Origin of the sequence: Cronobacter dublinensis subsp. dublinensis LMG 23823, from assembly GCF_001277235.1 — a bacterium.
Classification (GTDB): Bacteria; Pseudomonadota; Gammaproteobacteria; order Enterobacterales; family Enterobacteriaceae; genus Cronobacter; species Cronobacter dublinensis.
This window is the reverse complement of sequence record NZ_CP012266.1, coordinates 1,377,829-1,434,055: the sequence shown is the minus strand read 5'-3', so window position 1 is coordinate 1,434,055 and position 56,227 is coordinate 1,377,829. Positions and strand designations below refer to the sequence as shown.

53 protein-coding genes, 5 tRNA genes, 1 other RNA gene, 1 pseudogene and 1 riboswitch (2 of these 61 running past the window's edge) are annotated in these 56,227 nt (G+C 58.8%); of the genes and pseudogenes, 18 read left to right on the top strand and 42 right to left on the bottom strand.

The genetic code is table 11. From position 1 onward, the window contains the following. On the bottom strand, window positions 1-935 hold the 5' portion of the coding sequence (gene moaA, locus AFK67_RS06575) for a GTP 3',8-cyclase MoaA (protein ID WP_007733028.1). 55 nt of this gene lie to the left of the window's left edge; 935 of the gene's 990 nt are visible here — the first part of the coding sequence; the start codon lies at window positions 933-935; the stop codon falls past the left edge of the window. Continuing rightward, a riboswitch (molybdenum cofactor riboswitch) is annotated at window positions 923-1,059 on the bottom strand. (Overlaps the previous gene by 13 nt.) A 220-nt stretch (window positions 1,060-1,279) precedes the next feature. Between moaA and yvcK the strand changes: the two genes are divergently transcribed. After that, complete coding sequence (yvcK, locus tag AFK67_RS06565; protein WP_007733024.1) at window positions 1,280-2,188, top strand: uridine diphosphate-N-acetylglucosamine-binding protein YvcK; 909 nt, start codon at window positions 1,280-1,282, stop codon at window positions 2,186-2,188. A gap of 175 nt (window positions 2,189-2,363) precedes the next feature. Here yvcK and uvrB read toward each other — a convergent pair whose 3' ends face one another. Beyond that, window positions 2,364-4,385: an excinuclease ABC subunit UvrB gene (uvrB, locus tag AFK67_RS06560; protein WP_007733022.1), complete on the bottom strand. Its 2,022-nt coding sequence runs from the start codon at window positions 4,383-4,385 to the stop codon at window positions 2,364-2,366. Window positions 4,386-5,272: 887 nt separating this feature from the next. Here uvrB and AFK67_RS06555 point away from each other — a divergent pair. Continuing rightward, entirely contained in the window at window positions 5,273-5,983 is a 711-nt protein-coding gene (locus AFK67_RS06555; protein ID WP_007733020.1) for an ABC transporter ATP-binding protein, read from the top strand. Here the strand turns inward: AFK67_RS06555 and bioD are convergent. Genes bioD through bioB form a run of 4 tightly spaced genes read right to left on the bottom strand, consistent with a single transcriptional unit; the run spans window position 5,980 to window position 9,586 of the window. Further along, window positions 5,980-6,663: a dethiobiotin synthase gene (gene bioD / locus AFK67_RS06550; RefSeq protein WP_007733018.1), complete on the bottom strand. Its 684-nt coding sequence runs from the start codon at window positions 6,661-6,663 to the stop codon at window positions 5,980-5,982. The genes AFK67_RS06555 and bioD overlap by 4 nt on opposite strands. Next, window positions 6,656-7,414: a malonyl-ACP O-methyltransferase BioC gene (gene bioC, locus AFK67_RS06545; protein ID WP_007733015.1), complete on the bottom strand. Its 759-nt coding sequence runs from the start codon at window positions 7,412-7,414 to the stop codon at window positions 6,656-6,658. The genes bioD and bioC overlap by 8 nt, the downstream gene beginning before the upstream one ends. Further along, window positions 7,398-8,549, bottom strand: coding sequence for an 8-amino-7-oxononanoate synthase (gene bioF / locus AFK67_RS06540; protein WP_038883980.1), 1,152 nt, complete (start codon window positions 8,547-8,549; stop codon window positions 7,398-7,400). The genes bioC and bioF overlap by 17 nt, the downstream gene beginning before the upstream one ends. Further along, window positions 8,546-9,586, bottom strand: coding sequence for a biotin synthase BioB (gene bioB, locus AFK67_RS06535; protein WP_007733012.1), 1,041 nt, complete (start codon window positions 9,584-9,586; stop codon window positions 8,546-8,548). The genes bioF and bioB overlap by 4 nt, the downstream gene beginning before the upstream one ends. 84 nt (window positions 9,587-9,670) lie before the next feature. On the opposite strand from bioB, the gene bioA reads away from it, so the two are divergent. The 4 genes from bioA (at window position 9,671) to AFK67_RS06515 (ending at window position 13,617) form a co-directional block, all read left to right on the top strand. Beyond that, window positions 9,671-10,960, top strand: coding sequence for an adenosylmethionine--8-amino-7-oxononanoate transaminase (gene bioA / locus AFK67_RS06530; RefSeq protein ID WP_032967663.1), 1,290 nt, complete (start codon window positions 9,671-9,673; stop codon window positions 10,958-10,960). Between the two features lie 65 nt (window positions 10,961-11,025). Beyond that, window positions 11,026-11,706, top strand: a complete 681-nt coding sequence (locus tag AFK67_RS06525) for a type 1 glutamine amidotransferase domain-containing protein (protein WP_007733010.1) — start codon at window positions 11,026-11,028, stop codon at window positions 11,704-11,706. A gap of 13 nt (window positions 11,707-11,719) precedes the next feature. After that, complete coding sequence (locus AFK67_RS06520; RefSeq protein WP_007733009.1) at window positions 11,720-12,196, top strand: kinase inhibitor; 477 nt, start codon at window positions 11,720-11,722, stop codon at window positions 12,194-12,196. A gap of 110 nt (window positions 12,197-12,306) precedes the next feature. Continuing rightward, on the top strand, window positions 12,307-13,617 hold the full coding sequence (locus AFK67_RS06515; RefSeq protein WP_007733007.1) for a putative acyl-CoA thioester hydrolase: 1,311 nt from the start codon (window positions 12,307-12,309) through the stop codon (window positions 13,615-13,617). A gap of 194 nt (window positions 13,618-13,811) precedes the next feature. Here AFK67_RS06515 and pgl read toward each other — a convergent pair whose 3' ends face one another. Continuing rightward, complete coding sequence (gene pgl, locus AFK67_RS06510) at window positions 13,812-14,813, bottom strand: 6-phosphogluconolactonase (RefSeq protein WP_007722467.1); 1,002 nt, start codon at window positions 14,811-14,813, stop codon at window positions 13,812-13,814. 152 nt (window positions 14,814-14,965) lie between these two features. Here pgl and AFK67_RS06505 point away from each other — a divergent pair, with 152 nt between their 5' ends. Continuing rightward, window positions 14,966-15,784 carry a pyridoxal phosphatase gene (locus tag AFK67_RS06505; RefSeq protein ID WP_007722465.1) on the top strand — a complete coding sequence of 273 codons (819 nt, stop codon included), beginning with the start codon at window positions 14,966-14,968 and terminating at the stop codon, window positions 15,782-15,784. On the opposite strand, the gene modC is transcribed toward AFK67_RS06505, so the two are convergent. From modC to AFK67_RS21620, 4 genes are all read right to left on the bottom strand, one after another. After that, window positions 15,781-16,839 (bottom strand): molybdenum ABC transporter ATP-binding protein ModC, encoded by a 1,059-nt coding sequence (modC, locus tag AFK67_RS06500; protein WP_007722463.1) that lies wholly within the window; start codon window positions 16,837-16,839, stop codon window positions 15,781-15,783. The two genes, AFK67_RS06505 and modC, sit on opposite strands and share 4 nt — an antisense overlap. After that, window positions 16,839-17,531, bottom strand: coding sequence for a molybdate ABC transporter permease subunit (gene modB / locus AFK67_RS06495; protein ID WP_032967252.1), 693 nt, complete (start codon window positions 17,529-17,531; stop codon window positions 16,839-16,841). The genes modC and modB overlap by 1 nt, the downstream gene beginning before the upstream one ends. After that, window positions 17,528-18,304, bottom strand: a complete 777-nt coding sequence (gene modA, locus AFK67_RS06490; RefSeq protein WP_007722457.1) for a molybdate ABC transporter substrate-binding protein — start codon at window positions 18,302-18,304, stop codon at window positions 17,528-17,530. Before modA ends, modB begins: the two co-directional genes overlap by 4 nt. Before the next feature lie 146 nt (window positions 18,305-18,450). Further along, window positions 18,451-18,600, bottom strand: a complete 150-nt coding sequence (locus tag AFK67_RS21620) for an AcrZ family multidrug efflux pump-associated protein (RefSeq protein WP_032967249.1) — start codon at window positions 18,598-18,600, stop codon at window positions 18,451-18,453. Window positions 18,601-18,729: 129 nt separating this feature from the next. Between AFK67_RS21620 and modE the strand changes: the two genes are divergently transcribed. From modE to gpmA, 7 genes are all read left to right on the top strand, one after another. Next, on the top strand, window positions 18,730-19,521 hold the full coding sequence (modE, locus tag AFK67_RS06485; RefSeq protein WP_038883983.1) for a molybdenum-dependent transcriptional regulator: 792 nt from the start codon (window positions 18,730-18,732) through the stop codon (window positions 19,519-19,521). A 74-nt stretch (window positions 19,522-19,595) separates the two neighbouring features. After that, window positions 19,596-21,068: a molybdate ABC transporter ATP-binding protein ModF gene (gene modF, locus AFK67_RS06480; RefSeq protein ID WP_032967246.1), complete on the top strand. Its 1,473-nt coding sequence runs from the start codon at window positions 19,596-19,598 to the stop codon at window positions 21,066-21,068. Window positions 21,069-21,297: 229 nt separating this feature from the next. Beyond that, window positions 21,298-22,314: a UDP-glucose 4-epimerase GalE gene (galE, locus tag AFK67_RS06475; protein ID WP_032967244.1), complete on the top strand. Its 1,017-nt coding sequence runs from the start codon at window positions 21,298-21,300 to the stop codon at window positions 22,312-22,314. A 10-nt stretch (window positions 22,315-22,324) separates the two neighbouring features. Beyond that, window positions 22,325-23,371, top strand: coding sequence for a galactose-1-phosphate uridylyltransferase (gene galT, locus AFK67_RS06470; RefSeq protein WP_007722445.1), 1,047 nt, complete (start codon window positions 22,325-22,327; stop codon window positions 23,369-23,371). Window positions 23,372-23,373: 2 nt separating this feature from the next. After that, window positions 23,374-24,522, top strand: a complete 1,149-nt coding sequence (gene galK / locus AFK67_RS06465) for a galactokinase (RefSeq protein ID WP_007722443.1) — start codon at window positions 23,374-23,376, stop codon at window positions 24,520-24,522. After that, window positions 24,516-25,556 (top strand): galactose-1-epimerase, encoded by a 1,041-nt coding sequence (galM, locus tag AFK67_RS06460; protein WP_038883986.1) that lies wholly within the window; start codon window positions 24,516-24,518, stop codon window positions 25,554-25,556. The genes galK and galM overlap by 7 nt, the downstream gene beginning before the upstream one ends. Before the next feature lie 210 nt (window positions 25,557-25,766). After that, window positions 25,767-26,519, top strand: a complete 753-nt coding sequence (gpmA, locus tag AFK67_RS06455) for a 2,3-diphosphoglycerate-dependent phosphoglycerate mutase (RefSeq protein ID WP_007670913.1) — start codon at window positions 25,767-25,769, stop codon at window positions 26,517-26,519. A gap of 186 nt (window positions 26,520-26,705) precedes the next feature. Here gpmA and aroG read toward each other — a convergent pair whose 3' ends face one another. Continuing rightward, window positions 26,706-27,758 carry a 3-deoxy-7-phosphoheptulonate synthase AroG gene (gene aroG / locus AFK67_RS06450; protein WP_007722437.1) on the bottom strand — a complete coding sequence of 351 codons (1,053 nt, stop codon included), beginning with the start codon at window positions 27,756-27,758 and terminating at the stop codon, window positions 26,706-26,708. 324 nt (window positions 27,759-28,082) lie between these two features. Here aroG and AFK67_RS06445 point away from each other — a divergent pair, with 324 nt between their 5' ends. Together AFK67_RS06445 and zitB are read left to right on the top strand one after the other, a co-directional pair. Continuing rightward, entirely contained in the window at window positions 28,083-28,475 is a 393-nt protein-coding gene (locus AFK67_RS06445) for a protein YbgS (RefSeq protein ID WP_007722433.1), read from the top strand. Window positions 28,476-28,604: 129 nt separating this feature from the next. After that, window positions 28,605-29,558 carry a CDF family zinc transporter ZitB gene (zitB, locus tag AFK67_RS06440; protein ID WP_032967242.1) on the top strand — a complete coding sequence of 318 codons (954 nt, stop codon included), beginning with the start codon at window positions 28,605-28,607 and terminating at the stop codon, window positions 29,556-29,558. 1 nt (window position 29,559) lies between these two features. Here the strand turns inward: zitB and pnuC are convergent, their stop codons facing one another. The 27 genes and pseudogenes from pnuC to sdhC form a co-directional block, all read right to left on the bottom strand. Further along, a complete protein-coding gene (gene pnuC, locus AFK67_RS06435; protein WP_038883989.1) occupies window positions 29,560-30,279 on the bottom strand; it encodes a nicotinamide riboside transporter PnuC in 720 nt (239 codons plus the stop codon). 23 nt (window positions 30,280-30,302) lie between these two features. Further along, window positions 30,303-31,364 (bottom strand): quinolinate synthase NadA, encoded by a 1,062-nt coding sequence (nadA, locus tag AFK67_RS06430; RefSeq protein WP_032967237.1) that lies wholly within the window; start codon window positions 31,362-31,364, stop codon window positions 30,303-30,305. Window positions 31,365-31,676: 312 nt separating this feature from the next. After that, a non-coding RNA gene (locus tag AFK67_RS21615) (RtT sRNA) lies at window positions 31,677-31,806 on the bottom strand. A gap of 31 nt (window positions 31,807-31,837) precedes the next feature. Next, a tRNA-Lys gene (locus AFK67_RS06425) sits at window positions 31,838-31,913 on the bottom strand. A 40-nt stretch (window positions 31,914-31,953) separates the two neighbouring features. Beyond that, window positions 31,954-32,026 (bottom strand) — tRNA-Lys (locus tag AFK67_RS06420). A 63-nt stretch (window positions 32,027-32,089) separates the two neighbouring features. Continuing rightward, a tRNA-Lys gene (locus AFK67_RS06415) sits at window positions 32,090-32,165 on the bottom strand. Window positions 32,166-32,168: 3 nt separating this feature from the next. After that, window positions 32,169-32,244: transfer RNA gene (locus AFK67_RS06410), tRNA-Val, on the bottom strand. Between the two features lie 108 nt (window positions 32,245-32,352). After that, a tRNA-Lys gene (locus tag AFK67_RS06405) sits at window positions 32,353-32,428 on the bottom strand. A 164-nt stretch (window positions 32,429-32,592) separates the two neighbouring features. Further along, a complete protein-coding gene (gene cpoB / locus AFK67_RS06400; protein WP_007720014.1) occupies window positions 32,593-33,390 on the bottom strand; it encodes a cell division protein CpoB in 798 nt (265 codons plus the stop codon). A 9-nt stretch (window positions 33,391-33,399) separates the two neighbouring features. Beyond that, a complete protein-coding gene (gene pal, locus AFK67_RS06395) occupies window positions 33,400-33,918 on the bottom strand; it encodes a peptidoglycan-associated lipoprotein Pal (RefSeq protein ID WP_004386751.1) in 519 nt (172 codons plus the stop codon). 34 nt (window positions 33,919-33,952) lie between these two features. After that, window positions 33,953-35,245 carry a Tol-Pal system beta propeller repeat protein TolB gene (tolB, locus tag AFK67_RS06390; protein WP_007720013.1) on the bottom strand — a complete coding sequence of 431 codons (1,293 nt, stop codon included), beginning with the start codon at window positions 35,243-35,245 and terminating at the stop codon, window positions 33,953-33,955. 123 nt (window positions 35,246-35,368) lie between these two features. Continuing rightward, window positions 35,369-36,601, bottom strand: coding sequence for a cell envelope integrity protein TolA (tolA, locus tag AFK67_RS06385; protein ID WP_038883992.1), 1,233 nt, complete (start codon window positions 36,599-36,601; stop codon window positions 35,369-35,371). Between the two features lie 40 nt (window positions 36,602-36,641). Continuing rightward, window positions 36,642-37,070: a colicin uptake protein TolR gene (tolR, locus tag AFK67_RS06380; protein ID WP_007720011.1), complete on the bottom strand. Its 429-nt coding sequence runs from the start codon at window positions 37,068-37,070 to the stop codon at window positions 36,642-36,644. Between the two features lie 3 nt (window positions 37,071-37,073). Beyond that, window positions 37,074-37,772, bottom strand: a complete 699-nt coding sequence (gene tolQ / locus AFK67_RS06375) for a Tol-Pal system protein TolQ (RefSeq protein WP_007756414.1) — start codon at window positions 37,770-37,772, stop codon at window positions 37,074-37,076. Continuing rightward, window positions 37,769-38,173 (bottom strand): tol-pal system-associated acyl-CoA thioesterase, encoded by a 405-nt coding sequence (gene ybgC, locus AFK67_RS06370; RefSeq protein WP_007720009.1) that lies wholly within the window; start codon window positions 38,171-38,173, stop codon window positions 37,769-37,771. The genes tolQ and ybgC overlap by 4 nt, the downstream gene beginning before the upstream one ends. A gap of 133 nt (window positions 38,174-38,306) precedes the next feature. Beyond that, window positions 38,307-38,600, bottom strand: coding sequence for a cyd operon protein YbgE (gene ybgE / locus AFK67_RS06365; RefSeq protein WP_032967053.1), 294 nt, complete (start codon window positions 38,598-38,600; stop codon window positions 38,307-38,309). After that, entirely contained in the window at window positions 38,600-38,713 is a 114-nt protein-coding gene (gene cydX / locus AFK67_RS21610; protein WP_007706864.1) for a cytochrome bd-I oxidase subunit CydX, read from the bottom strand. Before cydX ends, ybgE begins: the two co-directional genes overlap by 1 nt. A 13-nt stretch (window positions 38,714-38,726) precedes the next feature. Next, window positions 38,727-39,866 carry a cytochrome d ubiquinol oxidase subunit II gene (gene cydB, locus AFK67_RS06360; RefSeq protein WP_007720006.1) on the bottom strand — a complete coding sequence of 380 codons (1,140 nt, stop codon included), beginning with the start codon at window positions 39,864-39,866 and terminating at the stop codon, window positions 38,727-38,729. Window positions 39,867-39,881: 15 nt separating this feature from the next. Continuing rightward, complete coding sequence (gene cydA / locus AFK67_RS06355; RefSeq protein ID WP_007720005.1) at window positions 39,882-41,450, bottom strand: cytochrome ubiquinol oxidase subunit I; 1,569 nt, start codon at window positions 41,448-41,450, stop codon at window positions 39,882-39,884. A gap of 967 nt (window positions 41,451-42,417) precedes the next feature. Then, window positions 42,418-43,287: a succinate--CoA ligase subunit alpha gene (gene sucD, locus AFK67_RS06350; RefSeq protein ID WP_007720003.1), complete on the bottom strand. Its 870-nt coding sequence runs from the start codon at window positions 43,285-43,287 to the stop codon at window positions 42,418-42,420. Further along, window positions 43,287-44,453 (bottom strand): ADP-forming succinate--CoA ligase subunit beta, encoded by a 1,167-nt coding sequence (gene sucC, locus AFK67_RS06345; protein ID WP_007720002.1) that lies wholly within the window; start codon window positions 44,451-44,453, stop codon window positions 43,287-43,289. Before sucC ends, sucD begins: the two co-directional genes overlap by 1 nt. A gap of 110 nt (window positions 44,454-44,563) precedes the next feature. Next, window positions 44,564-45,784 (bottom strand): 2-oxoglutarate dehydrogenase complex dihydrolipoyllysine-residue succinyltransferase, encoded by a 1,221-nt coding sequence (gene odhB / locus AFK67_RS06340; RefSeq protein WP_007720001.1) that lies wholly within the window; start codon window positions 45,782-45,784, stop codon window positions 44,564-44,566. A gap of 14 nt (window positions 45,785-45,798) precedes the next feature. Next, window positions 45,799-48,606, bottom strand: coding sequence for a 2-oxoglutarate dehydrogenase E1 component (gene sucA, locus AFK67_RS06335; protein ID WP_007720000.1), 2,808 nt, complete (start codon window positions 48,604-48,606; stop codon window positions 45,799-45,801). 372 nt (window positions 48,607-48,978) lie between these two features. Continuing rightward, window positions 48,979-49,695 carry a succinate dehydrogenase iron-sulfur subunit gene (locus AFK67_RS06330; RefSeq protein ID WP_007756395.1) on the bottom strand — a complete coding sequence of 239 codons (717 nt, stop codon included), beginning with the start codon at window positions 49,693-49,695 and terminating at the stop codon, window positions 48,979-48,981. Window positions 49,696-49,710: 15 nt separating this feature from the next. Next, window positions 49,711-51,477, bottom strand: a complete 1,767-nt coding sequence (sdhA, locus tag AFK67_RS06325; protein WP_032967051.1) for a succinate dehydrogenase flavoprotein subunit — start codon at window positions 51,475-51,477, stop codon at window positions 49,711-49,713. Continuing rightward, window positions 51,478-51,825, bottom strand: a complete 348-nt coding sequence (sdhD, locus tag AFK67_RS06320) for a succinate dehydrogenase membrane anchor subunit (protein ID WP_007719996.1) — start codon at window positions 51,823-51,825, stop codon at window positions 51,478-51,480. After that, window positions 51,819-52,222, bottom strand: a pseudogene (gene sdhC, locus AFK67_RS06315) (succinate dehydrogenase cytochrome b556 subunit). Before sdhC ends, sdhD begins: the two are co-directional and overlap by 7 nt. Window positions 52,223-52,539: 317 nt before the next feature. Between sdhC and AFK67_RS23695 the strand changes: the two are divergent. After that, window positions 52,540-52,629, top strand: a complete 90-nt coding sequence (locus AFK67_RS23695; RefSeq protein ID WP_418884782.1) for a hypothetical protein — start codon at window positions 52,540-52,542, stop codon at window positions 52,627-52,629. Between the two features lie 232 nt (window positions 52,630-52,861). Next, a complete protein-coding gene (locus AFK67_RS06310) occupies window positions 52,862-54,148 on the top strand; it encodes a citrate synthase (RefSeq protein WP_007719994.1) in 1,287 nt (428 codons plus the stop codon). A gap of 116 nt (window positions 54,149-54,264) precedes the next feature. Here the strand turns inward: AFK67_RS06310 and nei are convergent, their stop codons facing one another. The 3 genes from nei to AFK67_RS06295 all read right to left on the bottom strand — a co-directional run. Beyond that, window positions 54,265-55,056, bottom strand: coding sequence for an endonuclease VIII (gene nei, locus AFK67_RS06305; protein WP_007719993.1), 792 nt, complete (start codon window positions 55,054-55,056; stop codon window positions 54,265-54,267). Between the two features lie 104 nt (window positions 55,057-55,160). Next, window positions 55,161-56,156: a DUF2891 domain-containing protein gene (locus AFK67_RS06300; RefSeq protein WP_007719992.1), complete on the bottom strand. Its 996-nt coding sequence runs from the start codon at window positions 56,154-56,156 to the stop codon at window positions 55,161-55,163. Window positions 56,157-56,187: 31 nt separating this feature from the next. Beyond that, on the bottom strand, window positions 56,188-56,227 hold the 3' portion of the coding sequence (locus AFK67_RS06295) for a DUF979 domain-containing protein (protein ID WP_007719991.1). Its footprint extends 947 nt past the window's final position; 40 of the gene's 987 nt are visible here — the last part of the coding sequence; its start codon lies beyond the right edge, outside the window; the stop codon is at window positions 56,188-56,190.

The window sequence follows — 56,227 nt, the reverse complement described above, 5'->3', positions numbered from 1 at the left end:
AAATGGGTTTGCTTTTTACCGCGCAGCGCCTCTTCGATACGCGCCATCAGCGCCGCCTGCTGCCCTTCTTCGGCCAGCAGATCGCGCAGATCCACGCCGCCGTCGCCGAACAGGCACAGATGCAGTTTGCCGACCGACGAGACGCGCAGGCGGTTGCAGCTGGCGCAGAAATCTTTCTCATAGGGCATGATAAGCCCGATTTCACCGTCGTAATCCGGGTGGCAGAAGACCTGCGCCGGGCCGTCGGCGCGGCTGCGCAGCTGGTGGATCCAGCCGCGTTTCAGCAGCTCCTCGCGCAGAGTCGCGCCCGAGATATGGTGCTTGCGAAAGAGTTCGCTGCCCTCGCCCGTTTCCATCAGCTCAATAAAGCGTAGCTGGATGGGGCGGGTTTTGATCCAGTTGAGGAAGGTGTCGAGCTGGTGATGGTTCACATCGCGCATCAGCACGGTGTTGACTTTCACCTTCGCAAAGCCTGCGTCAAACGCGGCGTCGATGCCCGCCATCACCTGGCGGAATTTGTCCTGGCCGGTAATCGCGTGAAACTGGCGGGCGTCGAGGCTGTCGACGCTGACGTTAACCGCCGTGAGCCCGGCCTCGCGCCACTGCGCGACGTCGCGCGCGAGCCGGTAGCCGTTGGTCGTCACGGCAATCTGACGAACAGAGGGGTTTTCACGCACGGCGGCGATGATGTCGCAAAAATCGCGGCGCAGCGACGGCTCACCGCCGGTGAGACGCACTTTTTCCGTGCCGAGCGCCGCGAACGCGCGTGTCACGCGACGGATTTCGTCAAGCGAGAGAAAGCCTTTGTTGGTGACGCCAGCGGGCCTGTAACCCTCCGGCAGACAGTAGGTGCAACGAAAGTTGCAGACGTCAGTCACTGACAGGCGTAAGTAATAGAACTTACGCGCAAACGCATCGGTAAGTTGAGAAGCCATGTACACCTTTCCAATTCGGGAGATGCAGTCATTTCTTCCTGCACCCTGGTGGCGTTTCGCCACGGCCAGAGCGCCATATTTTATTGAAAACGTAGGCGCAAAGGCTTGAGTGTCATATTCAGGTTATTAAACCTGCCAGCCGCGATAGTAGCGCGTTACGGCCTGTTTCGCCACGCGCGATTTCGCTATATAAATTGATATATAACGGCGTTATTTCCGTTACGCGCACCAGAATACGTAAAAACCCCGCTTTCACTTTGATGTGTGTCATTTTCAGCGCCAGCAGATCGTTTTTCTGGCGTTTTTCAGCTACCGTAGGCGGATTGATATAATAAGGATTAGGTATGCGCAATCGCACGTTTGCGGATCTCGACCGGGTGGTAGCGCTCGGCGGCGGTCACGGTTTAGGACGCGTTATGTCCTCGCTCTCTTCTCTGGGTTCACGCCTGACAGGCATTGTCACCACGACCGATAACGGCGGCTCGACGGGCCGTATCCGACGCTCGGAAGGCGGCATCGCCTGGGGCGATATGCGCAACTGTCTGAATCAGTTAATTACCGAACCGAGCGTCGCGTCGGCGATGTTTGAGTACCGTTTTGGAGGTAACGGAGAACTTTCGGGGCATAACCTCGGAAATCTCATGTTAAAGGCGCTCGATCACCTGAGCGTGCGGCCGCTTGAGGCGATCAATCTCATCCGCAATCTGCTTAAAGTGGACGCGTTCTTAATTCCGATGTCTGAACAGCCGGTGGATCTGATGGCCATCGATCGCGATGACAACGAAGTGTATGGCGAGGTGAATATCGATTTGCTGAGCCACCCGCCAAAAGAGCTGATGCTCTACCCGAAGGTGCAGGCGACGCGCGAGGCGGTCGAGGCGATCGCCGAGGCTGATTTAATCATCATCGGCCCCGGCAGTTTTTACACCAGCCTGATGCCGCTGCTGTTGCTGGATGACCTCGCGCAGGCGCTGCGCCGCACGCCCGCGCCGATGGTGTATATCGGCAATCTGGGCCGCGAACTGAGCCCGGCCGCCGCCGCGCTGCGTCTCGAAGAAAAGCTGGCGCTGATGGAAGCGTATGTCGGTAAACGCGTGGTGGACGCCGTAGTTGTCGGCCCGAAAGTGGATGTCAGCGGCGCGCAGGACCGGATTATCATCCAGGAGCCGCTCGAAGCGAGCGATATCCCCTACCGCCACGACCGCCATTTGTTGCGCGTCGCGCTCGAAAAAGCGATCCAGGCGTTGGGGTAATACGTTGAGGTACCGTGACGACGGGGCTGTGGTGATGGCGGGTGCGCTTCGATTACCCGCCCTGGGTAAACCACGTTGTTGATTAAATCACGGCGGGTGAGCGACGTGATTTTTTGTAGGGCGGGTAAGCGTTAGCGCACCCGCCGCGCACATCACATCACATCACACCAAAACATTACGACGCGGCGATAAACAGCTCGCGCAGCTGATGGAGCTTGTCGCGCAGCTGCGCGGCCTCTTCGAACTCCAGGTTCTGGGCGTGCTGCACCATCTGCGCTTCGAGCTGATGAATTTTCTGCTGCAACGCTTTCGGCGTGAGCGCCAGTTCAGCGGCTTCGACATCGGCTACGCTGCGGCCTTTGCCGCGGCCTTTCGGCTTGGTTTTGGCGATATTCTCGCCAAGCGCCAGAATATCCACCACTTTCTTGTTGAGCCCCTGCGGCACGATGCCGTGCTCTTCGTTATAACGCTGCTGCTTCTCGCGGCGGCGCTCGGTTTCGCCGATGGCTCTCGCCATTGATGGCGTGATTTTGTCGCCGTAGAGAATCGCTTTACCGTTGACGTTACGCGCCGCGCGGCCGATGGTCTGGATAAGCGAGCGCTCGGAACGCAGGAAGCCCTCTTTATCGGCGTCAAGGATTGCCACCAGCGAGACCTCGGGCATATCCAGCCCCTCACGCAGCAGGTTGATACCCACCAGCACGTCGAACTCGCCAAGACGCAGATCGCGAATAATTTCCATACGTTCGACCGTGTCGATATCCGAGTGCAGATAGCGCACTTTCTCGCCGTGCTCTTCCAGATATTCGGTTAAATCTTCGGCCATGCGCTTGGTGAGCGTCGTGACCAGCACGCGCTCGTTGATGGCCACGCGCTTGCGGATCTCTGACAGCAGATCGTCCACCTGCGTCGCTACCGGGCGCACTTCGATAATCGGGTCGAGCAGCCCGGTCGGGCGCACCACCTGATCGATAATTTCGCTGCCCGACTTTTCGAGCTCATAGTTGCCCGGCGTCGCCGAGACGTAAACCGTCTGCGGCGCCAGCGCTTCGAACTCTTCAAATTTCAGCGGACGGTTATCCAGCGCCGACGGCAGGCGGAAGCCATATTCCACCAGCGTCTCTTTGCGCGCCCGGTCGCCGCGGAACATCCCGCCGATTTGCGGAATGGTAACGTGTGATTCGTCGATAACCAGCAGCCCGTCCGCCGGCAGGTAGTCAAACAGCGTCGGCGGCGCCTCGCCCGGCCCGCGGCCTGAGAGATAGCGCGAGTAGTTCTCGATGCCCGAGCAATAGCCGAGCTCGTTCATCATTTCGAGGTCAAACTGGGTGCGCTGGGTAAGACGCTGCTCTTCCAGCAGTTTATTGTTCTCAAGCAGTACCTTGCGACGCTCCGCCAGCTCCACTTTAATCTCTTCCATCGCCTGCACGATGCGCTCGCGCGGGGTGACGTAGTGCGTTTTCGGGTAGACGGTGAAACGCTGGATGATGGAATCCACGGTGCCGGTCAGCGGGTCGAACAGCGACAGCCGCTCCACCTCTTCGTCAAACAGCTCGACGCGCAACGCCAGGTCGTCCGATTCCGCCGGGAAGATATCAATCACCTCGCCGCGCACGCGGAAGGTGCCGCGCTGAAACGCCTGGTCGTTGCGGGTATATTGCAGCTCCGCGAGACGGCGCAGGATAGCGCGCTGGTCGATAATCATCCCTTTGGTGAGATGCAGCATCATTTTCAGATAGAGATCAGGATCGCCCAGACCGTAGATAGCCGACACCGACGCCACCACCACGACATCGCGGCGCTCAAGCAGCGCTTTGGTCGCCGACAGACGCATCTGCTCAATATGCTCGTTCACCGACGCGTCCTTTTCGATAAAGGTGTCAGAGCTCGGCACATAGGCTTCCGGCTGGTAGTAGTCGTAGTAGGAGACGAAATACTCGACGGCGTTCTCCGGGAAGAACTCTTTCATCTCGCCGTAGAGCTGCGCGGCCAGCGTTTTGTTGGGCGCCAGCACCATCGTCGGGCGCTGCAAATCGGCTATCACGTTCGCCATGGTGAAGGTCTTACCCGAGCCCGTCACCCCCAGCAGCGTCTGGTGCGCCAGTCCGTCCTCCAGCCCTTCCTTGATGCGGCGGATAGCCTCTGGCTGGTCGCCGGAAGGTTTGAAAGCGGAGTTGAGTTTGAACGGTTTGCTCATGAAGAAACACCTGATGAAGATTTGCGCGGGACAGAGCGTTAATTGTACTCACCGCAGCGATTTTTGCCAGCGTTAAATACTGGATATAAAATCAGTAGCCGCGGCGCGGATAGTGTCTCTGCCGCCTTTTTTCCGGTCGGAACGAAGAAAATTTCGCGGTCTACCAGATAAAACACTGGCGGGCGGCGGTTATCCCCAGAACTTTTTGTTCTTTAACATTTGTCAAGTGAAGCTGTGATACTTTTGTTGCAGCAGATGACACTTTTCCTTCATGGCTTGCTTTTAATTAACCTGCTAATTCTTAATGATTTTTCATAAAAGACGGCTTTCGCGCCAGATCGGGTGGAACCCGCATCCGCTCTCGCTTACGGCGCGTTTTCTAACTCTAATGCACAAGGTTATCCACAGGAATAGTGGATAACTGCCTCCAGCCCTGAAAGCGCGCCGCGTGGGCGAATCGCGCCGGGCCTCGGTTTTGGACGCAGAAAAAAATTTTCCCGCCTGGTTTTCGCGGTGTCCGCGCCTCCGACCGGCGTGTCTGACGTAGGCCTTTTCCCCCATTTTCGCGTTGCCTGCGCCCGCGCTGCACCAAAACCACGCCTGTTGCGGCACTCAAAAAGTGCACGCCGGGCGGCTTTCGCCAGAATAACGCACTGGCTTGCCGCCGTTCCTTTAGGTTTAGTCTCAATTCCCGGGACAATCAAAGGCGTTTTCACTGGCTGGCAAGGGAATTGCAATGGCCCTGTTACCGGAACTACACCCGCTCTTCGTCCTTGCCGGGGAGCGAAGCAGGATGCGTGGGCAGGCCGGGGAAGTCACAGCGCAGCCGGGCTTATGCGCGGCGCGCTAACGTTGTTTTCCGATACCCTGTCTCAAGGAGAAGCGCCATGTTAAGTCTGCACGCGGTTAACCACTTTTACGGCACACAGCACAGCTTGTGGGATGTCAGCCTCGATTTACTGCCGGGAGAGTGCACCTGCGTCATTGGCGCGCCGGGCATGGGGAAAACCACGCTGCTGAACTGCGTGGCCGGGTATCTGCCCGTTAAAAGCGGCAGCATTCTCTGGCGCGAGGCCGGACGCGCGCCGCAGGAGCTCATGCGCGTTGGGGCGCAGGCGCGCGCGGCGCTCGGCATCAGCTACGTGCCGCAGGAGCGACGCTATTTTTCGCAGCTCACCGTCGAAGAAAATCTGCATATCGCCCTGCTCGCCCAACCTCATGTCGCCGCCGCGCTGCCAGAGCCGGTATTCGACCTCTTCCCGGCGCTGTATGACGAGCGCCACGCACAGGCCTCGCGCCTGACGCCGGAGGTCGCGCATCAGCTGACGCTGGCCCAGGCGCTGGTCACGCGCCCGCGCCTGCTGATCCTCGATGAACCGACGCGCGGGCTCGCGCAGGCGTTTATCCCGCGTCTGGGAGATATTCTGGTGCGGCTTAACCGCGAGTGGGGCATGGGTCTGCTGCTGGTGGAGCGCCATCTGGCGTTTATCCGCCGGGTGGCGGATCGCTTCTGTCTGCTGCATCGCGGGCGCGCCGTGGCCCGCGGCAGCGTGGCGCAGTTAACCGATGCGCGCATGACGCACTGGATAACGCCTTAGCGCGCCAGTTTACTGAGATCGAGCCACTGCGCGGCAGGCGTCACATCCGGCTCGCCGCAAAGCCACGGGATCTCGCCGAGCATCGGCGCGGGCAGCAGGCGTTGCAGCGTGTTGAGATACGCCTCATGACGGCGGCCCGGCGGCTGCACATCGTTCGCCACCCAGCCCGCGAGACGCAGCCCGGCGGCCTGTACCGCCTGCGCGGTCAGCAGCGCGTGGTTGATGCAGCCAAGCTTCACGCCGACCACCAGAATCACCGGCAGGCGCTCCTGCTGTACCCAGTCGGCAAAGGTGGCATCGTCGGCAAGCGGCGTAAACCAGCCGCCCGCGCCTTCTACCAGCACCCAGTCGGCCTGCGACTCCAGCGCGCGCAGGCCCGCGGAGAGCACCGTGAAATCAATCGCTCGCCCTTCTTCCTGGCTTGCGATATGCGGCGAGGTGGGTTCTTCGAACGTCAGCGGATTTACCTGCTCATAGCCCAGCGCCACGCTGCTGTGGCGCTGGAGCGCGAGCGCGTCGCTGTTGCGCAGTCCCTGCGGGGTCATTTCGCTGCCGGAAGCGACCGGCTTGTAGCCCACCGCGCGATGCCCTGCGGCCTTTGCCGCTTCGAGCAGCGCGCAGCTGGCGATAGTTTTGCCCACTTCCGTATCGGTTCCGGTAATAAACCAGCGTTCAGTCACGTTCAATCACTCCAGAAATCAAATGGTAAGTCAGCGGGAAACCGCCCTCTTTTCGCGGCCAGGCCTCTTCCAGCGCGCGCAGCTGGCGACGCGTGAGCGTGCGGCTCTCGCGTCCGGCGTGCAGATGGGTCGCACCGATGCCCTTCAGCGAGTGCATCGCGCCGAGGGCGTCGCCGAACAGCAGCGTCACCGGGTGCTGGCGCAGCGTCATACGGGCCGCCGGCGCGGCGGCGTGTATCGATTCGGGGCTCGCGAAAGTGTTGGCGTGGGAGCGGTCATCCACCGCCGCCCATGCCTGATGGAGCTCGCCCAGCGAGCCGTGCGCCAGCGTGCTGAACGCCACCCGCCCGCCGGGCCGCGCGACGCGCAGCATCTGCGCCAGCGCCACGGAAAGGCTCTGGCACCACTGTACCGCCAGGTTGCTCCAGACGAGATCAAAGCATGCGTCAGCAAACGGCAGCGCCTCGATATCGCCCTGGATGAAGCGGTGCGCGGCGCGGCGTTCGCGCGCCTGGGCCAGCATGCCGGGGCTTAAATCGAACGCCGTCACGTCGCAGCCGCGCGCGCGCCAGTCGAGGCTCCCCGCGCCGGTGCCGCAGCCCGCGTCCAGCACCGTTGCGATGCCCTGCGCGCCGCAGTGTTCCGCCAGCAACCGCGCGCTCTGGCGCTGGAGGGCCGCGAAATCGTCATAGCTGTGCGCCGCGCGGCCAAACGCGGCGGCCACGGCGCGTTTATCAACGGCAAGCGTCATATAACGCCTCCAGCAGCGCGTCGATATCGCTATCCTGATGCGCGGCGCTGAGCGTCAGGCGCAGGCGCGCGGTGCCGGGCGGCACGGTCGGCGGGCGAATAGCCGTCACCCAGCAGCCACGCGCCCGCAGTTTCGCGGCGAGCGCCAGCGCGGCACCGTTTTCACCGACGATGAGCGGTTGAATAGCGGTGTTAGACCCGGCAAGCGTCAGCGGCAACTGCGCCGCCCCCGCGCGAAACCGGGCGATATTGCGCGCAAGACGCGTGCGCAGATCGTCGCCCTCGCGGATGACCGTGAGCGCCGCGCGCAGCGCCTGCGCCTGGGCGCCCGGCATCGCGGTGCTGTAGATGAGATGTCGCGCGGTCTGGAGCAAATAATCGGCCATCGACTCGCTACACAGCAGCGCCGCGCCGCTCAGGCCGAACGCCTTCCCGAACGTCACCAAAAGCAGGTCAGGCCTGACGCCTGCCACGTCGCAACTGCCCCGCCCTTCGCGGCCCAGCACGCCGATACCGTGGGCGTCATCCACCATCAACAGCGTCTGCGCGCCCTGCGTCAGCGCAGCGAGGTCAGCGAGCGGCGCGAGATCGCCATCCATGCTGAACACCCCTTCGGTAAACGCGAGCGTCAGCCCGTCGACGGGTTTGTCGAGCAGCGCGGCGAGCGCCTGCGGCGAGTTATGCGCAAAGCGGCGCAGCGTCGCCGGGCTGTGGCTTGCGGCCTCCAGCAGCGAGGCGTGGCTTAACCGGTCGGCGAGAAGGCGATCCTGCGGCTGCATCAGCGCGGCCACCACCGCCTGGTTGGCGGCGAAACCGGAGATAAACAGCAGCGCGCGGTCATAGCCGAGCCACTGCGCCAGCGCGTTTTCCAGCACCTGATGCGCGCCGCTGTAGCCGCTGACGTGACCGGAAGCGCCGCTGCCGACGCCATAGAGTTCAGCGCCCTGCTGCCAGGCCGCGATAAGCGCCGGGTGCTGGCTTAGCCCCAGGTAGTCGTTACCGGAAAAGTTCCGGTAGCGCACGCCCTGATGCACCAGCGCGCCGCCGGGCGCCGGGTCGCAGATGACGCGACGGCGCAGGCTATGGCTGGCCTCGCGCGCCGTTAACGCCTCGTCGATTCTCGCCTGCCAGGTCATACCGCCGCCGCGTTGTAATACTGTGCGTTGTCGGCGTCGCGCAGCGCATGCTCCAGACGCTGCTGCTGTTCGTTATCGCCCGCCAGCACCGCGGTCTGCTGCGGGTTGATGCCGAGCTTGCGGAACAGCTGCAAATCTTTGTCCTCTTCCGGGTTCGGCGTGGTCAGCAGTTTGCAGCCATAGAAAATGGAGTTGGCGCCTGCCATAAAGCACATCGCCTGGGTCTGCTCGCTCATCTGCTCGCGGCCCGCCGAGAGACGCACGTACGAGGTCGGCATCATGATGCGCGCCACCGCGATGGTGCGGATAAAATCGAACGCGTCGACGTCGTCGTTATCGGCAAGCGGCGTGCCCTTCACCTTCACCAGCATGTTGATCGGCACGCTTTCCGGCGGCGTCGGGAGGTTGGCGAGCTGCAGCAGAAGGCCCGCGCGGTCGGTGACGGTTTCGCCAAGCCCTACGATGCCGCCGGAGCAGACCTTAATGCCCGCGTCGCGCACTTTTTCAATCGTGTCGAGACGCTCCTGATAGGTGCGCGTGGTGATGATGTTGCCGTAAAACTCCGGCGAGGTGTCGAGGTTATGGTTGTAGTAATCCAGGCCCGCCTCGCCGAGGCGCTGCGCCTGGGCGTCGCTCAGCGTGCCGAGCGTCATGCAGGTCTCAAGGCCCATCGCTTTCACGCCCTGCACCATCTGCTCCAGGTAAGGCATATCGCGATCGTTGGGGTTTTTCCAGGCCGCGCCCATGCAGAAACGCGTGGAGCCCGCCGCTTTGGCTTTACGCGCGGAATCGAGCACCTGCTCCACTTCCATCAGGCGCTCGGACTCAAGGCCGGTTTTGTAGCGTGCGCTTTGCGGGCAGTATTTGCAGTCTTCCGGGCAGGCGCCGGTTTTGATCGACAGCAGCGTGCTGACCTGCACTTGGCGCGGGTCGAAATGCTGGCGGTGGACCTGCTGGGCTTCAAACAGCAGATCCAGCAACGGTTTTTCAAAAAGTTCAGTGACTTGCGACAAAGTCCAGCGTGAAAGGTGAGCCATCGGGCGTCTCCAAAGGGTTTTATTTATCTGGGTTATGGATATACTCGTAAACCTAAATCTTTTTAATTTGGTTTACAAGTCATGATAACTCCTGACGATCTCGCCTTCGATCGCGACCACATCTGGCACCCTTACACCTCCATGAGCGCGCCGCTGCCGGTGTACCCGGTCACCGCTGCCGCAGGCTGCGAACTGCAGCTGGCGAGCGGCGAACGGCTGGTGGACGGTATGTCGTCATGGTGGGCCGCCATTCACGGCTATAACCATCCGCGCCTTAACGCGGCGATGAAAAGCCAGATTGACGCGATGTCGCACGTGATGTTCGGCGGTATTACCCACCCCGCCGCCATCGCGCTGTGCCGCGCGCTGGTGGCGATGACGCCGGAGAGCCTGGAGTGCGTGTTCCTCGCCGATTCCGGGTCGGTAGCGGTGGAAGTGGCGATGAAAATGGCGTTGCAGTACTGGCACGCCCGCGGCGAGCCGCGCCAGCGCTTTCTTACCTTCCGCCACGGCTACCACGGCGACACGTTCGGGGCGATGTCGGTCTGCGACCCGGACAACTCCATGCACAGCCTGTGGAAAGGCTATCTGCCGGAAAACCTGTTCGCGCCCGCGCCGCAGAGCCGCTTTGACGGCGAATGGGACGAGCGCGACATCGCGCCTTTCGCAAGACTGCTGGCCGCGCACCGTCACGAGATTGCCGCCGTTGTCCTTGAGCCGATTGTTCAGGGCGCGGGCGGGATGCGCATGTATCACCCGGAGTGGCTCAGGCGTATTCGCCGCATGTGCGATCGCGAAGGGATTTTGCTTATCGCCGATGAGATAGCGACCGGCTTTGGCCGCACCGGGAAACTGTTCGCCTGCGAACACGCCGGGATCGCACCGGATATTCTCTGCCTCGGCAAAGCGCTGACGGGCGGCACCATGACGCTTTCCGCCACGCTGACGACACGCCTTGTGGCGGAGACTATCAGCAACGGCGAAGCGGGCTGCTTTATGCATGGCCCGACGTTTATGGGCAACCCGCTCGCCTGCGCGGTGGCCGCCGAAAGCCTGGCGCTGCTGGCGACCGGCGAATGGCGCGCGCAGGTAGCGGCGATAGAACATCAACTGCGCGAGGAGCTCGACCCGTGCCGCACACTGCCGCAGGTCGCCGACGTGCGCGTGCTCGGCGCTATTGGCGTGGTCGAAACCCATCATCCGGTCGATATGGCGGCGCTGCAGCGCTTTTTCGTGAAACAGGGCGTCTGGGTGCGTCCGTTTGGCCGCCTGATCTACCTGATGCCGCCGTATATCATCACGCCGGAACAGCTCACGCGGCTCACCCGCGCGGTGAGTGAAGCGATAAAAAACCCACGATTTTTCAGACACTGAGCGCGCGGCAAGCGATGAGGGATGCACTACACTTTCAGGATTTGCGATAAAACCAGGAGAACGCGATGAAGATTCTGATGGTACTGACCTCCCACGACAAACTGGGCGATACCGGGAAAAAGACCGGCTTCTGGCTGGAGGAGTTCGCGGCGCCTTACTACGTGTTTCATGATGCGGGCATCGACGTGACGCTCGCCACGCCGCAGGGCGGCCAGCCGCCGCTTGACCCGACAAGCGACGCGCCGGACGCGCAAACCGCCGACACCCGCCGCTTTCGCGAAGATCCGCAGGCCCAGGCGGCGCTCGCCAATACTGTGCGTCTTGATGAGATTAACGCCGACGAGTATGACGCGCTGTTTTATCCGGGCGGCCACGGCCCGCTGTGGGATCTCGCCGAAGATCCGATTTCCATCGCGCTTATCGAACACTACTGGGGCGGCGGCAAGCCCGTCGCGGCCGTCTGCCACGCGCCCGGTGTGCTGCGCCATGTGAAAAAACCGGACGGCACGGCGCTGGTGGAAGGCAAGCGCGTGACCGGCTTTACCAACAGTGAAGAAGAGGCGGTCGGGCTGACCCACGTGGTGCCGTTCCTCGTGGAAGACGCGCTTAAAGAGGCGGGCGGCCAGTTTGAGCGCACGGATGACTGGGGCGTGCATGTCGTCGTTGACGGGCATCTGGTGACCGGTCAGAACCCGGCCTCGTCCGCGGCGACCGCCGAGGCGCTGCTAAAACTGCTGCATCTGTAAGCGGGGGAACGGCATGAAGCTCATTAGCGTCAATTTTAACGACGGCGACAAACTCCCCGCGCGTCACGTCTTTAACGGTATGGGTTATGAGGGCGATAATATTTCGCCCCATCTCACCTGGGATGAGGTGCCGCCCGGCACCAAAAGCTTTGTGGTGACCTGCTATGACCCGGACGCGCCGACCGGCTCCGGCTGGTGGCACTGGGTGGTGGCGAATCTGCCGGCCGACACCCGCGTGCTCCCCCAGGGCGCAGGCTCCGGTCAGGCTGACCTGCCCGAAGGCGCCATCCAGACGCGTACCGATTTTGGCACGCCGGGCTACGGCGGCGCAGCGCCGCCGAAGGGCGAAACGCATCGCTATATTTTCACGGTGCACGCGCTGGATGTGGAGCGCATCGAGGTGGATGAAAACGCCAGCGGCGCGCTGGTCGGGTTCAACGTTCACTTTCACCGGCTCTCCAGCGCCTCGCTGACGGCGCATTACCTCTGAGCATTTTGAAGCCGGTTGTCATAATCGGCTTCCCGTTTCGCTCAACTTAGTATAAAAAAGCAGGCTCTTGTGCGTTCCCCCATTTCAACAGGCTTAGCAAGGAGCAACCCTTGAACAAATTTTCGGTATCCCGTCTGGCGCTGGCGTTCGCTTTTGGCGTGACACTGACTGCATGCAGCTCAACGCCACCGGACCAGCGTCCTTCTGAACAACGCGCGCCGGGTACGTCGGCTCGCCCGGTGCTGTCTGCGGATGAAGCGAAGAATTTCGTCCCGGCCCGCTACTTCTCGAATATCGATCCGAATGCCGCGCCGTGGGCGCCGTCATCGATTCGACTGCCCGAAAAAGCGGACTTCGTGGTCGGCCAGGCAGGCGAACAGGGCGTGACCCACACCAGCATTCAGGCGGCAGTAGACGCGGCGATTGCGCGTCACGCCAGCAATCGTCAGTATATCGCTATCCTGCCGGGCACCTATGAAGGCACCGTGTATGTGCCGGCCGCGCCTGGCAGCGTCACCCTGTACGGCACCGGCGAAAAACCGATCGACGTGAAGATCAGCGCCGCGCTGGACAGCGAAATGGACGCCAACACCTGGCGCCGTACCGTGAACCCGTCCGGCAAATATATGCCCGGCAAACCGGCCTGGTATATGTTCGACAACTGCCAGAATCACCGTAACGGCAGCGTCGGCCTGATGTGCTCCGCCGTGTTCTGGTCCCAGAATAACGGCCTGCAACTGCAGAATCTGACCATCGAAAACAGCCTCGGCGACGCCGCGGGCGAAGGCCAGCATCAGGCTGTCGCGCTGCGTACCGACGGCGATCGCGTGCAGATCAACAAGGTCAATATTCTGGGCCGCCAGAATCCGTTCCTTGTGACCAACAGTGATATCCGCAACCGCTTTACGCCGGATCGTCTGACCCGCACCCAGGTGACGAACAGCTATGTGGAAGGCGATGTGGATCTGGTGGCTGGCCGCGGCGCGGTGGTGTTTGATAACACCGAATTCCGCGTAGTGAACACCCGCACTCAGAAAGAAGGCTATGTCTTCGCGCCGGCGACCGCGCCGAACTTCTATTACGGCTTCCTCGCGGTGAACAGCCGCTTTGTGGCTGCCGGTGATGGTGTGGCGCAGCTTGGTCGCGCGTGGGATCTGGACGCGAGCGCTAACGGCTACACCCCAGGCCAGACGCCGAACGGCCAGGTTGTCATTCGTGACAGCGTGATTGACGCCGGTTTCAACACCGCGCAGCCGTGGGGCCCGGCGCTGGGCTCACAGCGTCCGTTTACCGGCAATACCGGGGCGCAGGATGATAAAGGCAATATCCAGCGTGATCTGAACGACGCGAACGCCAACCGCCTGTGGGAATACAACAACCGCGGGCTCGGCAGCAAAGTCGTCGCTGAACCGAAAAAGTAATCGCGCCGGGTCACCGGGCTTTAGCAAAAAAGGGGGAGCAATCCCCCTTTTTATTGGTTCGTAATTTGAGGCACGTCCTGAAATTTCTCAACATTCAGCCGTACTGTTACGCCGTTGAGAACAACAGACGTGCAGGCGGCTCACCCCCGCCGAAAAAAAACCTCGCCGCGGCGAGGTTTTTTCTTTGGTGCGGCTTACGCCTCGAAGGCGTTGATAACCACCCACATCGGGCCCTGGCCCACCGCGTAACGCGCTTTCTCCGTCAGCAGCCCCTGCGCGCCTTCAATGCCATAGAGCGCAATGTGATGCGACTTCTGGCCTGCGGCAATCAGATACTGACCGCTGTTGTCGATATTAAAGCCGCGCGGCTGGGTTTCCGTCGGCTGATGCCCCTGCACTTCCAGCACGCTGCCGTCTTCAGAAACGGTAAAGACGGTGATAACGCTCGCGGTGCGATCGCACGCGTACAGATGGCGGCCATCAGGCGTGATGTGAATATCCGCCGCCCAGCGGGTATCGGCAAAACCGGCAGGCATCATATCCAGCGTCTGCACGCACTCTTTTTTACCGTGCGGATCGTTGAGCGCCCAGACATCGACCGAGCTGTTAAGCTCATTGACGCAGTAGGCAAACGGCTTGTTCGGGTGGAACACCAGATGGCGCGGCCCGGCACCGGCAACCGTAGTGACCTCCGCCGGGGTTTGCGGCTCAAGGCGGCCATCGTCGGTTAAGGTGAACAGGCAGATGCGATCCTGCTTCAGCGCCGGCACCCACAGGGTGCGGTTATCCGGGGAGATATTCGCGGAGTGGCAGCCTTCCAGCCCTTCCACCACGGCGACGGTCTCGCCCGGCAGCCCGTCATTCAGACGCACCACGCTCACGCTGCCCGCGTTATACGAGCCGCTGAACAGGAAGCGACCGGTATGATCGGTGGAGATATGGGTCGGGCTGCCCGGCAGCGGCGCTTCGCCCGCCTCGCTGAGCGTGCCGTCGTGGGCAGCGATGCGATACGCAATCACGCGAAATTCCGGACGCACGCCGACATACAGGAAACGTTTGTCGGGGCTGACGACCATCGGCTGAACCTGCCCCGGCGCGTCCACCACCTGCAACAGCGTCAGAGAGCCCTGCGGCTCCAGACGCCAGACGTGGATCTGCTGGCTCTCCGGGCTTGCGGTATAAACGGTTTGTTTCATGAATACTCCTTTCCTCACTGCAGCTTGAAAGACTGTCTCAAGGGTAGCGTGTTTTATCTTCCTGTGCCGACGCAGGCGCTGCGGGTTTCAACCCTCGCCTCTGGCGGTGTACCATCAACCGGATATTCTGACTGACGACTCTGGAAACCCGCATGACCTTTCGCGTAATCGCTCTCGACTTAGACGGCACCCTGCTCACCGCACAAAAAACCATCCTCCAGGAATCTCTCGACGCGCTCGCGCTGGCGAAAGACGCCGGGCTGAAACCCGTTATCGTGACCGGGCGCCACCATAATGCCATCCATCCTTTTTATCAGGCGCTGGCGCTTGATACACCTGCAATTTGTTGTAATGGCACTTATTTGTATGATTATCAAGCGAAAAAGGTCCTGACTGCCGACCCAATGTCACCCCAGCAGGCCAGCGCATTGCTCGAACTGCTTACCGAACACGGCATACATTCCTTAATGTATGTGGACGACGCGATGCTGTATGAGCACGCTTCCGGCCATATCCAGCGCACCGAAAACTGGGCGCTGCGCCTGCCCGAAGCCCAGCGTCCGGTGTTTCGCCAGGTCGCTTCGCTGCAGGACGCCGCGCGCTCGGTGAAGAATATCTGGAAATTCGCGCTGACCGGCGAGGACATTCCGCGCCTGCAAAGCCTCGCGCTGACCATTGAGCGCGAACTGGGGCTCGCCTGCGAGTGGTCATGGCACGATCAGGTGGATGTGGCCGCGCCCGGCAACAGCAAAGGCAAGCGGCTGGCGCAGTGGGTGGAATCGCAGGGGTTGTCGATGGATCAGGTGGTGGCGTTCGGCGACAACCACAACGATATCTCGATGCTGGAGCGCGCCGGCCTCGGTATCGCCATGGGGAATGCCGATGACATCGTGAAATCGCACGCCGACAAAGTGATTGGCCCCAACACCGAGGCCAGCATTGCCGACGCGCTGCGTCAGTGGGTGCTTTAAGTGGTGATCGACACGCTTTTAATCTGGGCGTAAAGCCAGAGGCCCGGCTTGATAGCGAGCTCGTCGCGCGCCCAGGGGCTGATGCGCGCCCAGAGGGTGCGCGAGCCCACCTCCAGCTGAACTTCTACCTGACCGTTGTCGTCGTAACATTGCGCCACGCGGGCGCGCACGATGTTACGAATACTGCTTTGCAGCGGCGGTTGCAGCACCAGCGAGACGTCGGACGCCTGAATGCGAATGCGCAACGGCGTCTGCAGCGGCTTTTCGATGCGGCTAACCCACAGATGCTGGTCGCCCAGCGCCAGTGCCGTCATCGCGTAGTGCGGATGATGCTCAAGCACGGTGACTTTTAGCACGCTGCTCTGCTGCTCCGGCGGCAGCCACGGGTTCATCACGCTGCTGCCCCAGATATCTTCCAGGCTACCGAACGCTTTTACCTCGCCCTGCTCCAGCACCAGCACTTTATCCGCCAGGTGCAAAATCTCCTCCAGCGAGTGGCTGACATAGAGCATCGGGATGTTGATTTCGCGCGCCAGCCGTTGCAGATACGGCAGCAGCTCGCGCTTGCGCGGCACATCGAGCGAGGCGAGCGGCTCGTCGAGCAGCAAGAGTTCCGGTGCGGTCAGTAACGCGCGGCCTATCGCCACGCGCTGCTTTTCACCGCCCGACAGCGTGCCCGGAAGGCGGTCCAGCAGCGGCTCAATGCCGAGCAGCGTCACCAGCTTGTCAAACTGCGCCGCCATCTCTTTCGCCATGCCATATTTCAGGTTGCCGCGTACTTTATAGTGCGGGAACAGGCGCGCGTCCTGGAAGACATAGCCGATGCGGCGTTTTTCCGGCGGCAGGAAGATGTCCGTTTCGGTATCGCTCAGCACGCGGTCGTTTAATACGATGCGCCCGTGCTGCGGACGCGTCAGGCCGCTGATGGCGTTAATCAGCGAGGTTTTGCCCGCGCCCGAGACGCCAAAGACGGCGGTAATGCCGCTGCCCGGCAGGGTTTCATTGACCGTCAGGCGGTGGTTGCCGAGCACCTGGGTGAAATTAAGCTCCAGCATTAAGACGCCCCCAGACGACGGCGGCTCTGGCGCGCCAGCCATTCAGAAAGCATCAGCGAGCAGAGCGCCAGCACGATAGCGATAACGCACAGACGCGCAGCGGCGCCCTCACCGCCCGGCGTCTGGATAAGCGTATACATCGCCGACGGCAGCGTGCGGGTTTCGCCAGGAATATTAGCGACAAAAGTGATCGTGGCGCCGAATTCGCCAAGCGAACGCGCGAAGGCAAGCACGGTGCCGACGATAATGCCCGGCAGCGTCAGCGGCAGTGTAATGGTGAAAAAGACCCGCCAGCGACCCGCACCGAGCGTGCGCGCCGCCGCTTCCAGGCGAACATCGACCGCTTCCAGCGCCAGACGAATGGCGCGCACCATCAGCGGGAACGCCATGACTGCCGAGGCGAGCACCGCCCCGCGCCAGCTGAAAGCGAACGTGAAACCGAAGAGATCGTACAGCCATTCGCCTATCAGGCCGCGGCGGCCAAAGACCACCAGCAGCAGATAACCGACCGCCACCGGCGGCAGCACCAGCGGCAGGTGGATAACGCCGTCCAGCAGCGTTTTGCCGGGAAAGGTGCAGCGCACCAGCACCCAGGCGAGAAGGATCCCGAAGGGCAAACTGATAAGTACCGCAAGTGTAGAGACTTTCAGGCTAAGCAGTACCGCTTGCCATTCGGGTTCCGTCAACATCATTGGCTGGTCGTAAATCCATATCGTTTGAACACTGCGGCAGCTTCCGGGCCCTGCAGATAGCGGTAAAACGCGCTGACCGTCGGGTTGTTATGCCCGTCGATAATCGCCAGCGGGTATTCCACTTTCTGATGGGAATCCTCCGGGAAGGTGCCAACCACTTTCACGCCGCGGCTTGCCACGGCGTCAGAACCATACACGATGCCCAGCGGGGCTTCGTCGCGCTCCACCAGCGCCAGCGCGCCGCGAACGTCTTCGGCGGGCGCGAGCTGTGCTGAGAGCGTGTCCCAGGCACCGAGCTTTTGCAATGCCTCTTTGGCGTAAATCCCGGCCGGTACGTGCGCCGGATCGCCCACCGCCAGTCGGCCGCCCTTCAGCAGGCTTTTCCAGTCGGTGCTGCGGTTAATCACGATATCGCCCTGCGCGCGTTTGGCCGGTGCCACCACGACCAGGCTATTGCCGAGCAGCGTTTTGCGGCTGCCTGCGTCAACGGCTTTTTTATCGGCGGCGTAATCCATCCACTTCTGGTCAGCGGAGATAAAAATATCCGCCGGCGCCCCGGCTTCAATCTGGCGCGCCAGCGTCGACGACGACGCGAACGACGACACCACTTTGACCTGATGCGCTTTCGCATAATCGGTCGCGATATCCTGCATCGCGTTCGTCAGCGAGGCGGCGGCGAAGACCGTGACCGTATTCTCCTGCGCCAGCGACTGGCCGACAACGCCCGCGCTTAAGGTGACGCCGAGCGCCAGTCGTACCCATAACTTTGCCATGACACACTCCTTACCGTTTCGTTATATAAAGAATAATATAACGCTGCGGGCAGGGTTTTCCCAGCAGTTATCGGCAAAGAACGCGGCGGCTTGAGGGCGGTGGAGCAGAAATGAAACGCCCGGCAAAGCCGGGCGCGGGGGGGAAATCAGCGGTGCTGTTTTGGCTGGTCTTTATGACCGATGCCGGAGAAGAGGTTAAACACCTCGCCCAGGCCCCAGATTAAACCCAGGATCACGGCCATCACCACCGGCACCATAATCACGGCAAACGCCAGACTTTTCAACAACTCCAACATGGTTGCCTCCTGAATATCAGTAAACCGTCATTCTAGCGGCATCCGTGCGAAACATCCTGCCCTTTTGTGCCATTTGCGCCGACGCGCCGCTTTCCTTCACAATAGCCTTTTGCCCCGCAGGAGGCCACCATGCAGGCCGATATTCTTCTGACGCTCAAACTGCACGACAAAATTTTTGCCGACCCGCGGCGCATCGCGCTGCTAAAACAGGTGGCGCAGACGGGCTCTATCAGCCAGGGCGCGAAACTCGCCGGTATCAGCTACAAAAGCGCGTGGGACGCCATTAACGAGATGAATCAGCTTGGCGATGGTCTGTTAGTCGAGCGCGCCACCGGCGGCAAAGGTGGCGGCGGCGCGCAGGTGACGCCTTACGGCGCGCGGCTTATCGCGCTCTACGATCTGCTCGGGCAGATCCAGCAAAAGGCGTTTGACGCGCTCAGCGACGACGCGTTGCCGCTCGACAGCCTGCTCGCCGCCATCGCGCGCTTTTCACTGCAAACCAGCGCCCGCAACCAGTGGTTCGGCCAGGTGGTGGCGCGCGATGCCGACCCGGTTCAGGAGATGATTGAGATAGCGCTTGCGGGCAGCAACACGCGCATCAGGGCTGCGGTGACGAGCCAGAGCGCCGAACGTCTGGCGCTTGCGCCGGGCAAAGAGGTGCTGGCGCTCGTCAAAGCGCCGTGGGTGCAGCTCGCCCGCGAACCGCAGGCGGCTGCCAACGCCGATAATCAGTTCGCCGGCACCATCAGCCATATCTCCCGCACGGCGCAGCACTGCGAAGTTCTCCTGACGCTCCCGGACGGCCAGATGCTGTGCGCCACGCTCACGCCCGAGGCGGCGCAGGCGCTCGACCCGCAAGAAGGGCTGGCGGTGACGGCCTGGTTCACCGCCGACAGCGTGATTGTCGCGACGCTCTGTTAACGCGCCCCACCGTTGACATCGCGCCGTGAAAGACGTATCCCTGTGGTTTTGTGCTGCATAAAATGGGATAGCCAATGACAACGTTGCAAATTATGCAAGGCACGTTTCGCATTAGCGATACGCGCACGCTTCATATTGAGAGCCTGACGGTCCGCGCGGGCGAGAGCTGGGCGTTTGTCGGCGCTAACGGCAGCGGGAAATCGTCCCTCGCCAGGGCGCTCGCGGGCGAGCTGGCGCTGCAAAAAGGCGAGCGCGAAAGCCCCTTCTCCCACATCGCCCTGCTCTCGTTTGAACAGCTGCAACAGCTGGTGAGCGCCGAGTGGCAGCGCAACAACACGGACATGCTGAGCGCCGATGAAGACGATACCGGGCGCACCACGGCGCAGATTATTCAGGACGAGGTCCACGACCCGGAACGCTGCGCGACGCTCGCGGCGCTGTTCGGCATTGAGTCGCTGCTTGAGCGGCGCTTCAAATACCTCTCTACCGGAGAGACCCGCAAAACGCTGCTCTGCCAGGCGCTGATGGCGCAGCCGGATCTTCTCATTCTTGACGAACCGTTCGACGGTCTCGACGTCGCCTCGCGCGAACAGCTGGCGCGGCTTCTCGGCGAGCTGAGCGCCCAGGGCTATACGCTGGCGCTGATCCTCAACCGCTTCGATGAAATCCCCGATTTCGTGCAACACGCGGGCGTGGTGGCCGATTGCGCGCTGGTTGAGACCGGCGATAAGGCAACGCTGCTGAACCAGGCGCTGGTAGCGCAGCTCGCGCACAGCGAAACGCTCGCGGGCGTGCGGCTGCCGGAGGCGGACGAGCCTGCGGCGCGCCATTCCCTGAATGACGCCGAGCCGCGTATTGTGCTGCGCAACGGCGTGGTCTCTTATAATGACCGGCCTATTCTCAATAACCTGAGCTGGACGGTAAATCCTGGCGAACACTGGCAAATCGTCGGCCCCAATGGCGCGGGGAAATCAACGCTGTTAAGCCTGGTGACCGGCGATCATCCGCAGGGCTACAGCAACGACCTGACGCTCTTTGGCCGCCGTCGCGGCAGCGGCGAAACCATCTGGGACATCAAAAAGCATATCGGCTATGTGAGCAGCAGCCTGCACCTCGATTACCGGGTCAGCGCCACGGTGCGCAGCGTGATTTTGTCGGGGTACTTTGACTCAATCGGCATTTATCAGGCGGTGTCGGACCGCCAGCAGCAGCTGACACGCGAATGGCTCGCCATCCTTGGGATGGATAACGCCACCGCCGATGCGCCGTTTCACAGCCTCTCCTGGGGTCAGCAGCGGCTGGCGCTGATCGTGCGCGCGCTGGTGAAACACCCGACGCTGCTTATCCTCGACGAACCATTACAGGGGCTCGACCCGCTGAATCGCCAGCTGGTGCGCCGCTTTGTCGATGTGCTGATTAGCGAAGGCGAGACGCAGTTGTTGTTTGTATCGCACCATGCGGAAGATGCCCCGTCGTGCATGACGCACCGCTTAACCTTCGTGCCGGACGGCGACAGCTACCGTTACCAGTTCGATACGCTGCGTTAACACGTCACGTCTTTTCTACGGGCCGGCGCGTTACCCGGCCCGCCCCGCCGCTTCACTTTCAGATTAGCTGCAAATCGCCGCCTCAGGTTTTGTTTTACAATGGCTTAGCGTTGTCAGCCTGCGGAGTGAAAATCAGTGTAAACGATTCCACTAATTTATCCCATATCACACTTTTTGGCTCTCTGTTATGCTATGGTTAATACATACCATAAGCGTAATGGAGCCAAATATGCGAGTTCTGGTAACAGGTGGTAGCGGTTACATCGGAAGTCATACCTGTGTGCAACTACTGCAAAACGATCATGATGTGGTCATCCTTGATAATCTCTGCAACAGCAAGCGCAGCGTTTTGCCGGTGATTGAGCGCCTCGGCGGTAAAGCCGCGACGTTTATCGACGGCGATATCCGCGATGAAGCGCTGCTGCGCGAGATTTTCCACGACTATGCAATCGACACGGTGATCCACTTCGCCGGTCTGAAGGCGGTCGGCGAATCCGTCGCCAAACCGCTTGAGTATTACGACAACAACGTGAACGGTACGCTGCGCCTTATCTCCGCCATGCGCGCCGCCGGCGTCACCAACTTTATCTTCAGCTCCTCCGCCACCGTTTATGGCGACCAGCCGAAAATCCCTTACGTCGAAAGCTTCCCGACCGGCACCCCGCAAAGCCCGTATGGCAAAAGCAAGCTGATGGTCGAACAGATCCTGACCGACCTGCAAAAGGCCTGCCCGGAGTGGAGCGTCGCGCTGCTGCGTTATTTCAATCCGGTTGGCGCGCATCCGTCGGGCGATATGGGCGAAGACCCGCAGGGCATCCCGAACAACCTGATGCCGTATATCGCCCAGGTGGCGGTTGGCCGTCGCGAATCGCTGGCGGTGTTTGGCAATGATTACCCGACGAAAGACGGCACCGGCGTGCGCGACTATATCCACGTGATGGATCTCGCCGACGGCCACGTGGCCGCGATGCAGCAGCTCGCCGACAAGCCGGGCGTGCATATCTATAACCTCGGCGCAGGCGTCGGCAGCAGCGTGCTGGATGTGGTGAACGCCTTTAGCCAGGCCTGCGGCAAACCAATTAATTATCACTTTGCGCCGCGCCGCGACGGCGACCTGCCCGCTTACTGGGCGGACGCCACCAAAGCCGACCAAGAGCTTAACTGGCGCGTGACGCGCTCATTACAGGAGATGGCGGACGACACCTGGCGCTGGCAGTCCCGTCATCCTCAAGGTTATCCCGATTAAAGGAAGTCAGATGGAACAGTTTAACCCCGTGGATCATCCGCACCGTCGTTATAACCCGCTGACCGGACAATGGATCCTGGTTTCGCCGCATCGCGCCAAGCGCCCCTGGCAGGGGGCGCAGGAAACGCCTGCGAAACAGACGCTGCCGCAGCACGATCCCGATTGCTTTCTCTGCCCCGGCAACACCCGCGTCACCGGGGATAAAAACCCGCAGTACACCGGCACATACGTTTTTACCAACGATTTCGCCGCGCTGATGACCGACACGCCGGACGCGCCGCAAAGCGCCGATCCGCTGATGCGCCTTGAGAGCGCGCGCGGCACCAGCCGCGTTATCTGTTTCTCGCCGGATCACAGCAAAACGCTGCCGGAGCTGACGCTGCCCGCACTCGAAGAAGTGGTGAAAACCTGGCAGACGCAGACCGCCGAGCTTGGGCAGACGTACCCCTGGGTACAGGTGTTTGAGAATAAAGGCGCGGCGATGGGTTGCTCCAACCCGCATCCGCACGGCCAGATCTGGGCTAACAGCTTCCTGCCAAATGAAGCCGAGCGTGAAGACCGCCTGCAGCGTGAGTATTTCGAACAGCAGGGCTCGCCGATGCTCGTCGATTACGCGCAGCGCGAGCTTGCCGACGGCAGCCGCACTGTCGTGGAGACCGAGCACTGGCTGGCGGTAGTGCCGTACTGGGCCGCCTGGCCGTTTGAAACGCTGCTGCTGCCGAAGACGCCTGTTCTGCGCATGACCGATCTCACGGACGCGCAGCGCAGCGATCTGGCGCTGGCGCTGAAGAAGCTCACCAGCCGTTACGACAACCTGTTCCAGACCTCCTTCCCCTACTCGATGGGCTGGCACGGCGCGCCGTTTAACGGCGAAGAGAACGCACACTGGCAGCTGCATGCCCACTTCTATCCGCCGCTGCTGCGCAGCGCCACGGTACGCAAGTTTATGGTGGGGTATGAAATGCTGGCGGAAACCCAGCGTGATTTAACCGCCGAGCAGGCGGCAGAGCGCCTGCGCGCCGTCAGCGACATCCATTTTCGCGAATCCGGAGAATAACAATGAGCCTGAAAGAGAAGACACAATCCCTGTTTGCCGAGAAATTCGGCTACCCTGCCACCACCCACATTCAGGCGCCGGGCCGCGTAAACCTTATCGGTGAGCATACCGACTATAACGACGGTTTCGTGCTGCCGTGCGCGATTGACTATCAGACGGTCATCAGCTGCGCGAAACGCGATGACCGCCGCGTGCGCGTGATTGCCGTCGATTACGAAAACGAAACCGACGAGTTCTCTCTTGATGAGCCTATCCTGGCGCACGACAGCCAGCAGTGGTCGAACTATGTGCGCGGCGTGGTAAAACACCTGCAACAGCGTGATGCCAGCTTCGGCGGCGCCGACCTCGTTATCAGCGGCAACGTGCCGCAGGGCGCGGGCTTAAGCTCATCGGCCTCGCTGGAAGTCGCGGTCGGCACCGTGTTCCGCCATCTTTATCATCTCTCGCTCGACGGCGCGCAGATAGCGCTGAACGGTCAGGAGGCGGAAAACCAGTTCGTCGGCTGTAACTGCGGCATTATGGATCAGCTGATTTCCGCGCTGGGCAAGAAAGATCATGCGCTGCTCATCGACTGCCGCAGCCTCGGCACCAAAGCCGTACCGATGCCGCAGGGCGTCGCGGTGGTGATTATCAACAGTAACTTTAAACGCACGCTGGTCGGCAGCGAGTACAACACCCGCCGCGAGCAGTGCGAAACCGGCGCGCGCTTCTTCACGCAAAAAGCGCTGCGCGATGTGAGCCTCGATCAGTTTAACGCCGTGGCCCATGAGCTCGACCCGATGGTGGCCAAACGCGTGCGTCACGTCCTGACCGAAAACGCCCGCACCGTGGAAGCCGCCGATGCGCTGGCGAAAGGCGATCTGACCCGCATGGGCCAGCTGATGGCGGAGTCTCACGCCTCGATGCGCGACGACTTTGAAATTACCGTTCCGCAGATCGATACTCTGGTAGAGATTGTGAAATCGGTGATCGGTGATAAAGGCGGCGTACGCATGACGGGCGGCGGCTTCGGCGGCTGCGTCGTGGCGCTGGTGCCGGAGGCTATCGTGCCGCAAGTGCAGGCCGCCGTCGAAGCGCAGTACGAAGCGCGCACCGGTATTAAAGAAACGTTTTACGTGTGCAAACCTTCAGAAGGAGCAGGTCTGTGCTAAAAGAGACGCCGCAACTGGCCCCGGATGGGCTGCCGTATCGTATTTCCACCCTGCGCAATGCCGCAGGGATGGTCGTTACCGTCATGGACTGGGGCGCGACGCTGCTGTCGGCCCGCGTTCCAATGAAAGACGCCAGCGTGCGCGAAACGCTGCTGGGTTGCCCGAGCCCGGAGGTATGGCTTGAGCAAACCGCGTTCCTCGGCGCGTCGGTAGGCCGTTACGCTAACCGCATCGCGCAGTCGCGCTTTACGCTGGATGGCGAAACCTGGTCTCTTACGCCAAGCCAGGGCGAAAACCAGCTGCATGGCGGCCCGGAAGGGTTCGACAAACGCCGCTGGCGTATCGTGCGTCAGAACGAGCACGAAGTGCTTTATACGCTGGATTCGCAGGACGGCGACCAGGGTTATCCTGGCGAACTGCGCGCCACCGCGCATTTCCGCCTGACGGACGATAACCGCATCAGCATTGAATATCGCGCCCGCGTGGATAAGCCCTGCCCGGTTAACCTGACTAACCATGCCTATTTCAACCTGGATGGCGAGCAGAATGACGTGCGCGACCATCGCCTGCAGCTGTTCGCCGGGCGTTATCTGCCGGTGGATGAGCAAGGGATCCCGCGTGAAGGGCTAGCAGACGTGTCGGGAACGGGCTTTGATTTCCGCGAGCCGAAAAAAATCGCGCAGGATTTCCTGAAAGATGAAGGCCAGAAGCGCGTGAAAGGCTATGACCACGCCTGGCTGCTTGATGCCAAAGGCGATCTGACTCAGCCTGCGGCGCACGTCTGGTCGAGCGATGAAAAGTTGAAAATGACGGTCTACACCACCGCGCCTGCCTTGCAGTTCTACTCCGGTAACTATCTCGAAGGCACGCCCGCGCGCGAACAGGGCACCTACAGCGCCTGGCAAGGGCTGGCGCTGGAGAGCGAATTCCTGCCTGACAGCCCGAACCACCCGGAATGGCCGCAGCCTGACTGCATTCTGCGCCCGGACCAGGAATACCTGAGCGTCACGCAGTATCACTTTATTCCTCAGTGACCTTTCAGCCCTCTTCCCGAAGAGGGCTTTTTTTCGCCGTTTTGCTGTAATTACCAACAGTTACTGACAAAAAAATCACGGCCGATTCACATGCGCCTTACACTAGACCGCTATTTTCGCTATGTTAAAGGTTTACGTTGCCGCTAACTTCTACACGGCAATATAATGATAACTGTTATCATTCAATCAGGCTTATGAAGGAGTAATACTATGGCTGTTACTAAGCTGGTTCTGGTTCGTCACGGCGAAAGCCAGTGGAACAACGAAAACCGCTTTACCGGTTGGTACGACGTTGACCTGTCCGAGAAGGGCGTCAGCGAAGCTAAAGCGGCTGGCAAACTGCTGAAAGATGAAGGCTACAGCTTCGATTTTGCTTATACCTCCGTGCTGAAACGTGCCATCCATACGCTGTGGAACATCCTGGATGGGCTGGATCAGGCCTGGCTGCCGGTTGAAAAATCCTGGAAACTGAACGAGCGTCATTACGGTGCGCTGCAGGGCCTGAACAAAGCGGAAACCGCTGAGAAATATGGCGATGATCAGGTGAAACAGTGGCGTCGTGGTTTTGCGGTGACCCCGCCTGCGCTGACCAAAGACGATGAGCGTTTCCCGGGCCATGATCCGCGTTATGCGAAACTGACCGAGCAGGAACTGCCGCTGACCGAAAGCCTGGCGCTGACCATCGATCGCGTTATTCCTTACTGGAATGAAACCATTCTGCCGCGCCTGAAAAGCGGCGAGCGCGTGATCATCGCCGCGCACGGCAACTCCCTGCGCGCGCTGGTGAAATACCTGGATAACATGAGCGAAGAAGAGATCCTCGAGCTGAACATCCCGACCGGCGTGCCGCTGGTGTATGAGTTCGACGAGAACTTCAAACCGATTAAACATTACTATCTGGGCAACGCAGACGAGATCGCAGCGAAAGCCGCGGCCGTTGCGAACCAGGGTAAAGCGAAGTAATTCGCGACCATAAGATGTGAAAAAGGCGTGGTGAAAACCACGCCTTTTTTATTGGGCGGCGAGAGGGTTTTTGGCATGGATGGCGGGTGCGCTGCGCTTACCCGCCCTGTCACGTTGCGCTTATGTAGGGTGGGTAAGCGCAGCGCCCCCACCATCAAACAGAAGAGCCCACTCAGACAGCGGAATTTACCCGCGGCGCGCTTTTACGGCATCGGCGAGCTGGCGCAGGATGGCGTCGGTATCTTCCCACCCGATGCAGGCATCGGTAACGCTTTTGCCGTATACCAGCGGTTCGCCGCTCTCGAGGCTCTGGTTGCCTTCCACCAGATGGCTTTCGATCATCACGCCCATGATAGCCTGCTCGCCACCGGCGATTTGGCCGCATACGTCCGCGCCGACTTCCATCTGCTTTTTAAATTGCTTGCTGGAGTTCGCATGGCTGAAATCGATCATCACCTGCGGCTTTAGCCCGGCTTTCTCAAGCCCGGTTTTCACCTCGGCGACATGCGCCGCGCTGTAGTTTGGCGTTTTACCGCCGCGCAGGATGATATGGCAATCGCTATTACCGCTGGTATTGACGATAGCCGAGTGGCCCCACTTGGTCACTGACAGGAAGCAGTGCGGCGCGCTGGCGGCGTTGATGGCGTCAATCGCCACTTTGATGGTGCCGTCGGTGCCGTTTTTAAACCCGACCGGACAGGAGAGCCCGGAGGCCAGCTCACGGTGCACCTGTGATTCCGTCGTGCGTGCGCCAATCGCGCCCCAGCTCATGAGATCCGCCATATACTGCGGCGTTATCATATCGAGGAACTCGCCCGCGGCGGGCAGGCCGGTGTCGTTGATATCGAGCAGCAGCTTACGCGCGATGCGCAGCCCTTCGTTAATCTGGAAGCTGTTATCCATATGCGGATCGTTGATGAGCCCTTTCCAGCCCACCGTCGTGCGCGGCTTTTCAAAATAGACGCGCATGACGATTTCCAGCTCGTTTTTCAGCGCCTTGCGCAGCGGCAGCAGACGAGAGGCATACTCTTTCGCCGCGATTGGATCGTGAATAGAACATGGGCCAATGACGACGAGCAACCGATCGTCGTCGCCACGCAGGATCTGATGAATCGCCTGACGGGCCGCAGATACGGTCTCAGCAGCTTTTTCAGTAGCGGGAAATTTTTCCAGGAGTGCGACAGGCGGGAGTAATTCGTCGATGCCTTCGATACGTAAATCGTCGTTCTGATAAGTCATGATGGTTCCAGGAGGCCCTACAGTTTCGTTGTAATGCAATCCCTTCAATCTATCTTGTCGCGTCAGTAGTGTAAACGCGTATTTACACTTCGCACGGAAAATTCCTGGAAGTTAACTTAAAAACGCCAGAAAGTAGCGTAAAGCGAGATGCAGTCTACACTTTTTAAGTGTTAGCACTCTGTTTTATACATTTTACAGAATCACCTACTGCCTTTCGGCGATAGTGTGGTTTTTTAGACCGCAACACACACGCTGATCAACTTTTTCGCAGTGCACTGTTGGAAGAAGTTATCCAGCAATAACGACCAGAACAGGAGCATGACTATGAAACTGAATAAACTGACTTCACTCTTTCTGACCGCCACTCTGACTCTGGCCAGCGGCGCGGCGCTTGCCGCCGATACCGGCTCTTCAACCAGCGGTGGAGATACGGGCTCAGCGAATGCGGCCGCGAGCGCAGGTCAGGTAGCGCCTGACGCGAAACAGAATGTCGCTCCCAACGGCGTTGATAACAGCAATATCAATACCTCTGGCACCAATTCCGCGAACAGCGGCGTGAACACCGGCACCGGCTCCTCAACCGGGACGACATCGGGCACCGCGCACAGCACCAGCGGCGACATGGGCGCAACCGGCACCAGCACGGGTACCTCCGGCAGTAGCGTACAGTGTACTGGCGATGCCTGCCCGAGCACCTCTGGCAGCACCTCCCAGTAATCGCATTTAATGCGTTGATCCCAAAGGAGAGCTTCGGCTCTCCTTTATTTTTGCTATTGTGGTAGCGCGCGACGTTCGCGCAGTAACTGAACCGATAATCACAACAATTTATTCTGAGCGACGCACGCTATGGCCCATTCCCATTCCCATTCCCACGACTCCCACGATCACACCCAACATTCCAACAGTCAGCGGCTGCTGATCGCCTTTCTGGTGACCGCCGCATTTATGGTACTGGAGGTTGTCGGCGGGCTGCTCTCTGGCTCGCTGGCGCTGCTGGCTGACGCGGGCCATATGTTTACCGACGCCGCCGCGCTGCTGGTGGCGCTGATGGCCGTGCGTTTCGCGCGGCGTGCGCCGGATACGCGTCACACCTTCGGGCTGCTGCGCTTAACCACCCTTGCCGCGTTCGTGAATGCGCTCGCGCTGCTGGTCATTACCGGAATCATTGTCTGGGAGGCGATTGCGCGCTTTATCACGCCGCAGCCGGTGGCGGGCGGCGCGATGCTCGGTATCGCCGTGGCGGGCCTGGTGGCGAATCTGCTGTCGTTCTGGATCCTGCACCGTGGCAGCGATGAGAAAAACATGAATGTGCGCGCGGCGGCGCTGCATGTGCTTGGCGACCTGCTGGGTTCGGTCGGGGCGATTGTGGCTGCGCTGATTATTCTCTGGACGGGATGGACGCCTATTGACCCGATCCTCTCGATTCTGGTGTCGTGCCTGGTGCTGCGCAGCGCATGGCGGCTGCTGAAAGAAAGCATGAATGAACTGCTGGAAGGCGCGCCGCGCGCGGTGGATGTCGACCAGCTGCGCCGCCGGCTACTGCGCGAGATCCCGGAAGCGCGCGATGTGCATCATGTGCATCTCTGGCTCGTTGGGGAGAAACCGGTGATGACGCTGCATGTTCAGGTGATCCCGCCGCACGATCACGATGCCTTGCTGGCAAATATTCATGACTATCTGAAACAGCATTACCAGATAGCGCACGCGACGGTGCAGCTGGAATATCAGTCATGCAGCGGAAAAGACTGCGATCTGAACGCCGCGGGCGCTACCGCGCACGCCCACGGCCATTCTCACTAAGTTAGTATGCCAGCGCGTGCGAGCCCCGCTCGCGCGCCGCTTTAATCCACATCCGGCTGCCATTCAGCGCGATAAACGTCAGGATGAGGTATTCCAGCGACATGGCGTACACGCCCTGGCGCGCGAATATCACTACGCTAATGACGTTAATGATCACCCACAGCAGCCAGTTTTCGACATATTTGCGGGTCATCAGGATCATCGCCACGACCGACAGCACCGTCATGCAGGAGTCCCAGAACGGGAAGGCGTCCGGCTGAAGCTGCGGCGCCATGACGTTAAGCCCGGCGGCCTGCATCACGTGCACCGCGACGCGGGTCAGGAACGCGAACACCGGGTCAATCCATACGGTCATCAGCCCAATAGCGATCACGCAGACCGCCAGCCAGCCGAACGCTTTTGAGCGCGGCAGCCAGCGAATGTGCAGTGCCGCCTGGTGGTCACTGCTCTGGCGCGACCAGGCGTACCAGCCGTAGAGATTGGCGGCAAAGAAAAAAACCTGTAGGAGCAGGCTGGCATAGAGCTGGATCTGAAAGAAAATAATCGCAAACAGCGTGACGTTGATTAATCCGAACGCGTAGTTAGCGATTTTCTCAAGGCTCGCGAGCCAGATGCACAGCAGCCCCGCCAGCGTTCCGACCGCTTCAATCCATGAAAGCGAGTACCCGCCCTCGCCGAGCGGAATATGCACCAGAATGTTTTGTACGCTAAAAAAATCCATATTATCCCCGAAGCGTAAAGTCCTTACGCGTTGCCCTTAACCGAAAGACGAAGTGTAGCCGCAAAATTCAGCATGCGGTTAAGCGGCATTAACGCGCGCTCTCGCAGGCCTGCATCAACATGAATCTCATGAGCCGCCCCGCCATGCTCCAGGGCCTCTGCGATGGCCTGAAGGCCGTTCATCGCCATCCACGGGCAGTGCGCGCAGGTGCGGCAGGTTGCCCCCTCCCCGGCCGTCGGCGCCTCAAGCAGCGTCTTTTCCGGACACGCCTGCTGCATTTTGTAAAAGATGCCGCGATCCGTCGCCACAATCAGCGTCTGCTGGGGCAGCGTTCTGGCGGCATTAATCAATTGACTGGTGGAGCCGACCGCATCGGCCATATCGACAATCGCCTGCGGCGACTCCGGGTGCACCAGTACAGCGGCATCCGGGTACAGCGCCTTCATGCGCGCCAGCGCCTGCGTTTTGAATTCATCATGCACGATGCAGGCACCCTGCCAGCAGAGCACATCCGCGCCGGTTTGCTGTTGCACGTAGCGGCCCAGGTGTCGGTCCGGTGCCCAGATGATTTTCTCGCCGAGACTATCGAGATGCTCAATCAGCTCCACGGCGATGCTGGATGTCACCACCCAGTCGGCGCGCGCTTTGACCGCCGCCGAGGTGTTGGCGTAAACCACCACGGTGCGATCCGGATGGCTGTCGCAAAACGCGGTGAACGCCTCTTCCGGACAGCCGAGATCGAGCGAGCACTCCGCCTGTAACGTCGGCATCAGAATGGTTTTTTCCGGGCTGAGAATTTTGGCGGTTTCGCCCATAAAGCGCACGCCCGCAACCAGCAGCGTGGTGGCAGAATGATTCGCGCCAAAACGCGCCATTTCGAGCGAGTCGGAAATACAGCCGCCGGTTTCTTCCGCCAGCGCCTGGATTTCGGGGTCGGTATAGTAGTGAGCGACCATCACCGCATTGCGTGCCTTAAGCAGACGCTTAATTTTTTCACGGTAAAAGGCTTTCTCGCCAGCGGACAGCGGAACTGGCTTCGGCGGGAACGGGTAAATCGCGGCTTCGGGATCGAACATTACACTCATTGGCACCATCTCGTTTTTTACACTGAACTAAAGCCGCTGTACCGAGCCAATGATAGCTACCTGGCAGCTTCATTTGTTTTATATGCTAAACAAGATAGCGGATCGGAGGCAGAAAGTCACAGGAAAACATCTGGAGTGAGATTATGAGAAAGGGCTAAAGCCAGCGATTGAACTATGACCAATCAGTTGTCGATAGCATGCGAACCAGAAAGCAGAGCTCAAAAGCGCCGCCAGCGGCCTTCTGGCTATGGGGGCGTGGAGAAGGATAACGTACAGATAGCAAAAAGGCGCCTTTAGGGCGCCTTTTTACACTGGTGGGTCGTGCAGGATGACTCGCTTCGCTCGCCCTTCGGGCCGTCGCCATAAACGGCTCCGGTGTCTCGCCATGAATGGCTCGACCCGAACCTGCCGCAGGTTCGAATCTGTTTGGCGTACAGATAGCAAAAAGGCGCCTTTAGGGCGCCTTTTTACACTGGTGGGTCGTGCAGGATTCGAACCTGCGACCAATTGATTAAAAGTCAACTGCTCTACCAACTGAGCTAACGACCCCTTGCGGGTTACTGCACTTGCTCAATACTTTCTTTCAGAGTGGGTCGTGCAGGATTCGAACCTGCGACCAATTGATTAAAAGTCAACTGCTCTACCAACTGAGCTAACGACCCGTTAGGGTGTTATCTGAAAGATCTACTGCTGATTACCAATCAGAGTGTTTCCACTAAAGCGATTGGTGGGTCGTGCAGGATTCGAACCTGCGACCAATTGATTAAAAGTCAACTGCTCTACCAACTGAGCTAACGACCCGAGTGGTGGGTGATGACGGGATCGAACCGCCGACCCCCTCCTTGTAAGGGAGGTGCTCTCCCAGCTGAGCTAATCACCCGATACTGCGCTGGTTACTCTTTGTGGTGCGTCGTGGAGGGAAGAATGCTTAACGATGCTTGCGCGGCGTTGCCTTCACGATCTCGCTTGTTCTAACCACTTAAGCGAGTGGTGGGTCGTGCAGGATTCGAACCTGCGACCAATTGATTAAAAGTCAACTGCTCTACCAACTGAGCTAACGACCCACATTTTTGCCACCACAGGTTTGTTTCGTATCCCGTGGCAACGGCGGCATATATTACTGATTTAAGATTCTGACGCAACAAAAATTTCGAGGCAGATCACTTAACTGCTTACGTTTCATGCGGCAAGACCAGAAATAATACGGCATCTGGTCAAGCCGCATGCATTACATAGCATTGAGACGTTTTTGCGCCTGCTTTGCGCCTTCAGTGCCCGGGTATTTGGAGACAACCTGCTGATAAACGGCCTTCGCTTTCGCGGTATCGCCTTTATCCTGCATGATTACGCCAACCTTAAACATCGCATCTGCCGCTTTCGGTGACTTGGGGTAGTTCTTCACCACCGAGGCGAAGTAATACGCTGCGTCATCCTTCTTACCTTTGTTGTAATTCAGCTGGCCGAGCCAGTAATGCGCGTTCGGCTGGTAAGTGGAATCCGGGTATTGCTTAATGAAATTAGAAAACGCGGTGATGGCTTCATCCTGACGGGATTTATCCTGCACCAGCGCGATCGCTGCGTTGTAATCGGTATTGGCATCCCCGCTCTGCGTCGGCGCGCTGGCAGCAGGAGCTGAAGCGCCTGCGTCCGGTGCGGCAGATGCCGCGCCGGTTTGCGCCGACGCGCCATCCTGCGCCGCTGCCGCTCCGCCATTGCCATTACTCAGACTGTCCATCTGCAGCAGGATCTGCTTTTGACGTTCCACAATCTGGTTTAGCTGATACTGATTTTCCTGAATCTGACCGCGCAGGGCATCAATATCGGACTGATTATCGGAAAGCTGCTGCTGAAGCTGGGTTAAAAGCTGGCTGTGAGCGTTGGAAATACGCTCAAGTTGAACGACACGGTCTTCGACCGAGCCTGAGCCGACATCACTGATTGGCGCCTGGGCATTAGCGGCCCAGGGGGCCGCTACGCCAACCAGTAACGACAGACCCAACAGGTGATGTCTGAAGTTACTGATCATGCAATTCTCTTAGTAAACCAGTACGGCGCGACGGTTTTTGGCATATGCCGCTTCGTCGTGACCCAGTACTGCAGGTTTTTCTTTACCGTAAGAAACGATGGAGATCTGGTCAGCAGAAACGCCTTTACCCTGCAGGTACATCTTAACGGCGTTAGCACGACGTTCGCCCAGGGAGATGTTGTACTCCGGGGTGCCGCGCTCATCCGCGTGACCTTCAACGGTCACTTTGTAAGACGGGTTGCTACGCAGGAAGTTAGCGTGAGCGTCCAGCATTGCAGCGAAGTCAGAACGGATGTCGTACTTGTCCAGATCGAAGTAAACGATGTTGTTCTGCTGCAGTTGCTGCATCTGCAGACGCGCCTGCTCTTCAGAAGACATGTTGCCGCCGTTGCCGTTCATACCAGTGCCGGCACCCAGCATGCCTTCGCCGCTCTGGTCATTGCTGGCGTTCTTGTTAGAAGAACACGCCGCGATTGCCATAACAGGCAGAGCGATCATCAGCCCTTTCAGCACTTTGTTCAGTTGCATTTCTTTGATTCCTTTAGTAATCAATTAATTATTATTACAGATACGGCGACCAGGCAGGCGATTTTACCTGTCCATCAGTTGCCGGAAGACGCGCTTTGAAACGCCCATCTGTAGAAACCAGGTTCAGCACGGATCCCATCCCCTGAGAAGAGCTGTAGATAACCATAGTGCCGTTAGGTGCCAGACTTGGCGTTTCATCCAGGAACGTTGACGACAGCGTCTGTACGCCACCCGTTACCAGATCCAGTTTAGCGATGTTCTGAGCGCCGCCATTGGAGCTCACCATCACCATAAATTTACCGTCAGAGCTTACGTCAGCGTCCTGGTTCTGAGAACCTTCCCAGGTCACGCGCTGCGGCGCGCCGCCGTTGACGTTCACTTTATAAACCTGCGGGCGACCCGCCTGGTCAGAGGTATAGGCCAGCGTCTGGCTGTCCGGATACCAGGTCGGTTCGGTGTTGTTGCTGCGGCCATCCGTAACCTGACGGATCTGACCTGAGCCAATATCCATCACGTACAGGTTCAGGCTGCCAGTTTTAGAGAGCGCGAAAGCCAGCTTGCTGCCGTCCGGCGAGAACGCCGGTGCGCCGTTGTGACGCGGGAAGGACGCAACCTGACGCACAGCGCCGTTCGCCAGTGTCTGGATAACCAGCGCGGAACGACCGCTTTCAAACGTAACGTACGCAAGTTTGCTGCCATCCGGCGACCAGGCCGGAGACATCAGCGGCTGCGGCGAGCGATGAACGACAAACTGGTTGTAACCGTCGTAGTCAGAAACGCGCAGCTCGTATGGGAACTGGCCGCCGTTGGTCTGAACCACGTAAGCGATGCGGGTACGGAAGGCGCCTTTGATACCGGTCAGCTTCTCAAACACTTCGTCGCTTGCCGTGTGGCCTGCATAACGCAGCCACTGCTTGTTCACTTTGTAGGAGTTCTGCGCCAGCACGGTGCCCGGCGCGCCGCCCGTATCCACCAGCTGATACGCCACGGTATAACTGCCGTCGCCGTTCGGCGTCACCTGCCCTACCACGACCGCGTCAATACCGAGCGCTGACCATGCCGCAGGCTGAACTTCCTGTGCGGAAGCAGGCTGCTGCGGCAGACGGGAGCGATCGAGCGGGTTGAATTTACCGCTGTTGCGCAGATCCGCCGCCACGATGCCGCCGATATCTTCAGGCGCGGCACCCGGGCCCGCCCATTTGAACGGCACCACACCAATCGGACGCGCCGAGTCAACCCCCTGGGTTATCTCGATGCGTACTTCTGCGTGCAGCACGGCTGCCCACAGCATCAGAAAACTAAATGCTAAACGTAATGCCTGCTTCATCATATCTCCCTTATCTGGACGCAAAGCCCTCGATAATTTAGCAGAATGTTAACAAACTCAAAGATAGACAACCACATTGCACGCCGGCTTAAACCGGACAGTGAAGCCCGGTTTTACCGGAAATCACTGCGGTTTGAAAAGCAACGGCGCGTTTTTAAAGACTTCATAAACGGCCTGGCTCGGCGGTTTAGGAATCTTAGCCTGTCGGGCGGCGGAGATAGCTGCCTGGCAAAGCGCAGGATCGCCACCTTCCGACTGGATATCCAGCAGTAAACCATCCGGCGCCAGTTTAATACGCAGCGTACAGGTTTTACCCGAATACGACGAGGCATCATAGAACTTGCTCTCGATCGCCGACTTTATCTGCGAGGCGTAACCGTTGATTTCAGCGCCGCTGGCACCGTTGTTCTTACTATTACCGCTACCCGCCGGCGCTGCATTACTGCCTTTCGCCCCACCACCGGTTTTCGGCGCATTCTTACCTGAGCTGAGATCGCCCAGCAGATCGTCAACGCCTTCAGCAGCGGCGGCCTTTTCAGCAGCCGCTTTCGCGGCGGCAGCTTTTTTGGCCGCTTTGTCCGCCGCCGCTTTCTTATCGGCGGCGGCCTTCTCAGCGGCGGCCGCTTTCTCAGCAGCGGCTTTCTCGGCAGCGGCTTTTTCTGCCGCCGCTTTTTCAGCAGCAGCTTTCTTCGCCGCCTCAGCGGCCGCTTTTTTCTCGGCGTCCTGCTGGGCTTTCTTCGCGGCGTCAGCAGCGGCTTTTTTCTCGGCTTCTTCCTGTGCTTTCTTCGCCGCAGCCGCCGCTTTCGCAGCCTCTTCCTGCGCTTTTTTCTGCGCGTCGGCAGCGGCTTTCTTCGCGGCTTCTTCCGCTGCTTTCGCCTGAGCGTCGGCTTTCGCTTTCGCATCCGCCGCGGCTTTGGCTGCCGCCTCTTCCGCCTGTTTTTGCTGCTCCTGAGCGCGCTTCGCCGCTTCTTCAGCCTGTTTCTGCTGCTCCGCCTGCTGCTGCGCTTTCTCCTGGGCTTCCAGACGCTCCTGCTCAAGTTTTTTCAGGCGTTCCTGTTCGGCCGCCTGTTTCTCGCGCAGTTCTTCAGCCTGCTGCTGCGCCTGTTTCTCGCGCTGCTCGGCGGCCTGTTTCGCGCTGGCCTGTTGCTGCTGCTGGCGGTTATATTGCTGCACTACCGCGCCGGGATCGACCATGACGGCGTCAATCGCAGAACCGCCGCCGCCGCCCGCAGCGTCTTCATTGATATGCTCGTCGAACGAGCTCCAGATCAGCAGCGCAATCAGCAACAGGTGCAGCACCACTGAAATGATGATCGCGCGTTTCAGCTTATCGTTTTGTTCGGTTGCCTTTGCCACTCTCGGTTTCCAAAACTTGTAGCCCTGTCAGGCGGGTGGATCAGATAGGCTGCGTCATTAAGCCGACAGATTTCACGCCTGCCTGATGCAACAGGTTCAGCGCTTTGATTATCTCGTCGTAAGGAACGTCTTTGGCGCCACCGATTAAAAAGACCGTTTTCGGGTTTTCCTGCAGGCGACGCTGCGCCTCGGCCACCACCTGCTCTGCAGGCAACTGGTCCATACGGTCTTTCTCCACTACCACGCTGTATTGGCCCACGCCGGAGACCTCAATAATCACCGGCGGGTTGTCATTACTGCTGACGGTCTGGGAATCCGTGGCGTCCGGCAAATCGACTTCCACGCTCTGGGTGATGATGGGCGCCGTCGCCATAAAAATCAGCAGCAGCACCAGCAGCACGTCCAGCAGCGGAACGATGTTGATTTCAGATTTCAGATCACGACGACCACGTCCACGTGTTCTGGCCATGACTTACCCCTTGTTGCTTTCGCTGGTACTGGTGCTGAAAGCCTGACGATGCAGGATAGCCGTGAACTCTTCCATAAAGTTGTCGTAATTCAGCTCCAGCTTGTTCACGCGCTGGTTCAGGCGGTTATACGCCATGACCGCCGGGATAGCCGCAAACAGGCCGATCGCGGTGGCGATCAGCGCTTCGGCGATACCTGGCGCGACCATTTGCAGCGTGGCCTGTTTCACCGCACCGAGCGCGATAAAGGCGTGCATGATCCCCCACACGGTACCGAAAAGACCGATATACGGGCTTATCGAACCGACCGTGCCGAGGAACGGAATATGGTTTTCAAGGGTTTCGAGTTCGCGATTCATCGAAATACGCATCGCGCGCGACGCCCCTTCGACAATCGCTTCCGGCGCATGGCTGTTGGCGCGATGCAGACGAGCGAACTCTTTAAAACCGGCATAGAAGATCTGCTCGGAGCCGGAGAGGTTTTCACGACGGCCCTGGCTCTCCTGATACAGGCGAGACAGCTCAATGCCCGACCAGAATTTATCTTCGAAGGCTTCTGCTTCACGCGAGGCAGCATTAAGAATGCGCGTTCGTTGAATGATGATGGCCCAGGACGCGATTGAAAAACCAATCAAAATCAACATGATAAGTTTAACCAGAAGACTTGCCTTCAGGAACAAATCAAGGATATTCATGTCAGTCACTGCTTGAACTCCGCGACAATAGACTTGGGAAGCGCACGAGGCTTCATTAAGAGTGGATCAACGCAGACAATCAGCACCTCGGCTTCGTTGAGAAGCTGGTTTTCCGCGTTAACAATCCGTTGCCTGAACACCATGGAGGTGCCACGCAGCGTGGTAATTTCGGTCTGGACTTCGAGCATATCGTCGAGTCGGGCAGGCGCAAGATACTCAAGCGTCATCTTGCGAACCACAAAGGCTACTCGCTCCGCCAGTAAATCCTGCTGATTAAAGTGGTGGTGGCGCAGCATCTCTGTGCGTGCTCTTTCATAAAAGGCGACGTAACTGGCGTGATAAACCACACCACCGGCGTCGGTGTCTTCGTAATAGACACGAACCGGCCATCGAAACAGCGTTGTGCTCACTCTACATCCCGGTAATGCAAATAAACGCTGCTACTATACGCAAGTGAATGTGGGTTTGGAATGGGGAGAAGTAAACGGAGAGTAAATATTTATGGGCTCCGAAAAGCCCACAGAAAAGCAGGTTAAACCTTGTTCAGGCGAAGAAAAAAAGCAGCCCGGCCAGCATTACCAGATCCGCTATCAGCGGACAGAAAATGCCCTGCCAGTGCACCGCACGGGGGCGGAACCCCACACCGTGAATAACCCCGGCGCAGACGGCCCACATCAGAAACAGCCCCTGCCAGATCTCAAGGCCGCTGGTCTTCGCCGCAAAGCGCGACGGGTCCCAAAACATGCAACCCGCCAGCATCAGCGCCATCATTAAGGAAAGAGCCCGTAACGGGCTCTTGTCCATTAGCGCGTAAAGCACGGTGATGAGGCGTTTCATCACGACTCGACTTTACCGGCTTTGGTCGCTTCAACATGCTCCAGCGCCAGGGCGGTAATGACCCCGAAAGCACAGGCAAGAAGCGTTCCGAGAATCCAGGCGAAATACCACATAGTCAGCTCCTTATCAGTACAGAGAATGCGTGTTGCTTTCGATATGTTCTTTGGTGATGCGACCAAACATTTTCCAGTAACACCAGGTGGTGTAGAGCAAAATGGTCGGCACAAACACCGCGGCGACATAGGTCATCACGGTCAGCGTCAGCTGGCTGGAGGTCGCGTCCCACATCGTCAGGCTGGCGTTCAGCATCGTGCTGGACGGCATGATGAACGGGAACATGGCGATACCGGCAGTCAGGATAACGCACGCCAGCGTCAGTGAAGAGAAAACGAACGCCCACGCGCCTTTACCCAGACGCGACGCCAGCACGGTCAGCAGCGGCAGCGCCACGCCCAGCGCAGGGATCACCCACAGCGCAGGCATCTTGTTAAAGTTAGCAAACCAGGCGCCCGCCTGACGAACCACTTCTTTATTCATCGGGTTAGAGGCCGCACGCGGATCGATGGCCGACGTCACGACATAACCGTCGATGCCATACATCACCCATACGCCCGCCAGCACGAAGCAGACCATCATCACCAGCGCGGAAATCTGCGCGGTCGCACGGGAGCGCAGGTGCAGCTCGCCGGTGGTACGCATTTGCAGATAGGTCGCGCCCTGGGTCAGAATCATCGCCACGCTCACCACGCCTGTCAGCAGACCAAACGGGTTCAGCAGCTGGAAGAAGTTACCGGTGTAGAACATGCCCTGGTATTTATCGAAGTGGAACGGCACGCCCTGCAGCAGGTTGCCGAACGCGACGCCTATCACTAGCGGCGGCACGAAGCTGCCCGCGAAAACGCCCCAGTCCCACATGTTGCGCCAGCGCATATCTTCAATCTTGGAGCGGTAATCAAAGCCCACCGGACGGAAGAACAGCGACGCCAGCACCAGAATCATCGCCACGTAGAAGCCGGAGAACGCCGCGGCATACACCAGCGGCCAGGCGGCGAACAGCGCGCCACCCGCGGTGATGAGCCACACCTGGTTGCCGTCCCAGTGCGGCGCGATGGAGTTAATCATCACGCGACGCTCGGTATCGGTACGCCCCAGGATGCGGGTCAGCATGCCGACCCCCATATCAAAGCCATCGGTGACCGCAAAACCGATCAGCAGAATGCCAACCAGCAGCCACCAGAGTAAACGCAATACTTCATAATCGATCATTTTACATCTCCTCGCTTAGCGTGCCGGCTGAGAAGCCACGGTGGACTGCTCGAAGTGATAGCGACCGGTTTTCAGGCTGCTCGGCCCCAGGCGGGCGAACTTGAACATCAGGAACAGTTCCGCCACCAGGAAGAGCGTGTACAGGCCGCAGATCAGCACCATAGAGAAGAGGATGTCGCCTGCAGACAGATTAGAGTGCGCCACCGCGGTCGGCAGCACTTCACCGATTGCCCACGGCTGACGACCGTACTCCGCCACAAACCAGCCCGATTCCACCGCAATCCACGGCAGCGGAATGCCGTAGAACGCCGCGCGCAGGAGCCATTTTTTATCGCCGATACGGTTGCGAATCACCGTCCAGAACGACGCGCCGATAATCAGCAGCATCAGGATGCCGCACAGCACCATGATACGGAACGAGAAGTACAGCGGCGCCACGCTCGGAATGGAATCCTGCGTTGCTTTCTGGATCTGCGCTTCGGTCGCGCCCGCGACGTTATCGGTATAGCGTTTAAGCAGCAGACCGTAACCGAGGTCTTTCTTCACGCTGTTAAATTCATCGCGTACCGCCTGATCGGTAGAACCGGAACGCAGCTGTTCGAGCAGCGCGTACGCTTTCATGCCGTTACGGATGCGCGCTTCGTGCTGCACCAGCAGATCTTTAAGGCCAATCACCGGCGTATCGACGGAACGGGTCGCGATAATGCCGAGCGCGTAAGGGATCTGGATCGAGAAGCGGTTTTCCTGGCCCTGCTGATCCGGAATACCGAACAGCGTAAACGCGGCTGGCGCCGGCTGGGTTTCCCATTCGGCTTCGATCGCGGCCAGTTTGGTTTTCTGCACGTCGCCCATTTCGTAACCGGATTCATCACCCAGCACAATAACGGAAAGCACCGCCGCCATGCCGAAGCTCGCCGCGATAGCGAAAGAGCGTTTGGCGAAGGCGAAGTCGCGACCTTTAAGCATGTACCACGCGCTGATGCCCAGAATGAACATCGCGCCGGTGCAATAGCCCGCCGCCACAGTGTGAACGAATTTCACCTGGGCTACCGGGTTCAGCACCAGCTCAGAGAAGCTCACCATCTCCATACGCATGGTTTCGAAGTTGAAATCGGACGCGATCGGGTTCTGCATCCAGCCGTTCGCCACCAGGATCCACAGCGCGGAGAGGTTGGAGCCCAGCGCCACCAGCCAGGTGACGGCCATGTGCTGCACCTTGCTCAGACGATCCCAGCCGAAGAAGAACAGGCCGACGAAGGTCGATTCAAGGAAGAACGCCATCAGGCCTTCGATAGCCAGCGGGGCACCGAAGATATCGCCTACATAGTGGGAATAATAAGACCAGTTAGTCCCGAACTGGAACTCCATGGTCAAGCCGGTCGCCACGCCCAGTGCGAAGTTGATACCAAACAACTTGCCCCAGAACTTGGTCATGTCTTTATAGATTTGTTTACCAGAGAGGACGTAGACCGTTTCCATAATGGCCAGCAGGAACGCCATACCGAGCGTCAGCGGCACAAAAAGGAAGTGGTACATCGCGGTCAAGGCAAACTGTAAGCGCGACAGTTCGACTATATCTAACATCTTGACTCCTTGCTCCTCGCATGAAGACTTCGAGCGTGGCGTTTTTTAAAAACGCCACAACGCATGCCCCAATACCAATGACATTTGCTCCCGTTAGCCGTCGCTTAAATCACTGCGTGTATTTGTGAAAAAGTAAAGGCGAAAGGTTACAAATAAGTTAAAAGAAATCCAAATTGATTCGGCAAATATTTTACGCTGCAATCCAGAGATAATAAACAGATTTGCACATACCGTTATTTGCGTTTTTCGATGGCGATCAATTTATACCTAAATTGCCGCTCCGAGACCAGATTGATCAACCGCAATTTAGCGCTTTCTCACGCTTTTTATCAACTGAAAAAGTTTGATTCAAATCAGTTTTTATACCCATTGTTAATTATGTTTCACCCCGAACGGGTTAAGTGAAAATAATGTTAACGATAAGTGTTTTTTTAACGACTATCGGGTTACCAAAGCGCAACGAATAATAACTCTGGGTTATTTCTCTGAACATCGATTCGAGATATCAATCACACTTCCTTGTTAATATCGGCAGTGAATCGAAATTCCTTAGATCAAAAAATATCTTTTTATTTCACAATTAATTTACTTATTAATTTCACTATTAAAACTTATCGCTTATTGCAGCACGCCACAAAAGCGTCATGTCCTCTCGGAACCGTGAAATCCTCATCAAACCACCTGGCGTGAATGAATACGCCTGCGCAAGCCTTGAGCGTGATGCCCTGTTTTACGTTCAGCGCCTCTGTAACACGTGCTCATCGGCTGCGCCGGATTCCGTAAAGCCTGACGCGCAAATGCGCCCAGAAGGCGTTTCAGGAGGGTTGTAGCATCATAATGAACATTGCCGCCCGCAAACGCGCCCAGGCACCGCCGCAGGCAATAAAAAAGGCTACCCTTGCGGGTAGCCAACCATGTCGAATCTTATTATTGGATGTGTTTACCTCGCATCCACGAGGCGAGACGTTTAGTTCAGAATGGTTTTCAGCGCGTCGCCGATGTCCGCCAGGCTGCGAACGGTTTTAACGCCTGCCGCTTCCAGCGCGGCGAATTTCTCATCCGCCGTGCCTTTGCCGCCTGCGATAATCGCGCCCGCGTGGCCCATACGCTTGCCTTTCGGCGCGGTAACGCCCGCAATGTAGCCCACCACCGGTTTGGTAACGTGATCTTTAATGTACGCCGCCGCTTCTTCTTCCGCGCTACCGCCGATCTCGCCGATCATCACGATCGCTTCGGTCTGCGGATCTTCCTGGAACAGCTTGAGGATGTCGATGAAGTTAGAACCCGGGATCGGGTCGCCGCCGATGCCCACGCAGGTGGACTGGCCGAAGCCGTAATCGGTGGTCTGCTTAACCGCTTCATAGGTCAGGGTGCCGGAGCGGGAGACGATCCCCACGCGGCCTGGCTGATGAATGTGGCCCGGCATGATACCGATTTTGCACTCGCCTGGGGTGATAACGCCCGGGCAGTTCGGACCAATCATGCGCACGCCCGCTTCATCCAGCTTCACTTTTACGGTCAGCATATCCAGCGTCGGGATGCCTTCGGTAATGGTGATGATGAGCTTAATGCCTGCATCGATGGCTTCCAGGATGGAGTCTTTGCAGAACGGCGCCGGTACGTAAATCACAGACGCGGTCGCGCCGGTCGCTTCTACGGCTTCGCGCACGGTGTTAAACACCGGCAGGCCGAGGTGCGTGGTGCCGCCTTTGCCCGGCGTGACGCCGCCAACCATCTGCGTACCGTAGGCAATCGCCTGTTCGGAGTGGAATGTCCCCTGGCTGCCGGTAAAGCCCTGGCAGATAACTTTGGTGTTTTTATCGATCAGAATGGACATTATTTCCCCTCCACAGCAGCAACTACCTGCTGAGCTGCATCCGTCAGACTTTTCGCTGCAATAATATTCAGGCCGCTGTCGGCCAGTTTCTTCGCGCCCAGCTCGGCATTGTTGCCTTCCAGACGCACCACCACCGGCACGTTCACGCCCACTTCCGCCACCGCGCCGATGATGCCGTCGGCAATCAGGTCGCAGCGCACGATGCCGCCGAAGATGTTAACCAGAACGGCTTTCACTTTGTCGTCAGACAGAATGATTTTGAACGCTTCGGTTACGCGCTCTTTAGTCGCGCCGCCGCCCACGTCCAGGAAGTTCGCCGGCTCGCCGCCGTGCAGCTTCACGATATCCATGGTGCCCATCGCGAGGCCCGCGCCGTTTACCATGCAACCGATGTTGCCATCCAGCGCCACGTAGTTCAGTTCCCACTGCGCGGCCTGTGCTTCGCGCGGGTCTTCCTGAGACTGGTCGCGCATTTCACGCAGATCCGGCTGGCGGAACAGCGCGTTGCCGTCAGCGCCCAGTTTGCCGTCGAGACAGATCAGGTCGCCCTGAGAGGTGATAACCAGCGGGTTGATTTCGATAAGCGCCAGGTCGCGCTCCAGGAAAATGTTGGCCAGGCCCATGAACACTTTGGTGAACTGCTGGATAAGTTTCCCTTCAAGACCCAGTTTAAAGGCCAGCTCGCGTCCCTGATACGGCATCGGGCCGGTCAGCGGATCGATAGAGACTTTGTGGATCAGGTGCGGGGTTTCTTCCGCCACTTTTTCAATTTCCACGCCGCCTTCGGTCGAGGCCATAAACACCACGCGACGGGTGCCACGGTCAACCACAGCGCCGAGGTAGAGTTCTTTCGCGATATCGGTCGCGGCTTCCACCAGGATCTGGTTGACCGGCTGACCGTTGGCGTCAGTTTGGTAGGTCACCAGGCGTTTGCCCAGCCAGTGCTCGGCAAAGGCGCGAATCTCTTCTTTGCTCTTAACGACTTTTACACCGCCCGCTTTACCGCGGCCGCCCGCGTGAACCTGGCATTTCACCACCCACGGGCCGGAGCCGATTTTAGAGGCGGCTTCTTCTGCTTCACGCGGGGTTGAGCAGGCATAACCCACTGGCGTCGGTAAGCCTGATCTGGCAAACAGCTGTTTCGCCTGATATTCGTGTAAGTTCATCTCTTCAGTCCATCAAGAAAAAGCGCATTCACGCTCGGAGTTCGAAATTGCCGCGCCTCGCGGCGCGACCATAAACACTACCTGAGGGCGGACGAGCCGCCCTTCTGAAACTACACGTCCAGCAGCAGACGAGTCGGATCTTCCAGCAACTCTTTAATGGTCACCAGGAAACCTACGGATTCACGGCCATCGATCAGGCGGTGATCGTAGGAGAGCGCCAGGTACATCATCGGCAGGATCTCCACCTTGCCGTCCACCGCCATCGGGCGATCTTTAATGGCGTGCATGCCAAGGATCGCGCTCTGCGGCGGGTTGATGATTGGCGTGGACATCAGCGAGCCGAAAACGCCGCCGTTGGTAATGGTGAAGTTACCGCCGGTCAGGTCTTCCACGGTCAGTTTGCCGTCGCGGCCTTTCACGGCCAGCTCTTTGATTTTTTTCTCGATGTCGGCCATGCCCAGCACGTCAACGTCACGCAGGACCGGCGTAACCAGACCGCGTGGCGTGGAGACCGCCATGCTGACGTCGAAGTAGTTGTGATACACCACGTCGTCGCCATCGATAGACGCGTTCACTTCCGGGAAGCGTTTCAGCGCTTCCACGACCGCTTTCACGTAGAAAGACATAAAGCCCAGACGGATACCGTGACGTTTTTCGAAGGCGTCGCCGTACTGCTTACGCAGATCCATAATCGGCTTCATGTTTACTTCGTTGAACGTGGTCAGCATCGCGGTGGAGTTTTTCGCCTCCAGCAGACGCTCGGCGACACGCTTACGCAGACGCGTCATCGGCACGCGTTTTTCGCTGCGGGCGCCGAGTTGCGGCGCAGCAGCGGCCGCTTGTTCCGGTGCTTTTGCCGCGTCGCTGCCGTTCGCTTTCGCCAGATGTTTTTCCACGTCTTCCCGGGTCAGACGGCCGCCCACGCCGGTGCCTTTAATGGCCGCCGCGTCGAGGTTGTGTTCGGCGAGCAGACGGCGAATCGCCGGGCTCAGCGCGTCGTTATTTTGTTCTTCGAGCGATGCCTGCTGGCGCTGCGCCGGGGTAGACGCTTTCTCTTCCGGTTTGGCGCTGCTCTCTTTGCCTGCGCTGTTGCCTTCTTTCAGGCGGCCCAGAACCTGGCGAGAGGTCACGGTGCTGCCCTCGTCTTCCAGTATCGCATCCAGAACGCCGTCAGCCGACGCCGGTACTTCCAGTACCACTTTGTCAGTTTCGATTTCTACCAGCACTTCATCGCGTTTCACCGCGTCGCCCGGCTTTTTGTGCCAGGTGGCCACGGTTGCGTCAGCAACGGATTCAGGCAGGTCGGGAACAAGAATATCTACGCTACTCATTATTTATCCTTTAATTAATTGACGTTCAGCGCGTCATTAACCAGATCTTGTTGCTGTTTCTGGTGAACGGACATATACCCTACCGCAGGCGAGGCGGAGGCCGGGCGGCCTGCATAACGTAATGCAGAACCAAACGGAATCACTTCACGGAAGTTGTGCTGGCTGCAATACCAGGCGCCCTGGTTGAGCGGCTCTTCCTGGCACCAGACGAAATCATGTACGTGCGCGAACGGCTTCAGCGCTTCCTGCAACGCGTGATGCGGGAACGGATAGAGCTGTTCGATACGGACAATCGCCACATCCTTCTGATCATTCTTACGACGCTGTTCCAGCAGGTCGTAATAAACCTTACCAGAACAGAGCACGACGCGTTTCACGCCTTGCGGATCGATGTCATCGATTTCGCCGATAGCAGGCTGGAACGCGCCGTTCGCCAGTTCATCCAGCGTGGACACGGCCAGCGGGTGGCGCAGCAGCGATTTTGGCGACATGACAATCAGCGGACGACGCATACCGCGCAGCGCCTGACGACGCAGCATGTGGTAAACCTGCGCAGGCGTTGACGGCACGCACACCTGCATGTTCTGCTCGGCGCAGAGCTGCAGATAACGCTCCAGACGCGCGGAGGAGTGCTCAGGGCCCTGGCCTTCATAGCCGTGCGGCAGCAACATCACCAGACCGCACATACGGCCCCATTTCTGCTCGCCGGAGCTGATGAACTGGTCGATAACGACCTGCGCACCGTTGGCGAAGTCGCCAAACTGCGCCTCCCAGATGGTCAGGGTGCGCGGCTCTGCGGTGGCATAGCCATATTCAAACGCCAGCACCGCTTCTTCAGAGAGTACGGAGTCCCAGACTTTAAACTGGCCCTGGCCGTTATGAATGTGTTGCAGCGGCACCCAGGTCGACCCGTTGGTCTGGTTATGCACCACCGCGTGACGGTGGAAGAACGTACCGCGACCGGAGTCTTCGCCGGACAGACGCACCGGAATGCCTTCATCGACCAGCGTCGCGTAGGCCAGCGTTTCCGCCCCGCCCCAGTCGAACGGTTTCTCGCCGTTCGCCATCAGCTGACGGTCGCCGTAAATTTTCGCCACGCGCGACTGCATCTCAATGCCGTCCGGCACGGTGCTGATGCGCTTCGCCAGCTCCTGCAGACGCTTCATCTCGACTTTATTCGGGTAGCTTTCATCCCAGTCATGGTTGAGATACGGCGACCAGGTGAAGGAGTGCATGTTCATCGGACGCCACTCTTTCACCACGCACTCGCCGGCATCCAGCGCGTCGCGGTAAAGGTTGACCATCTCGGTCGCGTCCTCAAGCTTCGCCACGCCTTCCTGCTCCAGCTTGTCAGCGTAGAGTTTGCGCGGGGTCGGATGCTTTTTGATTTTCTGATACATCAGCGGCTGGGTCGCGCTCGGCTCGTCGGCTTCGTTATGGCCGTGACGGCGGTAGCACACCAGGTCGATAAACACGTCGCGTTTGAAGGTGTTGCGGAAATCGAGTGCCAGGCGGGTAACAAACGCCACGGCTTCCGGATCGTCCGCGTTGACGTGGAAAATCGGCGCCATCACCATTTTGCCGATGTCGGTGCAATACGGGGTGGAGCGGGCATCAAGCGGGTTGGACGTCGTAAAGCCCACCTGGTTGTTGATAACGATACGTACCGTACCGCCCACTTCGTACCCGCGCGCTTTGGACATGTTCAGGGTTTCCTGAACCACGCCCTGCCCTGCGACGGCGGCGTCGCCGTGAATGGTGATCGGCAGCACTTTGTTGCTGCTCGGCTCATCCAGACGGTCGAGACGCGCGCGCACGGAGCCAATAACCACCGGGCTGACAATCTCCAGGTGCGACGGGTTAAACGCCAGCGCCAGGTGTACCAAGCCGCCTTCGGTTTCGATGTCGGACGAGAAACCCATGTGGTATTTCACGTCGCCGGTGCCGAGATGCTCTTTATGTTTACCGGCAAATTCGTCAAACAGATCCTGCGGTTTTTTACCGAGCACGTTAATCAGGACGTTAAGACGACCGCGGTGCGCCATACCCAGCACCACTTCGCGCGTGCCGCTCTTACCGGCATGGCGAATCATCTCTTTAAGCATCGGGATTAACGCATCGCCGCCTTCGAGCGAGAAGCGTTTCGCGCCAGGGAATTTGGCGCCCAGATAACGCTCCAGACCTTCCGCTGCGGTCAGCTCACTCAGGAAGCGTTTTTTCTCATCCGCGCTAAAGCCCGCGTGGCCTGTGACTGATTCGATACGCTGTTGGATCCAGCGTTTCTCTTCGGTCGAGGTAATATGCATGTATTCCGCGCCGATGGAGCCGCAGTAAGTCTGCTTAAGCGCCTCGATGAGATCGCCGAGCTTCATGGTCTCTTTGCCGAGCGCGAAAGAGCCTACGTTAAAGGTTTCCTGGAAATCGGCTTCGGTCAGATCGTGGAAAGCAGGATCCAGATCCGCGACGCGCTCCTGCTGCCACAAGCCAAGCGGATCGAGATTCGCGTGCTGGTGGCCACGGAAGCGATAGGCGTTAATAAGCTGCAGGACTTTAACCTGCTTCGCATTCGTGTCAGGGTCGGAAATCGAGGAAGAGTAACGTGAGGCATCCTTCGCCAGACGACGGAAATAATCACGCGTTTTTGAATGGAATTGATCCGGTTTCGCGCCGGTGCCAGGCAGTTGCTGGAACATAGAGCGCCAGTGGGCGTCCACTGAATCAGGATCGGTTAAGAAGTCTTCATAGAGCTGTTCTATCCAGCTCTGGTTAGAGCCAGAGAGGTAAGAAGAGTCCAGCCAGGCTTTCATTGCGCCGTTCTGCATCGTGATCCCTTAAGCATGTCTGCTTATTTCGCCGTAGAAACTACCACGTACAGTGTTGTACGTGCCGGGGTTCACCTGCGAGCTCTTGTCTAGTGCGGGCCCGCGAAGGAACCTTTAAAAACAGCCTGTAACTCTCGCTTTTCTGGCTGCGACGGCGTTGCGTCTTTCTCTCACCCCAGTCACATAGGTCACTATGCTCCTGGGGACTCGTTCAGCCGCGCCTTGTCTCGCTCAGAAAATCTCGGTTACCTATTCTCTGTGGCAGTTTTTAAAGGTTTCCTGCTTTTCCCTCTCCCCTCAGGGAGAGGGATATTTCTTTGTAGGGCGGGTAAGCGTATGCGCACCCGCCACTACTACAACCACAACGCGTGCTTACGCGCTGCGCTGCAACAGCATCGACTTAATATGACCGATGGCGCGCGTCGGGTTTAACCCCTTCGGACAAACGCTCACGCAGTTCATGATGCTGTGGCAACGGAACACGCTGAACGCGTCGCTAAGGCCATCCAGGCGCTCGTTGGTTTCGGTATCGCGGCTGTCGATAAGGAAGCGATACGCGGCCAGCAGCCCTGCCGGACCAATGAACTTATCCGGGTTCCACCAGAACGACGGGCACGACGTCGAACAGCAGGCGCAGAGAATGCACTCATACAGCCCGTCGAGCTTCTCGCGCTGTTCCGGCATCTGCAAATGCTCGCGCGCCGGCGGATTGTGTCCATTATTCAACAAGTAAGGTTTAATCTTCTCATATTGGGCGTAGAACTGCCCCATGTCCACTACGAGGTCGCGGATAACCGGCAGACCGGGCAGCGGACGGATAACGATTTTCTGCTTACCCGCGCCTAAGCTTGAGACCGGCGTAATACAGGCCAGACCGTTTTTACCGTTCATGTTCAGGCCGTCGGAGCCACACACGCCTTCACGGCAGGAGCGGCGGAAAGAGAGGCTCGGGTCCTTTTCTTTCAGCAGCATCAGGGCGTCGAGCAGCATCATGTCGCGCCCTTCTTCCTGATCCAGGGTGTAATCCTGCATGCGCGGCGCGTCGTCGACATCCGGGTTATAGCGATAAATGGAAAACTCGAGTTTCATCACATTGCTCCGCTCTTAATAAGTACGCACTTTCGGCGGGAAAGCTGGGCGCAGCTTAGGCTGCATATTCACTTCGCGACGCGTCATGCTCTCTGTTTGCGGCAAGTAGAGGCTGTGGCACAGCCAGTTTTCGTCGTCGCGGTCCGGGAAGTCGAAGCGACTATGCGCGCCGCGGCTCTCGGTACGGAAGTTCGCCGATACGGCCGTGGCGTAAGCGGTTTCCATCAGGTTATCCAGCTCCAGACACTCGACGCGCTGGGTGTTGAACTCGCTGGAGGTATCGTCAAGACGCGCGTTTTTCAGGCGCTCGCGGATGGCTTTCAGCTGCTCAAGCCCTTTGGCCATCGCGTCGCCTTCGCGGAATACCGAGAAGTTGTGCTGCATACATTCCTGCAGCGCTTTGCGGATTTCGACCGGGTCTTCGCCGTCGCGGTTGGTGTTCCAGCGGTTAAGTCGCTCCAGAGAGAGCTCCACGTCAGAGTCGCTGGCGTCGCGAAGCGGGCCCTGCTCGGCGATGGATTCCTGCAGATGCAGCCCCGCCGCACGGCCAAACACCACCAGGTCAAGCAGCGAGTTGCCGCCCAGACGGTTGGCGCCGTGTACCGACACACAGGCGATTTCGCCGACGGCGAACAGGCCCGGGATCACCACGTCTTCGCCCTGCGCATTCACGGTCAGCGCCTGGCCGGTCACTTTGGTCGGAATACCGCCCATCATGTAGTGGCAGGTCGGGATAACCGGGATCGGCTCTTTGACCGGGTCGACATGCGCGAAGGTGCGGGAAAGCTCCAGAATACCCGGCAGACGGGATTCCAGAACATCTTTGCCCAGATGGTCGAGCTTGAGCTTGGCGTGCGGGCCCCACGGACCATCGCAGCCGCGGCCTTCACGGATTTCGATCATGATGGAGCGCGCCACCACATCGCGACCCGCGAGGTCTTTCGCGTTCGGCGCGTAACGCTCCATAAAGCGTTCGCCGTGTTTGTTCAGCAGGTAGCCGCCTTCACCGCGGCAGCCTTCGGTGACCAGTACGCCCGCCCCGGCGATGCCGGTCGGGTGGAACTGCCACATTTCCATATCCTGCACCGGCACGCCGGCGCGCAGCGCCATGCCGACACCGTCGCCGGTGTTAATGTGGGCGTTGGTGGTGGACTGATAAATACGGCCTGCGCCGCCGGTCGCCAGCACGGTCGCGCGGGCTTTGAAGTAAACCACTTCGCCGGTTTCGATGCACAGCGCCGTACACCCGACAACCGCGCCATCCTGGTTTTTCACCAGATCCAGCGCATACCACTCGGAGAAAATCGTGGTGTGGTTTTTGAGGTTCTGCTGATAAAGCGTGTGCAGCAGCGCATGACCGGTACGGTCCGCCGCCGCTGCGGTGCGCGCCGCCTGCTCGCCGCCGAAGTTTTTCGACTGGCCGCCGAACGGGCGCTGGTAGATACGGCCGTCGTCAAGACGGGAGAACGGCAGCCCCATGTGCTCAAGCTCCAGAATCGCTTCAGGGCCGGTTTTACACATATATTCAATCGCGTCCTGGTCGCCGATATAGTCGGAACCTTTTACCGTGTCATACATGTGCCATTCCCAGTTATCTTCATGGGAATTGCCAAGCGCAACGGTAATACCGCCCTGGGCGGAAACGGTGTGAGAACGGGTCGGGAACACCTTGGAGAGCAGCGCGCATGTCTGGCCGCTCTGGGAAATCTGCAGCGCCGCGCGCATACCTGCACCGCCTGCGCCAATAACAACGGCATCAAATTCTCTGACTGGCAAATTCATTTACACACCCCACACCACAACAAAGCCATAAATCACGTAAACCACCAGAGCGACGACAATCGCCAGCTGCAAAAAGAGGCGCAGCGCCAGATGTTTTACGTAGTCGGTCAGCACCTGCCACATCCCAATCCACGTATGGACGAGAATCGAAACCAGGGTCAGCAGGGTGAACACTTTGGTGAAGGTGGAGGAGAAGAAACCTGTCCAGACTTCATACGTCAGGTTGCCGTTCATCGCGAAGAAGCCAATCATATAAATGATATACAGCGTCATGACGATGGAGGTGGCGCGAACGAGAATGAAGTCATGTACGCCGTTGCGTCCTAATGCGGAGGCGTTGCTTACCATACGAGGACTCCTGCGAGAATTGAAAGCACGACAGTAATAATAAAAGCGAACTTAGCGGAGCGTTGGCCTGCTGCGAAGGTTTCTTCAAGGTAGCCGAAATCCATCAACATATGGCGAACGCCGCCGACGACGTGATACGCCAGTGCGGTGAGGATGCCCCACATGATGAATTTAACGAAGAAACTGTCCATGATGCTGGACGCGGTCAGAAAGCCTTCTTGAGACGAGAGAGACAGCCCTAACAACCAAAGCAGAATGCCGACGGCGACAAAGGTAATCACGCCGGAAACGCGGTGGAGGATAGAAGCGATCGCGGTGACAGGAAACCGGATCGTTGTCAGATCCAGGTTGACAGGTCGTTGTTTATTCACCTTTTTTATCATGAATGCGCCCACATGCTGTTCTTATTGTGTCCTTCCTCCGGTCTGCAGGCGGGTCAAGCAGCGTCATCTTTCTATAACTCCGCGTCATGCAAAATCACCGCTTCCAAAGGCTGCATGACGTGTTACTACGCTGGGTGGCTCGCGGTTGCAAGGTGTTCCGGAGACCTGGCGGCAGTATAGGATGTTCACAATATCATTACAATTAACATACAAATACTTTGGCCGCTTTTGGTCGGAACAGTGACCAGGATCACGATAACAACATTATTTTAATTTTTAATCATCTGATTTGACAAATGTTAAACAAATTAGTTACAAACATCACCAGGAAATGCATATAATTCGCAAAAGTTATGGGGTCATGCTTTCACCTGAGAATAAGTTATGTAACAGTGTGCCGGTATTGACCGCAGTAATTTAGCCAGGTATTAGTGATAATCAGGTTTGAAAAAGACTGACGGCTAACACCCTGATTTACTGTTATTTCACCCAGGTTTAAATGGTTGCCTGCAAGCCGCCCATCGCTCTGTACCCTGGTTTCCCCTCTGAAACAGAGCTGCGCGCCACACAACAAACTGGCAACTGTCCCCCTGCTGGCTGGAGGTAAATCGGCGGTTAACCGTCGCAAGCAACAGGCGCTAAGGAGACCGTAAATGGCTGATAAAAAAGCAAACCTAACCTATAACGGTGATGGTGCTATTGAACTGGATGTGCTAAAAGGCACGCTCGGTCAGGATGTAATCGATATCCGTAGTCTTGGTTCTAAAGGTGTTTTCACGTTTGACCCCGGCTTTACCTCTACCGCATCCTGCGAGTCCAAAATCACCTTTATTGATGGTGACGAAGGTATCCTGCTGCACCGCGGTTTCCCTATTGATCAGTTAGCCACCGAGTCCAACTATCTCGAAGTGTGCTACATCCTGCTCTACGGCGAAAAACCGACTCAGGAGCAGTACGACGAATTCAGAACCACCGTGACCCGCCACACCATGATCCACGAACAGATCACCCGTCTGTTCCACGGTTTCCGTCGCGATTCCCATCCGATGGCGGTGCTGTGCGGCGTGACCGGCGCGCTGGCGGCGTTCTACCACGACTCGCTGGACGTCAATAACCCGCGCCACCGTGAGATTGCGGCGTTCCGCCTGCTCTCCAAAATGCCGACTGTGGCGGCGATGTGTTACAAATATTCGATTGGCCAGCCGTTTGTTTATCCGCGTAACGACCTCTCTTACTCCGGCAACTTCCTGAATATGATGTTCTCCACCCCGTGCGAACCTTACGAGGTTAACCCGGTGCTGGAGCGCGCGATGGATCGCATTCTGATCCTGCACGCGGATCATGAGCAGAACGCCTCGACGTCGACTGTCCGTACCGCAGGCTCCTCCGGCGCGAACCCGTTTGCGTGCATCGCGGCCGGTATCGCCTCCCTGTGGGGACCGGCACACGGCGGCGCGAACGAAGCCGCACTCAAGATGCTGGAAGAGATCAGCACCGTTGAGCACATTCCGGAATTCGTGCGTCGCGCGAAAGACAAAAACGACTCTTTCCGCCTGATGGGCTTCGGTCATCGCGTTTACAAAAACTATGACCCGCGCGCTACCGTGATGCGTGAAACCTGTCACGAAGTGCTGAAAGAGCTCGGCACCAAAGATGACCTGCTGGAAGTGGCGATGGAGCTCGAAAACATCGCGCTCAACGACCCGTACTTCATTGAGAAGAAACTCTACCCGAACGTGGATTTCTACTCCGGTATCATCCTGAAAGCGATGGGTATTCCGTCTTCAATGTTCACCGTAATCTTCGCCATGGCGCGTACCGTGGGCTGGATTGCGCACTGGAACGAAATGCACAGCGAAGGTATGAAAATCGCGCGTCCGCGTCAGCTCTACACCGGCTACGAGCAGCGTGATTTCAAATCAGATGTCTCGTCGCGCTAATTCACGCTGCGGATAATCTGAAAAACGCGCCTGCGGGCGCGTTTTTTTATGGCGGTTTCATCAGCCCGGCGGGTGCGAAGCCGCACCCACCATTCCCCATCATCCCCCACGCCTCATCACTTCTGACACCCCGGACACCAGTAAAACGGCCGCGACGACAGCGTCGTTTTTTCGATAATCCCCCCGCACCGGCGGCATTTTTTCCCGGCGCGATGAAACACCTCGAAGCGAAACAGCGCGCCGTGGTGTTTGTTCTCATCCGCCTGGCCGCGCGTCTGGTAGGAAAGCCGGGGAATATCAAGGCAGGCGCGGGCCAGCGCGTCGAGTTGCGCGTCGTTCAGCGCTGACGCTTTATGGCGCGGCGCAAGCTGCGCCTGCCAGAGGATCTCCACCCGCAAATAGTTGCCAAGCCCGGCGAGAAACGCCTGATCGAGCAATAGCCCGCTAAACTGTCGGCGATGAAAGCGCGGGCTTAACAGTCGTTCTTTGACCTGTTCCACCGTCAGCGACAGATCCAGCACGTCCGGCCCGACACGCTGTAAAAACGTGTGCGCCGCCACGCCGTCGGCGTCGAGCATCTCAATTTCCGAGGCGCTGTAGAGCAGAACCGCGGCATCGGGGGTGTCGAGCCGCACCCGCAGGCTGCGCGTGGTCTGGGGCGTTTCGCCCGCCTTCACCACCCGCCAGACCCCGTACAGCTGGTTATGGCTGTAGAGCGTCAGCCCGTTGGAAAAATGCGTCAGCAGCGCTTTACCCCGGGTTTCGAAGCGCTCGACGCGCGCGCCCGTCAGCGCCGCCTCAAACGCTTTCAGTTCAGGAAAAGCAAACCAGACGTGGGTCAGCGGTTTACCGGCCACCGCCGCTTCAAGTTTGTCCGCCGCGCGGCGGATCTCCGGTCCTTCCGGCATCGTGCATCCTTTTAGGTGACATCATCATTAAAACCTGAGGATAACTGTAGCAGCGAGACCCGGGAGAAAACAAAACCGCCGCATAAATGCGGCGGTCGAAGCGGTTATTCCAGCGCCAGCAGCGCGAAACTCGCGAGCCAGTGGCCGCCGCTGTAGTGACTGCCGACGACATGCTCAACGCTTGCCGCGAGATGGCGCGCCACCGCCTCGTTCAGCGGCGACTGCGCGGCGTGATGTTCCGGCAGCGCCGCCGCGATATGCTTCATGCACCAGGCGCGGCTTAAGTTAAGCCCGTCGAGGTGCGCGATTTTCGGGTCGGCGCGATCGCTCACCACCGCCGGGTTCATCAGCGCCGCCACGCCGCCGATATCCGGCAGGAACGCGTCGAACCACGCCGGGAAATGCTCCGCCGTTTTGCTCATCAGCAGCGCCTCGGTCAGCGCCCCGGAGAGATACTCATCGCCGCCCGGCTCGTAGTGCGCCGGGTACGCCGTATCGGCCTGATAAAACCGCGTGGTCGCCTCCGTAATGGCGTGCGCCAGCGCCCCGTCATTCAGCGCGCGGGCGTAATCGAGGCCGAGCGCCAGCGCAAACGCCGTGTTGTAGTGCGTGCCGACGCGGATCGGGTAGGTCAGCTTGCTGAGATAATCGATAAGGCGCGCGCGGATATCCTGCGTCAGCGGCTCAAGTGTTTCGTGCCAGCGCGCGGCTTGAGGCAGTGCCGACTGCTTCAGCTCCTGAGCGAGCGCCAGCAGCCAGCCGTAGCCATACGGACGCTCGAACGACGCGCGAAACGGCGCGGTAAAGTAGGCGACTTCGCGCGCGACATTCGCGGGCGTGATGTGCTCATCACACAGCGCGATGATGTCGTCGCGGCACGGCAGCGTCGGGTAAAGTCGCAGGCAGCGCAGCAGCAGCCAGTAACCATGCACCGCCGAGTGCCAGTCAAAGCAGCCGTAAAAAACCGGGTGCAGTTCGCGCGGCGGCAGCGCATCGGCATCGTCGTTCATCAGATGCATGATGTGGTTCGGATACTCCTGGCGCAGATACGTTAAAGGCATCCGGGCGAAGGCGTCGGCCTGGGATAGCGTCAGTGTCATAACAGCTCCTTAGAAGGCAACCGCGCCGCGCTTAGCGGAACACGATGAAATACATCAGGAAAACATTCACC

Bases quoted from the DNA above. Each gene is read 5' to 3' on its own strand.
- yvcK (WP_007733024.1), top strand. From the start codon at position 1,280: ATGCGCAATCGCACGTTTGCGGATCTCGACCGGGTGGTAGCGCTCGGC.
- uvrB (WP_007733022.1), bottom strand. From the start codon at position 4,385: ATGAGCAAACCGTTCAAACTCAACTCCGCTTTCAAACCTTCCGGCGAC.
- AFK67_RS06555 (WP_007733020.1), top strand. From the start codon at position 5,273: ATGTTAAGTCTGCACGCGGTTAACCACTTTTACGGCACACAGCACAGC.
- bioC (WP_007733015.1), bottom strand. From the start codon at position 7,414: ATGACGCTTGCCGTTGATAAACGCGCCGTGGCCGCCGCGTTTGGCCGC.
- bioF (WP_038883980.1), bottom strand. From the start codon at position 8,549: ATGACCTGGCAGGCGAGAATCGACGAGGCGTTAACGGCGCGCGAGGCC.
- bioB (WP_007733012.1), bottom strand. From the start codon at position 9,586: ATGGCTCACCTTTCACGCTGGACTTTGTCGCAAGTCACTGAACTTTTT.
- AFK67_RS06525 (WP_007733010.1), top strand. From the start codon at position 11,026: ATGAAGATTCTGATGGTACTGACCTCCCACGACAAACTGGGCGATACC.
- AFK67_RS06520 (WP_007733009.1), top strand. From the start codon at position 11,720: ATGAAGCTCATTAGCGTCAATTTTAACGACGGCGACAAACTCCCCGCG.
- pgl (WP_007722467.1), bottom strand. From the start codon at position 14,813: ATGAAACAAACCGTTTATACCGCAAGCCCGGAGAGCCAGCAGATCCAC.
- AFK67_RS06505 (WP_007722465.1), top strand. From the start codon at position 14,966: ATGACCTTTCGCGTAATCGCTCTCGACTTAGACGGCACCCTGCTCACC.
- modC (WP_007722463.1), bottom strand. From the start codon at position 16,839: ATGCTGGAGCTTAATTTCACCCAGGTGCTCGGCAACCACCGCCTGACG.
- modB (WP_032967252.1), bottom strand. From the start codon at position 17,531: ATGATGTTGACGGAACCCGAATGGCAAGCGGTACTGCTTAGCCTGAAA.
- modA (WP_007722457.1), bottom strand. From the start codon at position 18,304: ATGGCAAAGTTATGGGTACGACTGGCGCTCGGCGTCACCTTAAGCGCG.
- AFK67_RS21620 (WP_032967249.1), bottom strand. From the start codon at position 18,600: ATGTTGGAGTTGTTGAAAAGTCTGGCGTTTGCCGTGATTATGGTGCCG.
- modE (WP_038883983.1), top strand. From the start codon at position 18,730: ATGCAGGCCGATATTCTTCTGACGCTCAAACTGCACGACAAAATTTTT.
- modF (WP_032967246.1), top strand. From the start codon at position 19,596: ATGACAACGTTGCAAATTATGCAAGGCACGTTTCGCATTAGCGATACG.
- galE (WP_032967244.1), top strand. From the start codon at position 21,298: ATGCGAGTTCTGGTAACAGGTGGTAGCGGTTACATCGGAAGTCATACC.
- galT (WP_007722445.1), top strand. From the start codon at position 22,325: ATGGAACAGTTTAACCCCGTGGATCATCCGCACCGTCGTTATAACCCG.
- galK (WP_007722443.1), top strand. From the start codon at position 23,374: ATGAGCCTGAAAGAGAAGACACAATCCCTGTTTGCCGAGAAATTCGGC.
- gpmA (WP_007670913.1), top strand. From the start codon at position 25,767: ATGGCTGTTACTAAGCTGGTTCTGGTTCGTCACGGCGAAAGCCAGTGG.
- aroG (WP_007722437.1), bottom strand. From the start codon at position 27,758: ATGACTTATCAGAACGACGATTTACGTATCGAAGGCATCGACGAATTA.
- AFK67_RS06445 (WP_007722433.1), top strand. From the start codon at position 28,083: ATGAAACTGAATAAACTGACTTCACTCTTTCTGACCGCCACTCTGACT.
- zitB (WP_032967242.1), top strand. From the start codon at position 28,605: ATGGCCCATTCCCATTCCCATTCCCACGACTCCCACGATCACACCCAA.
- pnuC (WP_038883989.1), bottom strand. From the start codon at position 30,279: ATGGATTTTTTTAGCGTACAAAACATTCTGGTGCATATTCCGCTCGGC.
- nadA (WP_032967237.1), bottom strand. From the start codon at position 31,364: ATGAGTGTAATGTTCGATCCCGAAGCCGCGATTTACCCGTTCCCGCCG.
- cpoB (WP_007720014.1), bottom strand. From the start codon at position 33,390: ATGATCAGTAACTTCAGACATCACCTGTTGGGTCTGTCGTTACTGGTT.
- pal (WP_004386751.1), bottom strand. From the start codon at position 33,918: ATGCAACTGAACAAAGTGCTGAAAGGGCTGATGATCGCTCTGCCTGTT.
- tolB (WP_007720013.1), bottom strand. From the start codon at position 35,245: ATGAAGCAGGCATTACGTTTAGCATTTAGTTTTCTGATGCTGTGGGCA.
- tolR (WP_007720011.1), bottom strand. From the start codon at position 37,070: ATGGCCAGAACACGTGGACGTGGTCGTCGTGATCTGAAATCTGAAATC.
- ybgE (WP_032967053.1), bottom strand. From the start codon at position 38,600: ATGAAACGCCTCATCACCGTGCTTTACGCGCTAATGGACAAGAGCCCG.
- cydX (WP_007706864.1), bottom strand. From the start codon at position 38,713: ATGTGGTATTTCGCCTGGATTCTCGGAACGCTTCTTGCCTGTGCTTTC.
- cydB (WP_007720006.1), bottom strand. From the start codon at position 39,866: ATGATCGATTATGAAGTATTGCGTTTACTCTGGTGGCTGCTGGTTGGC.
- cydA (WP_007720005.1), bottom strand. From the start codon at position 41,450: ATGTTAGATATAGTCGAACTGTCGCGCTTACAGTTTGCCTTGACCGCG.
- sucD (WP_007720003.1), bottom strand. From the start codon at position 43,287: ATGTCCATTCTGATCGATAAAAACACCAAAGTTATCTGCCAGGGCTTT.
- sucC (WP_007720002.1), bottom strand. From the start codon at position 44,453: ATGAACTTACACGAATATCAGGCGAAACAGCTGTTTGCCAGATCAGGC.
- odhB (WP_007720001.1), bottom strand. From the start codon at position 45,784: ATGAGTAGCGTAGATATTCTTGTTCCCGACCTGCCTGAATCCGTTGCT.
- sucA (WP_007720000.1), bottom strand. From the start codon at position 48,606: ATGCAGAACGGCGCAATGAAAGCCTGGCTGGACTCTTCTTACCTCTCT.
- AFK67_RS06330 (WP_007756395.1), bottom strand. From the start codon at position 49,695: ATGAAACTCGAGTTTTCCATTTATCGCTATAACCCGGATGTCGACGAC.
- sdhA (WP_032967051.1), bottom strand. From the start codon at position 51,477: ATGAATTTGCCAGTCAGAGAATTTGATGCCGTTGTTATTGGCGCAGGC.
- sdhD (WP_007719996.1), bottom strand. From the start codon at position 51,825: ATGGTAAGCAACGCCTCCGCATTAGGACGCAACGGCGTACATGACTTC.
- AFK67_RS23695 (WP_418884782.1), top strand. From the start codon at position 52,540: ATGCATATAATTCGCAAAAGTTATGGGGTCATGCTTTCACCTGAGAAT.
- AFK67_RS06310 (WP_007719994.1), top strand. From the start codon at position 52,862: ATGGCTGATAAAAAAGCAAACCTAACCTATAACGGTGATGGTGCTATT.
- nei (WP_007719993.1), bottom strand. From the start codon at position 55,056: ATGCCGGAAGGACCGGAGATCCGCCGCGCGGCGGACAAACTTGAAGCG.
- AFK67_RS06300 (WP_007719992.1), bottom strand. From the start codon at position 56,156: ATGACACTGACGCTATCCCAGGCCGACGCCTTCGCCCGGATGCCTTTA.